The sequence below is a fragment of the Neisseria animalis genome (assembly GCF_900636515.1).
Lineage (GTDB): Bacteria > Pseudomonadota > Gammaproteobacteria > Burkholderiales > Neisseriaceae > Neisseria > Neisseria animalis.
On the sequence record NZ_LR134287.1, the window covers coordinates 2,130,906 to 2,187,733 of the forward strand.

57 protein-coding genes (1 of these 57 only partly in view) are annotated in these 56,828 nt (G+C 53.3%); 31 read left to right on the plus strand and 26 right to left on the minus strand.

Going from position 1 to position 56,828, the window contains the following annotated elements; genetic code table 11:
- Positions 1–638, plus strand: partial view of a valine--tRNA ligase gene (locus tag EL111_RS09905; RefSeq protein WP_123795129.1) — the final stretch only. Its footprint begins 2,194 nt before the window's first position; 638 of the gene's 2,832 nt are visible here — the last part of the coding sequence; the start codon falls outside the window, past its left edge; it ends in the stop codon at positions 636–638.
- 278 nt (positions 639–916) lie between these two features.
- On the opposite strand, the gene EL111_RS09910 is transcribed toward EL111_RS09905, so the two are convergent.
- On the minus strand, positions 917–1,891 hold the full coding sequence (locus EL111_RS09910) for a KpsF/GutQ family sugar-phosphate isomerase (protein WP_123795158.1): 975 nt from the start codon (positions 1,889–1,891) through the stop codon (positions 917–919).
- A 102-nt stretch (positions 1,892–1,993) separates the two neighbouring features.
- Here EL111_RS09910 and tal point away from each other — a divergent pair, with 102 nt between their 5' ends.
- Together tal and EL111_RS09920 are read left to right on the plus strand one after the other, a co-directional pair.
- A complete protein-coding gene (gene tal / locus EL111_RS09915; protein WP_123795130.1) occupies positions 1,994–3,052 on the plus strand; it encodes a transaldolase in 1,059 nt (352 codons plus the stop codon).
- A gap of 1 nt (position 3,053) precedes the next feature.
- Entirely contained in the window at positions 3,054–3,254 is a 201-nt protein-coding gene (locus tag EL111_RS09920; protein WP_123795131.1) for a hypothetical protein, read from the plus strand.
- Positions 3,255–3,632: 378 nt separating this feature from the next.
- On the opposite strand, the gene fur is transcribed toward EL111_RS09920, so the two are convergent.
- Positions 3,633–4,070, minus strand: coding sequence for a ferric iron uptake transcriptional regulator (gene fur, locus EL111_RS09925; protein ID WP_123795132.1), 438 nt, complete (start codon positions 4,068–4,070; stop codon positions 3,633–3,635).
- A gap of 215 nt (positions 4,071–4,285) precedes the next feature.
- Here fur and EL111_RS09930 point away from each other — a divergent pair, with 215 nt between their 5' ends.
- From EL111_RS09930 to carB, 4 genes are all read left to right on the plus strand, one after another.
- Positions 4,286–4,735 (plus strand): outer membrane protein assembly factor BamE, encoded by a 450-nt coding sequence (locus tag EL111_RS09930; RefSeq protein WP_123795133.1) that lies wholly within the window; start codon positions 4,286–4,288, stop codon positions 4,733–4,735.
- A gap of 69 nt (positions 4,736–4,804) precedes the next feature.
- Complete coding sequence (dapB, locus tag EL111_RS09935) at positions 4,805–5,611, plus strand: 4-hydroxy-tetrahydrodipicolinate reductase (RefSeq protein WP_123795134.1); 807 nt, start codon at positions 4,805–4,807, stop codon at positions 5,609–5,611.
- A 293-nt stretch (positions 5,612–5,904) separates the two neighbouring features.
- On the plus strand, positions 5,905–7,038 hold the full coding sequence (gene carA / locus EL111_RS09940) for a glutamine-hydrolyzing carbamoyl-phosphate synthase small subunit (protein WP_123795135.1): 1,134 nt from the start codon (positions 5,905–5,907) through the stop codon (positions 7,036–7,038).
- A gap of 327 nt (positions 7,039–7,365) precedes the next feature.
- Positions 7,366–10,578, plus strand: a complete 3,213-nt coding sequence (gene carB / locus EL111_RS09945; RefSeq protein ID WP_123795136.1) for a carbamoyl-phosphate synthase large subunit — start codon at positions 7,366–7,368, stop codon at positions 10,576–10,578.
- 382 nt (positions 10,579–10,960) lie between these two features.
- Here the strand turns inward: carB and EL111_RS09950 are convergent, their stop codons facing one another.
- Positions 10,961–12,646 (minus strand): DUF3616 domain-containing protein, encoded by a 1,686-nt coding sequence (locus EL111_RS09950; RefSeq protein ID WP_123795137.1) that lies wholly within the window; start codon positions 12,644–12,646, stop codon positions 10,961–10,963.
- A gap of 273 nt (positions 12,647–12,919) precedes the next feature.
- On the opposite strand from EL111_RS09950, the gene gluQRS reads away from it, so the two are divergent.
- On the plus strand, positions 12,920–13,834 hold the full coding sequence (gluQRS, locus tag EL111_RS09955) for a tRNA glutamyl-Q(34) synthetase GluQRS (protein WP_123795138.1): 915 nt from the start codon (positions 12,920–12,922) through the stop codon (positions 13,832–13,834).
- Positions 13,835–14,225: 391 nt separating this feature from the next.
- Here gluQRS and EL111_RS09960 read toward each other — a convergent pair whose 3' ends face one another.
- A complete protein-coding gene (locus EL111_RS09960) occupies positions 14,226–14,720 on the minus strand; it encodes a nuclear transport factor 2 family protein (protein WP_123795139.1) in 495 nt (164 codons plus the stop codon).
- 96 nt (positions 14,721–14,816) lie between these two features.
- Positions 14,817–15,467: an NAD(P)-dependent oxidoreductase gene (locus EL111_RS09965; protein WP_123795140.1), complete on the minus strand. Its 651-nt coding sequence runs from the start codon at positions 15,465–15,467 to the stop codon at positions 14,817–14,819.
- Between the two features lie 284 nt (positions 15,468–15,751).
- On the opposite strand from EL111_RS09965, the gene EL111_RS09970 reads away from it, so the two are divergent.
- The gene (locus EL111_RS09970) at positions 15,752–16,639 is read left to right on the plus strand and encodes a LysR family transcriptional regulator (RefSeq protein WP_123795141.1); all 888 of its coding nucleotides are present in this window, start codon (positions 15,752–15,754) and stop codon (positions 16,637–16,639) included.
- Positions 16,640–16,933, plus strand: coding sequence for a GIY-YIG nuclease family protein (locus EL111_RS09975; protein WP_231998384.1), 294 nt, complete (start codon positions 16,640–16,642; stop codon positions 16,931–16,933).
- Between the two features lie 27 nt (positions 16,934–16,960).
- On the opposite strand, the gene EL111_RS09980 is transcribed toward EL111_RS09975, so the two are convergent.
- A complete protein-coding gene (locus EL111_RS09980) occupies positions 16,961–18,706 on the minus strand; it encodes a Na/Pi cotransporter family protein (RefSeq protein WP_123795142.1) in 1,746 nt (581 codons plus the stop codon).
- A gap of 280 nt (positions 18,707–18,986) precedes the next feature.
- On the opposite strand from EL111_RS09980, the gene EL111_RS09985 reads away from it, so the two are divergent.
- From EL111_RS09985 to EL111_RS09995, 3 genes are all read left to right on the plus strand, one after another.
- On the plus strand, positions 18,987–19,985 hold the full coding sequence (locus EL111_RS09985; RefSeq protein WP_123795143.1) for a Bug family tripartite tricarboxylate transporter substrate binding protein: 999 nt from the start codon (positions 18,987–18,989) through the stop codon (positions 19,983–19,985).
- 252 nt (positions 19,986–20,237) lie between these two features.
- Positions 20,238–20,675 carry a tripartite tricarboxylate transporter TctB family protein gene (locus EL111_RS09990; RefSeq protein WP_123795144.1) on the plus strand — a complete coding sequence of 146 codons (438 nt, stop codon included), beginning with the start codon at positions 20,238–20,240 and terminating at the stop codon, positions 20,673–20,675.
- Between the two features lie 9 nt (positions 20,676–20,684).
- Positions 20,685–22,181 carry a tripartite tricarboxylate transporter permease gene (locus EL111_RS09995; RefSeq protein WP_123795145.1) on the plus strand — a complete coding sequence of 499 codons (1,497 nt, stop codon included), beginning with the start codon at positions 20,685–20,687 and terminating at the stop codon, positions 22,179–22,181.
- A gap of 137 nt (positions 22,182–22,318) precedes the next feature.
- On the opposite strand, the gene EL111_RS10600 is transcribed toward EL111_RS09995, so the two are convergent.
- Positions 22,319–22,543 (minus strand): hypothetical protein, encoded by a 225-nt coding sequence (locus tag EL111_RS10600; RefSeq protein ID WP_148071161.1) that lies wholly within the window; start codon positions 22,541–22,543, stop codon positions 22,319–22,321.
- Here EL111_RS10600 and EL111_RS10000 point away from each other — a divergent pair.
- The 6 genes from EL111_RS10000 to EL111_RS10605 all read left to right on the plus strand — a co-directional run bounded on the left by EL111_RS10000 (position 22,532) and on the right by EL111_RS10605 (position 27,537).
- Positions 22,532–23,572 (plus strand): AbrB family transcriptional regulator, encoded by a 1,041-nt coding sequence (locus tag EL111_RS10000; RefSeq protein WP_231998385.1) that lies wholly within the window; start codon positions 22,532–22,534, stop codon positions 23,570–23,572. The two genes, EL111_RS10600 and EL111_RS10000, sit on opposite strands and share 12 nt — an antisense overlap.
- A 104-nt stretch (positions 23,573–23,676) precedes the next feature.
- Complete coding sequence (gene rsmG / locus EL111_RS10005; protein WP_123795146.1) at positions 23,677–24,306, plus strand: 16S rRNA (guanine(527)-N(7))-methyltransferase RsmG; 630 nt, start codon at positions 23,677–23,679, stop codon at positions 24,304–24,306.
- A gap of 324 nt (positions 24,307–24,630) precedes the next feature.
- Positions 24,631–25,782: a lipid-A-disaccharide synthase gene (gene lpxB / locus EL111_RS10010; RefSeq protein WP_123795161.1), complete on the plus strand. Its 1,152-nt coding sequence runs from the start codon at positions 24,631–24,633 to the stop codon at positions 25,780–25,782.
- Between the two features lie 178 nt (positions 25,783–25,960).
- Positions 25,961–26,140, plus strand: coding sequence for a hypothetical protein (locus EL111_RS10015; protein WP_126325858.1), 180 nt, complete (start codon positions 25,961–25,963; stop codon positions 26,138–26,140).
- 45 nt (positions 26,141–26,185) lie between these two features.
- Complete coding sequence (gene rnhB / locus EL111_RS10020; protein ID WP_123796210.1) at positions 26,186–26,776, plus strand: ribonuclease HII; 591 nt, start codon at positions 26,186–26,188, stop codon at positions 26,774–26,776.
- Between the two features lie 611 nt (positions 26,777–27,387).
- Positions 27,388–27,537, plus strand: a complete 150-nt coding sequence (locus EL111_RS10605; RefSeq protein WP_162843004.1) for a hypothetical protein — start codon at positions 27,388–27,390, stop codon at positions 27,535–27,537.
- 72 nt (positions 27,538–27,609) lie between these two features.
- Here the strand turns inward: EL111_RS10605 and EL111_RS10030 are convergent, their stop codons facing one another.
- From EL111_RS10030 to EL111_RS10105, 16 genes are all read right to left on the minus strand, one after another.
- Positions 27,610–28,383, minus strand: a complete 774-nt coding sequence (locus EL111_RS10030) for a ParA family protein (RefSeq protein ID WP_123796211.1) — start codon at positions 28,381–28,383, stop codon at positions 27,610–27,612.
- Positions 28,384–28,487: 104 nt separating this feature from the next.
- Positions 28,488–29,264, minus strand: coding sequence for an acyl-ACP--UDP-N-acetylglucosamine O-acyltransferase (gene lpxA / locus EL111_RS10035; RefSeq protein WP_123796212.1), 777 nt, complete (start codon positions 29,262–29,264; stop codon positions 28,488–28,490).
- A 27-nt stretch (positions 29,265–29,291) separates the two neighbouring features.
- Entirely contained in the window at positions 29,292–29,999 is a 708-nt protein-coding gene (locus EL111_RS10040) for an Abi family protein (RefSeq protein ID WP_197717757.1), read from the minus strand.
- Positions 30,000–30,136: 137 nt separating this feature from the next.
- On the minus strand, positions 30,137–30,595 hold the full coding sequence (gene fabZ / locus EL111_RS10045) for a 3-hydroxyacyl-ACP dehydratase FabZ (protein WP_123796213.1): 459 nt from the start codon (positions 30,593–30,595) through the stop codon (positions 30,137–30,139).
- A 99-nt stretch (positions 30,596–30,694) separates the two neighbouring features.
- The gene (lpxD, locus tag EL111_RS10050; RefSeq protein ID WP_123796214.1) at positions 30,695–31,732 is read right to left on the minus strand and encodes a UDP-3-O-(3-hydroxymyristoyl)glucosamine N-acyltransferase; all 1,038 of its coding nucleotides are present in this window, start codon (positions 31,730–31,732) and stop codon (positions 30,695–30,697) included.
- A gap of 129 nt (positions 31,733–31,861) precedes the next feature.
- The gene (locus EL111_RS10055; protein WP_162843005.1) at positions 31,862–32,374 is read right to left on the minus strand and encodes an OmpH/Skp family outer membrane protein; all 513 of its coding nucleotides are present in this window, start codon (positions 32,372–32,374) and stop codon (positions 31,862–31,864) included.
- Positions 32,375–32,447: 73 nt separating this feature from the next.
- Positions 32,448–34,844 carry an outer membrane protein assembly factor BamA gene (bamA, locus tag EL111_RS10060; RefSeq protein ID WP_123796216.1) on the minus strand — a complete coding sequence of 799 codons (2,397 nt, stop codon included), beginning with the start codon at positions 34,842–34,844 and terminating at the stop codon, positions 32,448–32,450.
- A 4-nt stretch (positions 34,845–34,848) separates the two neighbouring features.
- A complete protein-coding gene (gene rseP, locus EL111_RS10065) occupies positions 34,849–36,189 on the minus strand; it encodes an RIP metalloprotease RseP (RefSeq protein WP_126325859.1) in 1,341 nt (446 codons plus the stop codon).
- A 221-nt stretch (positions 36,190–36,410) separates the two neighbouring features.
- Positions 36,411–37,601, minus strand: coding sequence for a 1-deoxy-D-xylulose-5-phosphate reductoisomerase (ispC, locus tag EL111_RS10070; RefSeq protein WP_123796218.1), 1,191 nt, complete (start codon positions 37,599–37,601; stop codon positions 36,411–36,413).
- A 185-nt stretch (positions 37,602–37,786) separates the two neighbouring features.
- Complete coding sequence (locus tag EL111_RS10075) at positions 37,787–38,581, minus strand: phosphatidate cytidylyltransferase (RefSeq protein WP_123796219.1); 795 nt, start codon at positions 38,579–38,581, stop codon at positions 37,787–37,789.
- A gap of 2 nt (positions 38,582–38,583) precedes the next feature.
- A complete protein-coding gene (uppS, locus tag EL111_RS10080; RefSeq protein WP_123796240.1) occupies positions 38,584–39,330 on the minus strand; it encodes a polyprenyl diphosphate synthase in 747 nt (248 codons plus the stop codon).
- A gap of 168 nt (positions 39,331–39,498) precedes the next feature.
- Positions 39,499–40,056 (minus strand): ribosome recycling factor, encoded by a 558-nt coding sequence (frr, locus tag EL111_RS10085; RefSeq protein WP_123796220.1) that lies wholly within the window; start codon positions 40,054–40,056, stop codon positions 39,499–39,501.
- Positions 40,057–40,279: 223 nt separating this feature from the next.
- Positions 40,280–40,999, minus strand: coding sequence for a UMP kinase (gene pyrH / locus EL111_RS10090; protein ID WP_123796221.1), 720 nt, complete (start codon positions 40,997–40,999; stop codon positions 40,280–40,282).
- Between the two features lie 368 nt (positions 41,000–41,367).
- Complete coding sequence (gene tsf / locus EL111_RS10095) at positions 41,368–42,222, minus strand: translation elongation factor Ts (protein WP_123796222.1); 855 nt, start codon at positions 42,220–42,222, stop codon at positions 41,368–41,370.
- Positions 42,223–42,384: 162 nt separating this feature from the next.
- Entirely contained in the window at positions 42,385–43,110 is a 726-nt protein-coding gene (gene rpsB / locus EL111_RS10100; RefSeq protein WP_123796223.1) for a 30S ribosomal protein S2, read from the minus strand.
- Positions 43,111–43,297: 187 nt separating this feature from the next.
- A complete protein-coding gene (locus EL111_RS10105) occupies positions 43,298–43,510 on the minus strand; it encodes a hypothetical protein (protein WP_123796224.1) in 213 nt (70 codons plus the stop codon).
- A gap of 65 nt (positions 43,511–43,575) precedes the next feature.
- On the opposite strand from EL111_RS10105, the gene EL111_RS10110 reads away from it, so the two are divergent.
- The 6 genes from EL111_RS10110 to EL111_RS10135 all read left to right on the plus strand — a co-directional run bounded on the left by EL111_RS10110 (position 43,576) and on the right by EL111_RS10135 (position 49,103).
- On the plus strand, positions 43,576–44,202 hold the full coding sequence (locus EL111_RS10110; protein WP_123796241.1) for a 5-formyltetrahydrofolate cyclo-ligase: 627 nt from the start codon (positions 43,576–43,578) through the stop codon (positions 44,200–44,202).
- Between the two features lie 115 nt (positions 44,203–44,317).
- Positions 44,318–45,193 (plus strand): CgeB family protein, encoded by an 876-nt coding sequence (locus tag EL111_RS10115; protein ID WP_123796225.1) that lies wholly within the window; start codon positions 44,318–44,320, stop codon positions 45,191–45,193.
- A 288-nt stretch (positions 45,194–45,481) separates the two neighbouring features.
- Positions 45,482–46,093 (plus strand): GNAT family N-acetyltransferase, encoded by a 612-nt coding sequence (locus tag EL111_RS10120; RefSeq protein WP_123796226.1) that lies wholly within the window; start codon positions 45,482–45,484, stop codon positions 46,091–46,093.
- Positions 46,094–46,265: 172 nt separating this feature from the next.
- On the plus strand, positions 46,266–46,502 hold the full coding sequence (locus EL111_RS10125) for an NINE protein (protein ID WP_123796227.1): 237 nt from the start codon (positions 46,266–46,268) through the stop codon (positions 46,500–46,502).
- Between the two features lie 269 nt (positions 46,503–46,771).
- Positions 46,772–48,271, plus strand: coding sequence for a malate:quinone oxidoreductase (locus EL111_RS10130; protein WP_269471076.1), 1,500 nt, complete (start codon positions 46,772–46,774; stop codon positions 48,269–48,271).
- A 292-nt stretch (positions 48,272–48,563) separates the two neighbouring features.
- Positions 48,564–49,103 carry a Spy/CpxP family protein refolding chaperone gene (locus EL111_RS10135; protein ID WP_123796229.1) on the plus strand — a complete coding sequence of 180 codons (540 nt, stop codon included), beginning with the start codon at positions 48,564–48,566 and terminating at the stop codon, positions 49,101–49,103.
- A 342-nt stretch (positions 49,104–49,445) separates the two neighbouring features.
- On the opposite strand, the gene EL111_RS10140 is transcribed toward EL111_RS10135, so the two are convergent.
- Complete coding sequence (locus tag EL111_RS10140) at positions 49,446–50,291, minus strand: Rossmann-like and DUF2520 domain-containing protein (protein ID WP_123796230.1); 846 nt, start codon at positions 50,289–50,291, stop codon at positions 49,446–49,448.
- Between the two features lie 81 nt (positions 50,292–50,372).
- Between EL111_RS10140 and minC the strand changes: the two genes are divergently transcribed.
- From minC to asd, 5 genes are all read left to right on the plus strand, one after another.
- Positions 50,373–51,083 carry a septum site-determining protein MinC gene (minC, locus tag EL111_RS10145; RefSeq protein WP_123796231.1) on the plus strand — a complete coding sequence of 237 codons (711 nt, stop codon included), beginning with the start codon at positions 50,373–50,375 and terminating at the stop codon, positions 51,081–51,083.
- A gap of 94 nt (positions 51,084–51,177) precedes the next feature.
- Positions 51,178–51,993: a septum site-determining protein MinD gene (gene minD / locus EL111_RS10150; protein ID WP_123796232.1), complete on the plus strand. Its 816-nt coding sequence runs from the start codon at positions 51,178–51,180 to the stop codon at positions 51,991–51,993.
- A gap of 3 nt (positions 51,994–51,996) precedes the next feature.
- Positions 51,997–52,278, plus strand: a complete 282-nt coding sequence (gene minE, locus EL111_RS10155) for a cell division topological specificity factor MinE (RefSeq protein ID WP_123796233.1) — start codon at positions 51,997–51,999, stop codon at positions 52,276–52,278.
- Between the two features lie 3 nt (positions 52,279–52,281).
- Positions 52,282–53,205 (plus strand): LysR substrate-binding domain-containing protein, encoded by a 924-nt coding sequence (locus EL111_RS10160; RefSeq protein ID WP_123796234.1) that lies wholly within the window; start codon positions 52,282–52,284, stop codon positions 53,203–53,205.
- A gap of 217 nt (positions 53,206–53,422) precedes the next feature.
- Complete coding sequence (gene asd / locus EL111_RS10165; RefSeq protein ID WP_123796235.1) at positions 53,423–54,538, plus strand: aspartate-semialdehyde dehydrogenase; 1,116 nt, start codon at positions 53,423–53,425, stop codon at positions 54,536–54,538.
- Between the two features lie 80 nt (positions 54,539–54,618).
- On the opposite strand, the gene EL111_RS10170 is transcribed toward asd, so the two are convergent.
- The gene (locus EL111_RS10170; RefSeq protein WP_123796236.1) at positions 54,619–55,605 is read right to left on the minus strand and encodes a TerC family protein; all 987 of its coding nucleotides are present in this window, start codon (positions 55,603–55,605) and stop codon (positions 54,619–54,621) included.
- Between the two features lie 118 nt (positions 55,606–55,723).
- Positions 55,724–56,173, minus strand: a complete 450-nt coding sequence (locus EL111_RS10175) for a CopD family copper resistance protein (protein WP_123796242.1) — start codon at positions 56,171–56,173, stop codon at positions 55,724–55,726.
- 178 nt (positions 56,174–56,351) lie between these two features.
- Here EL111_RS10175 and EL111_RS10180 point away from each other — a divergent pair, with 178 nt between their 5' ends.
- Positions 56,352–56,555, plus strand: a complete 204-nt coding sequence (locus tag EL111_RS10180; RefSeq protein ID WP_123796237.1) for a YMGG-like glycine zipper-containing protein — start codon at positions 56,352–56,354, stop codon at positions 56,553–56,555.
- The last annotated feature ends 273 nt before the right edge of the window (positions 56,556–56,828 follow it).

A 56,828-nucleotide genomic window follows, 5' to 3' on the forward strand; every position in this document is an offset into this window, starting at 1 on the left:
GCACCACCCGCCGCACCCTCGTGCGCGTGCTCGAAGTCATCCTGCGCCTGCTGCACCCGATTATGCCCTTCATCACCGAAGAGCTGTGGCAGACCGTGGCACCTTTGGCCAACGCCAAACGCACCGGCAGCATCATGCTCGCCGCATGGCCGGTTGCCGATACCGAAAAAATCGTTCAGACGGCCTTCGACCAAATGGCCGCGCTGCAAGACTTAATCGGAGCCGTACGCAACCTGCGCGGCGAAATGGGCATCGCGCCGAACGTGAAAGCCCCGCTGTTTGTCGAAGGCAGCGAAGATCTGGTCGGACTGCTGAAATACCTGCCGTCCATGACCCGCCTCACCGAAGCCAACATCGTCGGCAAACTGCCCGAAAACGAAGACGCACCCGTTGCCGTGTGCAACGGCGCAAGGCTGATGCTGAAAGTGGAAATCGACAAAGCCGCCGAAACCGCCCGCCTCACCAAAGAAGCGGAAAAACTGCAAAAAGCTTTGGACAAACTCAACGCCAAACTCTCCAAACCCGGCTATACCGAAAAAGCCCCCGCGCATCTGGTGGAAAAAGACCGCGCAGAACTGGCGGAATTGGAAGACAAAATGGCGAAAGTGCAAACCCAACTGGCGAAGTTGAAAGACTAAACCGGGAAGTTTGAAAACGCTGAAAAAGGCCGTCTGCAAATTAGACAGTTCCATTTGCAGACGGCCTTTTTTATATATAGTCGAATAAAATAAGAATGAGACAAGGCAGCGAAGCCGCAGACAGTACACATAGTACGGCAAGGCAAAGCAACGCTGTATCATTCTTATTTTAAATGACTATATAACTTTTAAAAACAAAATGATACAGCCTTGCTTGGGCGTACTGCCTGCCGCCCTGCCGTATTTTGCCGCTACATGATGCGGAATGGTGCAGACGGCTACACAATCCGCGCCATCAGCAAATCGTGCATATTGAGTGCGCCGATAAGCATACCGTTGCCGTCTGCAACCAGCAACCCGTTGATGTGGCTTGCCTGCATCAGCTTCAGGGCTTCGGTGGCGAGTTTGTCGGCGGTAATGGTTTTCGGGTTGGTGTGCATGATGTCATTGACGGTCAGTCCGGCGAACGTGTCGCGCTGTTGGAACAGGCGGCGCAGGTCGCCGTCGGTAAACACACCTTGCAGACGGCCTTCGCCATCGGTTACGGCCAACATACCCAGTCCTTTTTCGCTCATGAGTACAATGGCTTCTTTCAGCGGTGTACCGCTTGGGACGGCAGGCAGGGCTTCGCCGCTGTGCATGATGTCGGCAACGCGCAGCAGCAGGCGTTTGCCGAGGCTGCCTGCGGGGTGGCTCAATGCAAAGTCGTCCGGTGTAAACTGGCGGGCTCTCAATAAAGCTACGGCAAGTGCGTCGCCCAATGCCATCACTGCCGTGGTGCTGGAAGTCGGGGCGAGGCCGAACGGGCAGGCTTCTTTGGAAACGGCGGCAGTAATGTGTATATCGGCGTGCCGCGCCATGGTTGATTCGGGGCGCGCGGTAATGCAGATCAGGGTGATGTTTTTCCGTTTGAGCGCGGGCATAATCGCCAACACTTCGTCACTTTCGCCTGAGTTTGAAATCGCCAAAACAACATCGTTGTCCACTATCATGCCCAAATCGCCGTGTGCGGCTTCTGCGGGGTGGACGAAAAATGCAGGTGTTCCTGTTGAAGCCATGGTTGCGGCGATTTTATGCCCGACGTGCCCTGATTTGCCGATACCGGTAATGACGACACGGCCGGTGCAACCCAATAAGGCTTGTGTGGCGCGGACAAAGCTGTCGTCAAGATTGCGGGCGATTTCCTGCAGGGCTTCTGCTTCGGTATGCAGAACATCGCGCGCCCACGGCAGATAGCATTCGGTGTTATTCATCATTGTTTCCCTAAATGTAATTGGTGCGCCGGATTGTTTGCGCTGTTCAAGGTTGCCAAATCGGGGTAGTATATTCTTACTCAACACAAAAAGGATTCAGAGATGACTATTTTATCGGACGTTAAAGCATTAGGACAACAAATCTGGTTGGACAATCTGTCGCGTTCGCTGGTTCAAAGCGGCGAGCTGGCACAAATGCTGGAGCAGGGCGTGTGCGGCGTTACTTCCAATCCGGCTATTTTCCAAAAGGCTTTTGCCGGAGACGCGCTGTATGCCGATGAAATCGCGGCTCTGAAACAACAAGACTTAACGCCGAAACAGCGTTACGAAATCATGGCGGTTGCCGATGTGCAGGCAGCCTGCGATGTTTGCTCGGGCGAATACCAAGCAAACGGCGGAAAAACCGGTTTCGTCAGCCTCGAAGTATCGCCCGAACTGTCGAAAGACGCGGCCGGCACGGTTGCCGAAGCCAAACGGCTGCACGCGGCCATCAACCGCCAAAATGTGATGATTAAAGTCCCCGCCACCGACGAAGGAGTGGAAGCATTGGAGCAGTTGGTTGCAGACGGCATTTCCGTCAACCTGACCCTGCTGTTCTCGCGCAAGCAAACGCTGAAAGCCTACGCCGCCTACCAACGCGGTATTGCCAAGCGCATCGCCGCAGGTTTGCCGGCGGACAATCTCCAAGTCGTTGCCAGCTTCTTTATTTCGCGCGTGGACGGCGCACTCGACACCACCCTGCCCGAGCACCTGCAAGGCAAAACCGCCATTGCCTTGGCAAAAGCCGCTTATCAAGATTGGGCAGCATTCTTCGACAGCGCGGAATTTGCCGCCCTTGCTGAAAAAGGCGCAAACCGCGTGCAGCTCTTATGGGCTTCCACCGGCGTGAAAAATCCCACTTATCCCGATACGCTGTATGTGGACAGCTTAATCGGCAAACACACCGTCAACACCGTACCCGATGCCACGCTGAAAGCCTTTATCGACCACGGCACGGCCAAAGCCACGCTGACGGAAAACATGGAGCAGGAATATGCCCGACTGGCGGAAGTGGAACAGCTCGGCATCGATGTCGAAGCCTTGGCCGTCCGCCTGCAGGAAGACGGTTTGAAACAGTTTGAAGAAGCGTTTGAGAAGCTGCTTGCTCCGTTGGCTGAATGATTTGATTGAGAAACCGTCAAGGCCGTCTGCAAATTTTGCAGACGGCCTTTTTACGTTTGAAACCGAATCAACCGGCAGCAACAGATTGTCGTTTGCTTGGAAAACCCAACACCCGTCTGCCGCATATTCCGCTGTTCAAGTTGAAACAACCGCCAACCCGCCGCAATACCCCTGCTCCTGCAAAACCGTTCCGACTGCCTGACCGTCAATGTTATAGTCGAATAAAATAAGAATGAGACAAGGCAGCGAAGCCGCAGACAGTACACATAGTACGGCAAGGCAAAGCAACGCTGTATCATTCTTATTTTAAATGACTATATTTCACTTGAATCAGTTTATCTTTAATGAATGTGTAATGCGAACGCATTCTCTGCCGGGTTTCCTGATTGAAATCAGCGGCAAAAAGCATTGTATGAAGCCATGCCAAGCGATAAACGGCAATTTCATGTTTACTCCTTGAGTGTACGTTTTATTTGGTATTCAAAATGTCAGCACGATTCCAAACAAACCGCCAACACCATAAAATACAGACGGCATGAAATCCCTTTCATGCCGTCTGCAAAATGAAATAACCGTTTGATTAACGCTTGTTTTTCGCCTGACAATCCGCGCATACGCCGTACATATACAGCGCGTGATCGACAATGCGGTAGCCGTTTTCTTCGGCAATTTTATCTTGCAACGCTTCAATTTCAGGATTGTGAAACTCTGTAACCATGCCGCATTTTACGCAGACGATGTGGTCGTGGTGGTCGCCCTTATCCAGCTCATATACCGCCTTGCCGGTTTCAAAGTGGTGGCGTTGCAGAATACCCGCCTGTTCAAACTGGGTCAGCACCCGGTAAATCGTTGCCACACCGATTTCAACACCTTCTTCCAACAAAATGCGGTACACATCTTCCGCACTCAAATGTTCCTCGGAATGGGTTTCAAACAAATCCAGAATTTTCAGGCGCGGGCCGGTTACCTTCAAACCGCTGTCTTTCAACTGTGCAATGTTGTTGAAATTATTTTCCATAATATTCAATACCCCTGTGGTCTAATAACCGTTATAATACGCACTTTTAGTCCGCTTGCACACTATAAAGCGATAGCGCGGCTCAATAAAATACCGCCATTTCATTGTGTGAAGTCGGGTAAAAAATTCCTATGCAGATGATTATCGTTTGCTTTTTAAATATATTCAAGCGATGATATGCTTTTTCTGCCGATACCCTCAAGAAAGGTATGCCCGTGAACAAAACCTTATGCCTCGCCCTTGCCGTGCTGTTGGGCGTTTCCGCCTGCACCGCCGAACGCGTATCGCTGTTCCCCTCTTACAAGCTGAAAGTCATTCAAGGCAACGAATTAGACCCGCGCGCCGTTGTATCTCTGCAACCGGGCGTGAGCCGCGACCAAGTCCAACTGCTGCTGGGTACGCCGCTGCTGCGCGATGCCTTCCATGCCGACCGCTGGGACTACACCTTCAACACCGGCCGCAACGGCATTCTGAACGGCCAAAGCAACCTGACGGTTTACTTTAAAGACGATGCCTTAATCAAAGCAGAGGGCGATGCCGTTCAAAAATCCATCGACGCACTGCAAAACGGACAATACTACTCCATCAGTTCCGACACCAAGCCGTCTGCAAAAACCTCCCTGTGGCAGCGGATATTCCCGCGCGACAGCAAAACTTCAGACTAAACGGACGGGTTTCCCGCCTGCCGGCAACAAAGCGGCCGGAACTTTACCATTCAAATCCAAGGATACGACATGACAGCATTAAAAGTCGCCATTGCCGGCGCAAACGGCCGCATGGGGCGCGTACTGGTTGAAGCCGTCAGCCAACACCCCGACACCGTCCTAAGCGGTGCAATCGAACATTCCGGCTCGGAAGCGTTAGGCTTGGACGCAGGCTTTTCCCTCGGCTTGAAAACCGGCATCACCATCAGCGACGATGTAGATGCGGTATTGGCGCAAAGCGACGTACTGATTGACTTTACCCGCCCCGAGCCGACCTTGAAGCACCTGCAAAAATGTGTCGAACGCGGCGTAAACATCGTTATCGGCACCACCGGTTTCGACGATGCAGGCAAAGCCGCCATTCAAGCCGCCGCAGAAAAAACCGGCGTAGTATTCGCCGCCAACTTCAGCGTCGGCGTCAACCTGACCTTCCACATTCTCGACACCGTTGCCCGCGTACTGAACGAAGGTTACGACATCGAAATCATCGAAGGCCACCACCGTCACAAAGTCGATGCTCCCAGCGGCACCGCCTTACGCATGGGCGAAGTCATCGCCGGCGCACTCGGCCGCGACCTCAAACAATGCGCGGTTTACGGCCGCGAAGGACATACCGGCCCCCGCGACCCGTCAACCATCGGCTTTGCCACCGTCCGCGCAGGCGACATTGTCGGCGACCACACCGCCCTGTTTGCCACCGACGGCGAGCGTGTAGAAATCACCCACAAAGCCAGCAGCCGCATGACCTTCGCCTCCGGCGCAGTCCGCGCGGCAGTTTGGGCAAACGGCAAACACGGCCTGTTTGATATGCAGGACGTACTCGGCCTGAAAGCCTGACGGCCGCCGTTCCACCCCGAATCTCCACCTCAAGCCGTCTGCAAATCCCCATTTTGCAGACGGCTTTTCCCATCTGCCGCCCACCTCGCTCTTGAACAAACTGCCGATTTCGCTTAAAATACGTTGCTTCTGCGGTATAGCGGTTACGCCATACCGGAAAAGCACGCAATACCGCCATAACGGCAGTACGGCGTGTTTTTTTTGGCCCACATTCCCCAAAGGCCGTCTGAATTTGCCGACACATCTTTCAGACGGCCTCACTCACAAATATCAGGTAAGACAGGAATCCCATCATGACCACACCGGCACTTCTCGTCCTCGCTGACGGCAGCGTATTTCACGGCACATCCATCGGTTACAACGGCTCAACCTCCGGCGAAGTCGTGTTCAACACCTCCATGACCGGCTATCAGGAAATCCTGACCGACCCGTCTTACTGCAAACAAATCGTTACCCTGACCTACCCGCACATCGGCAACACCGGCACCAACGGCGAAGACGTGGAAAGCCGCGCCGTTTACGCCGCCGGCCTGATTATCCGCGACCTGCCGCTCCTGCACAGCAACTTCCGAGCGTCCGAAAGCCTGCAAGAATATCTGGTACGCAACCAAACCGTGGCCATCGCCGACATCGATACCCGCCGCCTTACCCGCATCCTGCGCGACAAAGGCGCGCAAGCCGGCGCGATTCTGACCGGCGCGGATGCCACCGAAGAAAAAGCACAGGAATTAATCGCCGCATTCGGCAGCATGGTCGGCAAAGATTTGGCCAAAGAAGTGAGCTGCACCGAAAGCTACGAATGGAACGAGGGCGAATGGAAATTGGGTAAAGGCTTTACCACGCCTGCCGAACAGCCCTTCCATGTCGTCGCCTACGATTTCGGCGTAAAAACCAACATCCTGCGTATGCTGGCCGAGCGCGGCTGCCGCCTGACCATCGTACCGGCGCAAACGCCTGCCAAAGACGTATTGGCCATGAACCCGGACGGCGTGTTCCTCTCCAACGGCCCAGGCGACCCCGAGCCTTGCGACTACGCCATTGCCGCCATCCGCGAACTGCTGGAAAGCAAAAAACCGCTGTTCGGCATCTGCTTGGGACACCAACTCCTCGGCCTCGCCGTGGGCGCGAAAACCAGCAAAATGCCGTTCGGCCACCACGGTGCCAACCATCCGGTGCAGGATTTGGACAGCAAACAAGTGATGATTACCAGCCAAAACCACGGCTTCCAAGTCGATGCGGATACCCTGCCCGCCAATGTGAAAGTCACCCACAAATCGCTGTTTGACGGCTCGCTGCAAGGCATCGAGCTCACCGACCGCGTAGCTTTCTCGTTCCAAGGACACCCCGAAGCCAGCCCCGGCCCGCACGATGTCGCCTATCTGTTTGATAAGTTTATCGACAGCATGAAAGCGGCCAAACAGGCGTAAGGCTGCAATTTGCAGACGGCCTTAAATAGGGAAAAGGCCGTCTGCAAACTGAAAGGTAACCATAACAATCTGCACAACCTGTCTGCAGATTGGCTTTCTCAAGCCACAACACCTTTTCTCCGCCCAACCTGTTGGTTTTAACAGATAACAATATTATTTTTTAATTAAAAAGGCAGACATTTCTTATAAAAAATTTAAGAAAAAACTGCTGCAGTAAAGTGTTTTGCCCCAACCGGCCAGTACAAACGCAATCTCGAAGAAAATTTTTCTTTTGTTATCTTTAATCACTCAGAATTTTTTAAATCAGTTTCTTAAAGAGACCCCACCATGCCTAAACGTACCGACCTAAAATCCATCTTAATCATCGGCGCCGGCCCCATCGTTATCGGCCAAGCCTGCGAATTCGACTATTCCGGCGCGCAGGCGTGCAAAGCCTTGCGTGAGGAAGGTTATAAAGTGATTCTGGTGAACTCCAACCCTGCCACGATTATGACCGACCCGGATATGGCCGACGTGACCTACATCGAGCCGATTATGTGGCAGACCGTTGAGAAGATTATCGCCAAAGAACGCCCCGATGCGGTGCTGCCGACCATGGGCGGCCAAACCGCGCTCAACTGTGCGCTGGATTTGGCGCGCAACGGCGTGCTGGCGAAGTATAACGTCGAGCTGATCGGCGCGACGGAAGACGCGATCGACAAAGCCGAAGACCGCGGCCGCTTTAAAGAGGCGATGGAAAAAATCGGCCTTTCCTGCCCGAAATCTTTCGTGTGCCACACCATGAACGAAGCCTTGGCGGCGCAGGAGCAGGTGGGCTTCCCGACGCTAATCCGTCCGTCTTTCACCATGGGCGGTTCGGGCGGCGGCATTGCCTACAACAAAGACGAATTTTTGGCGATTTGCGAACGCGGTTTCGATGCGTCGCCCACCCACGAGCTTTTAATCGAGCAATCGGTACTCGGCTGGAAAGAGTATGAGATGGAAGTGGTGCGCGATAAAAACGACAACTGCATCATCATCTGCTCCATCGAAAACTTCGACCCGATGGGCGTGCACACCGGCGACTCGATTACCGTCGCCCCCGCGCAAACGCTCACCGACAAAGAATACCAAATCATGCGCAACGCCTCTTTGGCGGTATTGCGCGAAATCGGCGTGGACACCGGCGGCTCGAACGTGCAGTTTGCCGTCAATCCTGCCAACGGCGAGATGATTGTCATCGAGATGAACCCGCGCGTATCGCGTTCTTCCGCGCTGGCTTCCAAAGCCACAGGCTTCCCGATTGCCAAAGTAGCGGCGAAACTGGCGGTGGGCTTTACGCTCGACGAGTTGAAAAACGACATCACCGGCGGCCGCACGCCCGCATCGTTCGAGCCTTCCATCGACTATGTGATTACCAAAATCCCGCGTTTCGCCTTTGAAAAATTCCCTGCCGCCGACGACCGCCTGACCACGCAGATGAAATCCGTGGGCGAAGTGATGGCGGTGGGGCGCACCATTCAGGAATCATTCCAAAAAGCCCTGCGCGGTTTGGAAACCGGATTGTGCGGCTTCAATCCCCGCTCGTCCGACAAAGCCGAAATCCGCCGCGAACTCGCCAACCCCGGCCCCGAGCGCATGCTGTATGTCGCCGACGCTTTCCGCGCCGGTTTCAGCGCGGAGGAAATCCATGAAATCTGCGCCATCGATCCGTGGTTTTTGGCGCAAATCGAAGACTTGGTGCGGGAAGAGCAAAAAGTTTCAGACGGCACTTTGCAGGATTTGGACTACGCCGCCTTACGCCGTCTGAAACGCAAAGGCTTTTCAGACAAGCGTTTGGCGCAACTGCTGAATTTGAGCGAAAAAGAAGTGCGCGCCCACCGCTACGCGCTGAAGCTGCACCCCGTGTACAAACGCGTCGACACCTGCGCCGCCGAATTCGACACCGACACCGCCTATCTGTATTCGACTTACGAAGAAGAATGCGAAGCAAGGCCGTCTGCAAATAAAAAAGTGATGATTCTCGGCGGCGGCCCCAACCGCATCGGCCAAGGCATCGAGTTTGACTACTGCTGCGTACACGCCGCCCTCGCCCTGCGCGAAAGCGGTTTTGAAACCATCATGGTCAACTGCAACCCCGAAACCGTATCCACCGACTTCGACACTTCCGACCGCCTCTACTTCGAGCCGCTGACGCTGGAAGACGTGCTCGAAATCGTGCGCACCGAAAACCCGTGGGGCGTGATTGTGCATTACGGCGGACAAACCCCGCTCAAACTCGCCAACGCGCTGGTGGAAAACGGCGTGAACATCATCGGCACCTCCGCCGACTCCATCGATGCTGCCGAAGACCGCGAACGCTTCCAAAAAGTATTGAACGACCTCGGCCTGCGCCAGCCGCCCAACCGCACTGCCCGCAACGAAGAAGAAGCCCTTGTTCTGGCAGAAGAAATCGGCTATCCGCTGGTAGTGCGTCCGTCGTACGTACTCGGCGGCCGCGCCATGCAGGTAGTACACTCGCAAGAGCAGCTCAAAACCTATATGCGCGAAGCCGTGCAGGTTTCCGAAGACAGCCCCGTGCTGCTCGACTTCTTCCTCAACAATGCGATTGAAGTCGATGTGGACTGCGTTTCAGACGGCAAAGAAGTCGTTATCGGCGGCATCATGCAGCACGTCGAACAGGCCGGCATCCACTCCGGCGACTCCGGCTGCTCGCTGCCGCCCTACTCGCTGAGCGGAGAAATCCAAGACGAAATCCGCCGCCAAACCAAAGCCATGGCATACGCGCTGAACGTCGTCGGCCTGATGAACGTACAATTTGCCGTACAAGACGGCGTAGTGTTCGTACTCGAAGTCAACCCGCGCGCCTCGCGTACCGTACCGTTCGTCTCCAAAGCCACCGGCATACCGCTGGCCAAAGTCGGCGCACGCGCCATGGCTGGCATTCCGCTGAAAGAACAAGGCATTGAAAAAGAAGTCGTTCCCGATTTCTACGCCGTCAAAGAAGCCGTGTTCCCGTTTATCAAATTCCCCGGCGTGGATACCATCCTCGGCCCGGAAATGCGCTCCACCGGCGAAGTGATGGGCGTGGGCGCGACCTTCGGCGAAGCCTATCTGAAAGCCCAGCTCGGCGCGGGCGAACGCCTGCCCGCATCCGGCAAAGTCTTCCTCGCCGTGCGCGACGAAGACAAACCGCTGCTGCTGAAAACCGCCAAAAACTTCCAAGCCCTGGGCTACGAAGTGGTGGCCACCCGAGGCACCGCAGCCTACCTGAAAGAGCAGGGTCTGGAAAACACCGCCGTAATCAATAAAGTACTGGAAGGCCGTCCGCACATCGTCGACGCCATCAAAAACGGTGAAATCGCACTGGTGGTCAACACCGTAACCTCCGACGCGCAATCCATCGCCGACAGCCACAGCATCCGCCGCAGCGCACTCACCCAGCGCGTGCCGCAATACACCACCATCGCCGGCGGCGAAGCCATGAGCGAAGGTGCGAAAAGCCTGAACGCACTGGGCGTGTACAGCGTGCAGGAACTGCACGGCCGTCTGAAAAAATAATCGGTCGGGCAGGTAACAAAGGCCGTCTGCAAAATCCAATTTGCAGACGGCCTTTCATTATTTACTCGGGATAATACATTAATTCTCTTAAATTCTACCCCCATATGCCTGACGGCAGATTTCAGAAATATCCTCCGCACTATGCAGCCGGAAAACAAAAACGGGATTGCCCGTCAAGCACAAACAGCCCGAGACCTTTATAAAAAACAGGAAACGAGCCAAAACTGATTGTAGGGGCGGGTTTTGCACCCGCCTGAAAATCGAATACCTTGAAAGTTACCACTTCAAAAAAACCAAGCAAACGGGCGGGTGTAAAACCCGCCCTGCAATCCCTTGTCATGAATTTTGCAAAGGCCTCAGCCCGACGGCTTCCTGCACGCGGCTATAAGTCTTGATAATCGACCAACATATATTTGGCGGTAACGCCCTTATCGGCATCCCCTTCGTCGCTCATCAGCAGCAGATACGGTTTGCCGTTGATTGTAACCGAATCCATGGCCTCGACATTGACCATATGCCTCAAATTGGGCAGGGAAACATGATCCGGCTCATCTTCCGGATTACCGCTCCACCGCCAAAGCGTCGAATACTTGTCGCCGTTTTCGTCTTTCACTTCATTGGTAATCAAAAATGCTTTCAATACCGGATCATAGTTGAGCGAGCGGATACCGCCGCCGGAAATAGGGATAACCGCGGCATCGGCAAAAACCGGATCGGCACCTTCGGCAAACATCTGCCCGGGGTTGCTGATGTAAAGCACCAGTGCCTTTTCGTTCAACTCCGGATCGCGGAAGCCCAGCAGCAGCCGGTTTTTGACCGGATCAAAAGCCATTCCTTCGATATTGACATCTCTGAACGAGATTTCCGCATCGGTACGCGCTGCAATCAGTTTGTGCAGATTTTCATCCGACTCCAATCTTTCGGTCAGCTTATCGTAACTGCCCAGCCCGATGACATTTGAGCCTTGGATTTTAAAGCGCAGCAGACGCTCCCGGTCAGACTTGCGTTCGCCCTGCTTGTTGCGCGAATGGGAGGTCAGCGCATATATAAAACCGTCGTTGTCGCGCGCCAGCGACTCCAAATCACTGATTTTCTGCTTGAATCCCCGGACAATACGCGTATCCAGCGCCTTATCCTCCACAAATCTGCCTTCTTTGTCCACGCTGATAATACTGAAAGCATGTGCCGCTTCGTCCTCGGCAACCAGAATCCTGCCGTCCGGAAGCTGCTGTACGGCAGAAGGCTCATACACGTCCTGCATCATATTCAGGCCCACCGCCTGCATTTCGGCAGCATTGTTTTTTTGAGGAGCAACCAGACCGGGGATACTTTTCACGCTGACAAATGCCACCAGCGAAAGCAGCAGCCCCCAACGGAATACCGTATAAGAAAGATTCAGGTATTTGAATTGTTTGTTGGCCATCAGTCCGAGCCAATAAAGGTGGTCGCTCATTTTTTGGTACATCTCCTTCCGGTCGGACATGGTTTCCAACATCATTTCCCAAAACTGCTGCTTGGTAATTTTGACCCGGTCTTCGTAGATCAGCACATTCGGCGTTTTATCGAAAAAACGGCTGTCGCGGTGGAAAATGCGTTCCCGCCAATCACCGAGCTTGGCTTTGCGCTGCATGACATCCTTCATCCACGCCCGCGCAGCTTGGATTTTACCGATACGCTCCGGCGAAGCGGAAAGCAGTGCGAAAATAATCGAGGCGGTTGCCGTCAGGATAAACACCGTTGCCGGCAGCAAAAACTCCGGCGAAGACGAAAAGATAAACGCCCCCGAAATCATCAGCGCCGACACGATAAAACCATTGAGCGAAATCATAATATTGGCCTTGGTGGCCGCAAGTGCCAACAGCTCCATTTCCGAGCGCACCGCATTGCGGAACATGGTTTCCACGCCCTTGTTCGTGCCGATTTCCGGTGTTTTTCTACTTCTCTTGACCCGTTTTTTATTTTTCGGCTTATTTGCTTTGGACACAGCTTCCGCAACAGGCAAATCTGCCCCTTCCCTGTCGGTTTGGTCAAACTTTTCCGATTGCGGGTCTAAATCATTTTGGTTCATATCAAACTTACTTTCAGCTCCGGCCAGTATTTGTCCACACCTGCCAGATTATTAATAAATACATGAATTTAAATAATATTCAACTGTTTAAAATCAAAAGTTGAGCATTTTACCGTTCACCCAATCGACAGACGATACCAAATTTATGACATTACAGTTTTTTACAAAATTTCCGTCTGCAAAATAAAAATTTGCAGACGGCCTTACCATTCAAATCTTGAACCAATTCCATTAAACTAAACCTTTTCCAACCTTTTCACTGCTCACGCTTATATGTCCCCTACATCTCCCCCCTACACAGGACGTTTCGCGCCCAGTCCTACCGGTTTGTTGCACATCGGTTCGCTGCTGACCGCGCTGGCTTCATATGCCGATGCACGGGCCAACGGCGGTCGGTGGCTGGTCCGCATGGAAGACCTTGATCCACCGCGTGAGATGGCGGGTGCGGCCGATGAGATTTTACGGACTTTGGAAGCGTTTGGTTTTGAGTGGGACGGGGAAACGGTTTATCAGAGCCGGCGCGATGAAGTATATCGGGCGGCCTTAGGCCGTCTGCAAAATGCAGGGCTTGCTTATCCCTGCTATTGCAGTCGTAAGGACTGGCAGGCCGCTGCCGTGAGCGGGGCTGACGGGTTTGTGTACAACGGCCGCTGCCGTCTGCCGTCGCAAAGACCGTCCGACAATGGGAAAGCTCCGGCTTGGCGCTTGCGCGTAGCCGATGAAATTGTTGGTTTTACAGACGGCATTGTCGGCGGATATGCTCAAAATCTGGAGCGTGATATTGGTGATTTTGTATTGTTGCGTGCCGATGGTTTTTGGGCGTACCAACTGGCGGTGGTGGCAGACGATGCGGATCAGGGGGTCACGCATATTGTGCGCGGACAGGATTTGCTGGTTTCTACGCCGCGCCAGATTTATCTGCAACGCTGTTTGGGCGTACCCACACCGCAATACGCGCATCTGCCGCTGCTGACCAACCGTTTGGGGCAGAAATGGTCCAAGCAGACTTTGGCTCCTGCTTTGGATTTGAGCCGCCGCGAAGCCTTGCTGCGCGAAGTGTCGGCATACCTCAACCTGCCTGCCGCACCAGAGGTTTCTCATCCGCGGGCGTTGCTGGATTGGGCGGTGGCACACTGGCGGCTGGCGGCGGTGCCGAAACAGGCGATATGTACGGAAAGTTCTATTTGATACGGTGTTCCTGCTCCGGTTCCAAATGAGGTTGAAGCCATTTCATGCCGTCTGCGTTTTGCCGTTTTGTTCCAAACGGAATGGATTTGCTGAAACAACCGTTTCCATTTATAGTCGAATAAAATAAGAATGAGACAAGGCAGCGAAGCCGCAGACAGTACACATAGTACGGCAAGGCAAAGCAACGCTGTATCATTCTTATTTTAAATGACTATAAGTGGAGATACGGTGCAGCAATGCTGTATCAAACGAATGGGCAACAATATCTATTCTGATGATGAAAACGAAAAGCAAAGGCCGTCTGCAAATTGTGGTTTTGCAGACGGCCTTTGTTGTTTTTATACTCAAATCAATCCGCTCGGATTGGTTTGAAAAGTCGATAAATCAATGATTAAAACATACTGCGGCCGCTGACGGTTTTTTCCGGCACGGCTTGGATAACGTCCCAATGCTCGACGATTTTACCGTTTTCGTCCAAACGGAAAATATCCACTACGGCTTCCCCGCGGTCGTTTTTATCCATTTTGCTGTGGACGTGCAGCCACACCAAATCGCCGTCTGCCGCCACACGCTTGATTTCGGCGTGCGAGGCGGGATGTTCTTTCAAAAACGGGGCGAACGCATCGATAAATGCCCGACCGCCGTCGGCTACGTCCGGATTGTGCTGCAGATATTCCGCACCGACGTATTGTTCCGTTGCCTCTTTTACTTTGTGTTGGTTGAACGCCATTTCGTAAAATGCCAATACATTGGCTTTGTTGCGCTCGGTTTGGCTTTGTACCGCCGCACCGGTTTCGGCAGCGGACGGAACCGTAGCTGTTTGAGCCGGGGAACACGCAGCCAAAACCAAGGCTGCAACGAGGGTTAAAGCGGTTTTTTTAATCATATCGTATTCTTTCTGTCATTCAAGTAAACGAAGGATTGGGCCGTCTGAAACCTATCCTTGTCTGCCGGACGGCGTATTTTTATTTCAAATTTAAAATCAAACGGCTTCTGCCACGGTAAAACGCTCGAACAGATGACCTTTGCGTTCGGCATCGTCCACAATCGCACAAGCCAGATCGGGCGCGGAGATGTTGGCAAGTTCGCTGCCGGTAAACAGCACCTCGTTACTGCCTGTGCGGTAGCTGCCGCTGCGGGTGTCGATGTCGCCCTCAAAAGCAGGCGGCGGGCAGATAAACGACCAGTTCACATCGCGGCGTTGCTGCAAATCCTTCAGCCAGTTGCGCGCGGCATTCGCACCGTCGTAAATCTCTTTCGGAAACTCGGGCGTATCAATCAGTTGCACACCCGGCTCGATATACAGGCTGCCCGCTCCGCCGACTGCCAACAGATAAGGTACTTCCGCCGCTTTCGCCGCTTCGGTAATCGCCGCCGCACCTTTGGCAAAGTCCGCACCGCCGTTCGGATTGTCCCAACCGCCGTTAAACGCGCTGACCACCGCATCGAATCCTTTGAGCTGCTCCGCAAAGTCCGGCGCATTGACATCAAATGCGACTGCCCTGATATTGCCGCCCTGCTGCACTTTGTCCGCATTACGAGCGAACCCCGTTACCTCATGTCCGCGTGCCGCAGCCTCTTTCACGACCGCCTTACCTACCGTACCTGTTGCACCGATTACTGCGATTTTCATGTTTGTCTCCTTTTCCGGCATGATGCCGTATTGATTTGCAGTCGAATAAAATACGAATGAGACAAGGCGGCAAAATCGCAGACAGTACGGATAGTACGGGTCGGCGGACTGGCTGCTTCGGCAGCTTAGTCAAGCCCCTTCTTTGAGCAAGGTGCCGCAACGCTGTATCATTCATATTTCAGATGACTTATAGATGCGCTCATTGTAAGGCCGTCCGAAATACTTGATAAGCCCTGTTTTACTGTTTATATTATTAAGTAAAACTACATAATAGGCCGTCTGAAATGCAAGACATCAAACCCCTGCTGGTTTTTGCCGCCGTATTGGAACACGGCAGCATGAACGCCGCCGCCGCTGCGTTGGGCATGACTCCCTCTGCCGTCAGCCAACACATCAACCGGCTCGAATCGGTACACGGCATCAAACTGCTCAACCGCAGCACGCGCCGCCTTACGCCCACCGATGCCGGACAAACCTTGGGCGGATACTGCCGCCGGCTCAGCCGCACACTTTCCGACACCCATGCTGCCATAGGCGCATTGAAAACCGAGCCGGCCGGCGACCTGCATATTTCCCTGACCTCTTCCGTTATCGACTGTCCTGCTTTTCAGACGGCCTTAATGCGGCTGCAAAACGAATTTCCGCGCATCCGCCCCGTTTTGCATTTCAACGATGCATTAGATGATTTGCACAGCAGCCGTTTCGACCTCGCCATACGCGGCGGCGACCGTGCGCTCGACGACCCCGGCTTGGTGGCACGCCATCTGACAACATGGCATTTCCAAATCTGCGCCAGCCCAAGCTATCTGGCACGACACCCGCCGATTACCCGTCCCGAACAGCTCCGCACCCACCACTGGCTGTATTTCGGTACGCCCCACATCACCCTGCACAAAAACAGCGAAAGCCGCCTGATCGACCTTTCCACAGGCATACACTGCAACCAAATCGCCGCCGTCCGCAGCCTGACCGTTGCCGGCATCGGGCTTTCCTGCCAAGTCAGCGGCGAAATCGGTGCGCTGCTGGCGCAAGGCCGTCTGCAAACCGTGCTGCCCGATTGGATGCTGCCCGCGGTCAACCTCTATCTGGTCACACCCTACCGCGTGCAGTCCGCCAAAACCGAAGCCGCCGTCCGCATCATCCAAGAAAGTTTCGCGCAGGAGGCCGTCTGAATGGAGACACCCGAACCGATGCAGCCAAACTGGTGCGTTTATCTGATACTGTGCCGGAACGGCTCGCTCTACTGCGGCATCAGCAACCGCCCCGCCGAACGCCTGTCCGCCCACCGGCAGGGCAAAGGCGCGAAATACACCCGCACCCACCCTCCGCTTGCCATGCGAATCGTTTCAGACGGCATGGACAAAAGCACCGCCTTAAAACGCGAGGCAGAAGTGAAAAAGCTGGCAACAGACAAAAAACGGGATTTGTGGGCAGCCGCCGAAGCAAACGAAATAAAGGCCGTCTGAAACCTGAATTTGCAGACGGCCTTTGCCTTATGCTTCTTCTAAAATTTCCAATACGCCGCGACCAATCCTGCGGGCATAGTTGATGTCGTTCAGCAGCGAGGAAGTCTGCCAGCCGTTCAGCTCGTTATTCCTCAATTTCACCATCACGCGTCCGCGGAAGGTTTCCAATGTTTCGGTGTGTACCGAAAGCTGGTTGGTTTTTTCCCTTCTGGCTTCCCCGTGCTCCATATCATAAATCCGGTGAAACAGGTTCAGGGTTTTGAAAACATGGCGGCGCAAACGCAGGTAATCGCGGGCGGCAGCACTGTCGGGCTGTGCCAGATACTGCTGCATATTTTTCTGCAAATGTTTGCTTTCTTTGACAATTTCCACCACCCGCCAAGCAGCGGCATAACTCTTGGCCAGTTGCTGCTGCTGTTCTTCATCTTCCAAATCGAGTTTGCCGCTAAAATCAAGAATCGCGCTGTACAGCGGCTTGACATGCCATTCGTACAGTTCCGGCGCGTCCAGCGGCAGCGGCGTTTGCGGCTGCGGTAAATTTTTGCCTTCGGGGTCGCTGCCTTCATATAAAGTTTGTGGCGGAATATACAAGGCGCGGCAAACGGCTTCGACGCTGATTTCGGCAAGATGGCGCGTTTCCTGCGCCAGCGCGAGCAGCGCGGTATCGGTGGCGCGCAAGACGTTGTCGTTGAGATAGCGCGGTTTGACCGGCTCCGGTTTTTCCCTGCCTGCTGAGGTCAGTTCCGCTTCGGCCGGCTTATCGGGAATCCAACGCAGCAAGAGTGCAGCAAGGCGTTCCTGCTGCTTCCAGAATACGGTTACCCCCAACAGGTTGAATAAGGTATGAAACAGGGCAAGCTGCATCAACGGGCTCAAGCCCCACCACTCTCCGGGTTTCAAAACAATCTGCGTCAGCGGCCACCACAATATCAGCGACAATACTGCGGTTACGATGTTGAACACCACGTGCGCCAAGGCCAACCGTTTACCGTTGCGGTCACCGCCCAGCATGCCCACCAACGCGGTTGTGGCACTGCTGCCGACGTTCGATCCGACAGCAATGGCAAACGACTGCATCAGGCTCACCTGCCCCCCGGCCAATGCCGCCAGCGTCAGAATCAGCGTAGCGTGTGAAGATTGCAGCACCACGGTCAGCAACAGCCCGACGGTAAAGAAAATCAACGGCTCTGCCCAACCCCCGACTTGGCTTTTGCTGAAATCCATGTCCGCGCCAAACGCCTGAAAACCTTCTTTAATCGCATCCACACCGAGAAAAATCAAAGCAATCCCGACCAATACGCGCCCGACAGCCTTAATCTTGCTGTTGAAAAAGCTCATCAGAATGCCGAACACCAGCATGGGCACGGCCACAGGGCTGAGACTCACGCTTTTGCCTACCGCCGCCAGCAGCCAAATACCGCTGGTTGCCCCCAAGTTCGTGCCCAAAATAATCGCGATACCGCCTGCCAGCGCAATCATGCCGGTACTCAAAAAAGCGATGGTCAGCAGCGACACCAGCGTACTGGATTGCAGCACAAATGTCGCCCCCATGCCGAACAACGCCCCTTTCAGCGGCGTGGTGGTGGACTTCTCCATCCAGCGCGACAGTTTGCCGCCTGCGACGCTGTGCAGGCCGTCTTCGATACACTGCATACCGAATAAAAATAACGCCAAACCATAACACAACTGCAACCAAGACGGACTGTACGCAAAACTTACCGCCAAGGCCACCAGCGGCAGCAGGAGCAGATAGCGGAGGTATCGGGTATTCATGTTTCTGCCTTTTTGAGAATTGTTATTTTTTGAATGTTGAATACCGCCAAAGATAACATAAGTTACCATTTGATGACACAAACATCACAAAGGCCGTCTGCAAAATACGGCTTGCCAAAATTACAGACGGCCTTTTAATAAAAAAAGCTGATTGTAATTTTATTACCTACTGAAATACAAGCACTTTGTTAGTTAAATTGTTAACAATACAATCTTGACAAACTTTAAGCATTCCTTTAATTTTTGCAAACATTGTCAACAATAAAAGTTGGAGAAGCTTATGTTACACAAATCCTCTACCTTGCTTGGTGCCGCTCTGATGGGTGTTTTGGCCTTAAGCGGCTGCAACAAAGGCACAACCGAAGTCGGCGAGCCCAAGAAACCCGAATGTATCGCCCCTGCCAAACCGGGCGGCGGTTTCGACCTGACCTGCAAACTGGCGCAAAGCGGCCTGAAAGACACCGGCCTCTTGTCCAAACCGATGCGCGTAACCTATATGCCGGGCGGTGTGGGCGCGGTGGCGTATAACAAAATCGTTGCCAACGATCCGGCAAACAATGATGCGATTATTGCCTTTTCCACCGGCTCGCTGCTGAATTTGGCGCAAGGAAAGTTCGGCAAATACACGGAAAAAGACGTAAGCTGGCTGGCAGCCGTGGGTACGGATTACGGTATGGTAGCGGTTAACGCCGATTCGCCGCTGAAAAACCTGCAAGACTTGGTCGACGCGATGAAGAAAGATCCTAAATCCATCAGCTTCGGTGCTGGCGGCAGCGTAGGCGGTCAAGACTGGATGCAAACCGCGATGGTGGCGAAAGCTGCCGGTGTCAATCCGAGAGATATGGCCTATGTCGCACTTGAGGGCGGCGGGGAAGTAACTACTGCCGTCTTGGGCAACCATGTCAGCGTAATCAGTAGCGGCATAGCTGAAGCTTCCTCTCATATCGAATCGGGCAAAATCCGCGTATTGGCGGTGTTCGCTCCCGACCGTTTGGAAGGCAAATTCAACGATATTCCTACCGCCAAAGAGCAAGGTTTTGACGTAGAGTGGCCGATTATCCGCGGTTACTATATGGGCCCGAAAGTCAGCGAAGAATCTTACCAATGGTGGAAAACCCAATTTGACACCATGCTGAAGGATCAAAAATTTGCTGAAATTCGCGCCAACCGCGATTTGTTGCCGTTCTCTATGACCGGCGAAGAATTGCAGCAGTATGTGATTAAAACCACCGATGAAATGCGTAAGCTTTCTCAAGAGTTTGAGTTGAACAATCAATAATATGGACGAGGGGTAAAACAGCAGCCCTGTCGAGCAACCGGAATCCGTAGCCCTTTATTTCCGCATTAAGCAGTCATAATGGAGTCTTTCGGCTTTCAGTCGGGTTGATGTTCTAAATCAAATAGGTAAATACTTATCCCAAACTCATATCAACAATAAAGCGTTTGCAGACGGCCTGTTGCACGGCAATCAGGCCGTCTGCAAATTTAAAACAAAAGTTGCTCAACCCTCTTCTATTCGGAGATTCATGTCATGAACTTGGAACGATATTTTTCCGGCCTGCTGTTTACGGCAGCCATCTTCCTGCTCTATCTGGCATGGGGCTATACTGCACCGATTGCCTACGATCCTTTAGGACCTCGTCCTTATCCGGTATTACTTCTGTCGCTGTTGGCGGTATGCTGCCTGTATCTGGCGGTGCGCCCTATCCGCGAAACCGTTGATTTGGGCTATACGCCGCCGCTGTTGAAAAAACTCGGCATCTGCCTGCTGGCGCTGCTGATGTACGGTGTGGTATTCGAACTGCTCGGTTTTCCGCTGGCAACGGCGGCGATGGCGTTTGTGGTCGGCAAACTGTTTGGCGGCAGCCCGTTTGCCAGCGCGATTTCGGGTATTGTTTTGGGTGTGGGGCTGTACCTGCTGTTCGACATCCTGCTTGATGTACCGCTGCCCGTCGGTACTTTCGGATAAGGAATACGCATGGACACTTTAAACTTTTTGATGAGCGGTTTTGCGGTGGCTTTGGAGCCGCAAAACCTGATGTTGGCGCTCTTCGGCGCATTCTTGGGCACCATCGTCGGCATGCTGCCGGGCTTGGGGCCGATTAACGGCGTAGCGATTCTGCTGCCCTTTGCCTATGCCTTGGGGCTGCCGCCCGAATCGGCGCTGATTCTTTTGGCTGCGGTTTATCTGGGCTGCGAATACGGCGGTCGGATTTCGGCGATTTTGATTAACGTACCCGGCGATGCGGCGGCGATTATGTCCACGCTCGACGGTTATCCGCTGGCCAAGCAGGGTAAAGCGGGCATCGCGCTTTCATTGTCTGCCGTCAGCTCCTTTACCGGCAGTACCATCGCCACGGTAGGCGTGGTACTGTTTGCGCCGTTGTTGGCAAACTGGGCGGTAGCTTTCGGCCCTGCCGAATACTTCGCACTGATGGTGTTTGCCATTACCTGCTTGAGCGGTTTGGTTGGCGACCAGCCCGTCAAAACCGCGGTTGCCGCGCTCATCGGTTTGGGACTCGCCACGGTAGGCGTGGACGCGGTTACCGGCGTGTACCGTTTTACCTTTGACTCGGTCAATCTTTCAGACGGCATCCAGTTTACCACCATCGTTATCGGCTTTTTCAGTATCAGCGAAATTCTGATTATGCTGGAGCATACCGAAAAAGGACAAAAAGCACTGGAACAGGGCAAACGTGCTTTGTTTAACCTGAAAGAGTTCCTGTTCAGCTTCGGCACGATGGTTCGCAGCGGCGTGGTCGGCTTTGTGGTCGGTATCCTGCCCGGCGCGGGTGCCACCATCGCCAGTGCGATGACCTACACCAACGAGAAAAAACTTGCCGGCAAAGACGGCAAATTCGGTGAAGGCGACTTGCGCGGTATTGCCGCACCCGAAGCAGCCAACAATGCTTCCGCCTGCGGCTCGTTTATTCCGATGCTGACGCTGGGCGTACCCGGTTCGGGCACCACCGCCGTGATGATGGGTGCGCTGACGCTCTACAACATCACGCCCGGCCCGCAGCTTTTCAACGAGCAGCCCGACATCGTTTGGGGTCTGATTGCCTCACTGTTTATCGGCAACATTATCCTGCTGCTGCTGAATATCCCGCTGGTCGGACTGTTTGCCCGTATGCTCAATACGCCGAACTACATTCTGATTCCCGCCATTGCCGCCGTGAGCTTTGTCGGCGTGTATGCGATTCACAGCACCACGTTCGACCTGATTCTGATGGTTGGTTTGGGCGTACTGGGTTATTTCCTGCGTAAGCTCAACTTCCCGCTCTCCGCGCTGATTTTGGGTTATGTTTTGGGCGAGCTGATGGAATCCAGCCTGCGCCGTGCATTGTCGATTTCACAAGGCGATTTGGGCATTCTGTTTGAAGGACCGATTACCAAAGTATTGTGGGTATTGGCTGTGGTTATGGTGCTGCTGCCGGTGTTCCGCTGGCTGCGCCGCCGCAAACAAACCGCCTGATACCGTACCTGACAGCCGCTTTTGCGGCTGTTTTTTATAGTCATTTAAAATAAGAATGATACAGCGTTGCTTTGCCTTGCCGTACTATGTGTACTGTCTGCGGCTTCGCTGCCTTGTCTCATTCTTATTTTATTCGACTATATCGCCGGATAAGACACAAGGCGTGGCGTTTGCCCGTCATACCGCTTCTCCGCCATTTGTTCATTTTGCAGACGGCCTTTTGCAACAAAATTGTTTAAAATGAAAAACGGTACAACATAAACCGCACCTTGCTGCCTTGTATCTTTCTTATCTGCCTCGCTATACTTTCCCATGCCGTCTGTAAAATACCCTACCCCGCTTGAATGCCGATGATGAAACATATTTTCCTTACCCTCGCCGGCTTTACCGCCGTTTTTTGCGGCGCATTGCTGGCAAACAGGCTCGGCTTGCCGATTCCGTGGCTGCTCGGTCCGCTGTTGACCAGTGCCGCACTCAGCATCAACGGCATTACCATCCGCACCTTGCCCGGCGGCAGGCAGGCGGGCTTGGCGGTTATCGGAATGTCGCTCGGCCTCTACTTTACCCCGCAGATGATTGCCCTGATTGCCGAACATTGGCTGTGGCTCATAATCGGCATGGCGTTTGCGCTGGTACTGACTCTTTTAGGAACGCTGCTGATTCACCGTTTCACCGATGAAGACTTCACCACCGCATGGTTTTCCTCCGCTGTCGGTGGGGCAAGCGAAATGGCGGTGCTGGCGGCGCAAAACGGCGCGCGTGTCGATAAAGTAGTTGCCGCACATTCATTGCGGGTATTGCTGGTTGTGACCATTGTGCCGTTTTTCTACCAATTCCAAGGCTATCACGGCTTGGACAATGGCGCGGCAACCATCAATCCTGCCGTCCACCCCGTCGGCCTGTTGCTGTTGGCGGCGTGGTGCGGCGGATTCGGCTGGCTGTTTTTACGGCGCGGCTGGTCGAACCCGTGGACATTCGGCCCGCTGCTGGCCGCCATCATGCTGACGGCAGCGGGTATCCACCTCTCCGCTGTACCGAAAGAATTGTCCGCCGCCGGGCAACTGCTCATCGGCTGGACTTTGGGCACAAAATTCGCACCCGATTTTTTCCGCACCGCCCCGCGCCTGCTTGCCGTAACCGCCGTCAGCGTCTGCATCGGGCTGCTGCTGACTTGGGGGCTTGCTCTGCTGCTTGCTCCCGTATCCGGCATTGCCCTGCCGACTTTGGGTTTGGGGTTTGCACCCGGCGGCGTGGCAGAGATGACGATTACCGCCAAAGTGCTGCAACTGGGTGTGCCGCTGGTTACCGCGTTCCACGTTGCCCGCATGATTACCATCGTCGGCGCGGCAAGCTGGCTGTACCGGCTGTTTGCCAAACGCTTCAGCAAATAACCCTGTCTGATGCCGTCTGCATTTTTGCCCCGGCATAAAATAAAGTTTCAGACAGCATGATTTTCCGCTACCATAATGCTGAAGAGCTTACGGAACTTTTTCCCATGAACCATACCCAAAAACTCCAAGCCGGCATTGCCGAAATGGGCTTGGACATCACCACTGAGCAGCAATCCAAACTGCTGGATTATGTCGAACTGCTGAAAAAGTGGAACAAAACCTACAATCTTACCGCCCTGCGCGACGAACGGCTGATAATCAGCCACCACCTGCTCGACAGCCTGACCCTTCTGCCTTATATCGGCGAAGCGCGAACCATGCTCGATGTCGGCTCGGGCGGCGGGCAGCCCGGCATTCCTGCCGCCATCTGCCGTCCCGACGTGCACATCACCCTGCTCGATGCCAACACCAAAAAAACCTCGTTTCTGCAGCAAGCCGTTATCGAACTGGGCTTGAAAAACGTACGCGTCATCAGCGGCAGGGTGGAAGCCTTACAGAACTATCAGGCAGAGCTGATTACCAGCCGCGCCTTTGCCGAGCTTGCCGATTTTGTCGGTTGGACGGCGCACCTGCTGGCCGAGGGCGGACGCTGGGCGGCGATGAAAGGGGTATATCCTGAAGAGGAAATCCTCCGCCTGCCCGACTTTGTCGAAGTGGAAAAAACGGAAGCATTATCCGTACCGCAACTCGATGCCGAACGGCACATGGTGTTGTTGCGGAAAAAACAACCTTAACCGTACCGCCGTTTTCCGATTTTGCAGACGGCATACCGCATGAAACCGTTGTCCGATTGCCGCTGTTGGCACACTCCTACAGGCATTCCGAACAACCGCCGCATACGCCCTGCCGTCTGTAAAAACAGTATCGTCGGATAACGCAGAATGAAAACAAAACCGCAACGCTGCAAACCATACAAACCGTACGGATTGTCGGCTGCTCCGGCAGCTTGGCAAGCCCCGCTTTGAGTAAGGCGCAGCAACGCCGTATCCGTATTGAATAACCGTACCACAGCGTTTGCGCCGCCGTTCAAATCCACCGATTACCCCATTTTCCTGACCATGACCCGACCCCTGACCATTGCCATCTGTGTAGGCGAAGCCTCCGGCGACCTCTTGGGCGCACACTTAATCCGTGCCATCAAAACACGCCGCCCCGATGCCGAGTTTGTCGGTATCGGCGGCGAGCGCATGAAAGCTGAAGGTTTTCACAGCCTGTACGACCAAGAAAAACTTGCCGTGCGCGGCTTTGTAGAAGTTGTGCGCCGCCTGCCCGAAATCCTCAAAATCCGCAAAGGCATTATCCGCGACCTGACCGCCCTACGCCCCGATGTCTTTGTCGGCATCGATGCGCCCGATTTCAATCTCGGCGTGGCGGAAAAGCTGAAAAAAGCCGGCATTCCGACCATTCATTACGTCAGCCCTTCCGTATGGGCGTGGCGGCCGGAGCGCGTAAACACCATCGTCCATCAGGTTAACCGCGTATTATGTCTCTTTCCTATGGAGCCGCAGTTGTACATCAACGCAGGCGGCAAGGCAGAATTTGTCGGACACCCTATGGCGCAAACCATGCCGCTGGAAGACGATAAAACCGCCGCCCGCGCCAAACTCGGTATCAACCCGCCGTCCGCACTGTTTGCCATTCTGCCCGGCAGCCAAATCCGCGAAGTCGACAGCATGGCACCCGTCTTTTTGCAGACGGCCTTACTGCTGCTGAAACGCTACCCCGACGCGCAATTTATCCTGCCCACCGCCACCGAAGCCACGCGCCAACGCATCGGCGAAATCTTGGCACGCCCCGAATTTGCCAAACTGCCGCTGACCTTGGTCCACAAACAAGCCGATACCGTCTGCACCGCCGCCGATGTCGTCATGGTAACCAGTGGCACCGCCACGCTCGAAGTTGCACTGTGCAAACGTCCTATGGTCATCAGCTATAAGATTTCCGCGCTGACCTACGCCTATGTCAAACGCAAAGTCAATGTTCAGCACGTCGGCCTGCCCAATATCCTGCTGGAAAAATCCGCCGTACCCGAACTGCTGCAACACGATGCCGTACCTGAAAAACTCGCAGCCGCCGTTGCCGACTGGTACGACCACCCCGAAAAAATCGCGGCCGTCCAACAAGATTTCCGCCAACTACACCTGCTGTTGAAAAAAGACACCGCCGCTTTGGCGGCACAAGCGGTATTGGAAGAAGCAAAAGCCGTCTGAATACAGCGGCCGACCGCCCGAGCAAACCGAGTTTTCAAGCAAAAAACCCCCAACTGCTTTAAATATTCGCTCCGAACTTTGTTTGACAGCACATTGCCGCTTGAGCCGCCACGCCGATACCGCAACACCAGCATCACGATGTCGGCATTGCGCCCGAACAATATGCTCGGCACACAGCATGAAACCAAGCGGCAAAACCGCACGGATAATACGGAGCAACGGGCAGTCTTCTCCGACAGCTTGGTTCAGCCCTCTTTGGGCAAAGCACCGCAACGCCGTATCATTCCGTGTTCAAAAACCATCATTCGGCACCACCCAACCGACACATCATTTTGCAGACGGCCTGTACCAATCTTAAACAAGGCCGTCTGCAGTTTTACCAACTTTCCGTCCTTATTCCGCTATGACTCCGTTCCTTACTGCCGGCGTTGATGAAGCCGGACGCGGGCCACTGGTCGGCAGCGTCTTTGCCGCCGCCGTTATCCTGCCCGAACACTACGACTTGCCCGGCCTGACCGACTCTAAAAAACTCAGCGAAAAAAAACGCGACCGTCTGGCCGCCATGATTAAAGAACAAGCCCTTGCATGGCATATCGCCCATGCCGACCCGCAGGAAATCGCCGAACTCAATATCCTGCACGCCACCATGCTGGCCATGACCCGCGCTGTGCAAGGATTGGCGGTTGCGCCGCACAAGGTGTGGATAGACGGCAACCGCGTGCCGAAAGATTTGGGTGTGGCAGCCGAAGCAGTAGTGAAGGGCGACAGCAAAATCATCGAAATTTCCGCCGCTTCCGTTCTCGCCAAAACCGCCCGCGATGCGGAAATGTACGCACTGGCCGAGCGTTATCCGCAATACGGATTTGAAAAACACAAAGGCTACGGCACCGCCCAACACCTCGCCGCGCTGCAACAATACGGCGTACTGCCCGAACACCGTCGGAATTTCGCACCGGTCAAAAACCTGTTGGCACAAGGCAGGCTGTTTGAATAAATCCGCACCTCGCAGGCCGTCTGCAAAATGCTTTGACAAGCGGTTATTCGGTTGAGCATATGCTGAAACCCGCCGCAAGCCCAAGATTTGCCTGCACGGTATTTTGCAGACGGCCTTTGGCGTTTTGACTCGGCAAATCAGGCGACCGCACACGGAGTTCAAGCAAACATCAATCCACCTTTATTTGAATTTTTCCGCTTCACACCGCGTATGCGAAACGCCTCCAATAAGAAGTAACGGCGGCCTGACACAGCATGAAACAAAGCAACAAAACCACAAACGCGGCAAGGTGCCGCCACTCCGTATCATTCCACATGAAACAACCATATTCGGTTTAGGCGGTATCAAGCGCGGAAACGCCGCCGCATTTTTTGTGCAATGACGATAACCGCTGCAGGAGCGTGGGTTACACCCGCCCGTGAATATCCGCGCCGGTGCAAGATTTATAGTCGAATAAAATAAGAATGATACAGCGTTGCTTTGCCTTGTCGTACTATGTGTACTGTCTGCGGCTTCGCTGCCTTGTCTCATTCTTATTTTATTCGACTATATTTAGCGATTCCAATCATGGCGCCGCCGAAACACACTATCGCGAGCTGACCGATTTTGTCTTGCTCGACACCGCTGTCGGCGCAGCAGAAATCAAAGCGGTTTTAGGGCGGCAGCTCTCGTTTATCGCCACATTAATCCGCCTGCCGGACGGCGACAAACTTCTCAAAGCCCTGAAAGCAAAAGCGGAACGCCATACTGACGCAGTTTGAACAAAAGGCCGTCTGCAAAACGGCTGTAATACCTGTTTTGCAGACGGCCTGCGTCCAATCATCAATCTATTTTCAGGCTTTACCGACCCGCTGCAACAATTCGTCGGCCAAGCTCAAATAGGCTTTTGTGCCTTTTGCCGCCGGATCGTAGGCCAGCGCGGGCATACCGTGACTGGGGGCTTCGGCAAGGCGGATATTGCGCGGAATGGTGGTTTCAAACAGCAAATCGCCGAAATGGTTGCGGAGCTGTTCGCTGACTTCTACCACCAAGCGGCTGCGGCTGTCGTACAGAGTACGCACAATGCCGGTGATGTCGAGTTTGGGGTTGATGGCTTGGCGGATTTTGCGCACGGTGGCAATCAAATCGGAAATGCCTTCGAGGGCGTAATATTCGCACAACATCGGCACAATCACGCCGTTGGCGGCAACCAAGCCGTTGAGCGTCAGCAGGGTCAGCGAAGGCGGGCAGTCAATCAGTACGAAATCGTAATCGTTTTCTACTGCCTGCAAGGCATTTTTCAAACGGATTTCGCGGGCGATTTCCTGCACCAATTCGATTTCCGCGCCCGACAATGCGCGGTTTGCGCCCAACACGTCGTAACCGCCGCATTCGCTGCGGACGGCAGCGGTTTTGATGTCGGCATCGCCCAATACGACTTGGTACACACCCTCTTCCAAACTCGCTTTGTCTATGCCGCTGCCGGTGGTGGCGTTGCCCTGCGGGTCCAGATCGATAACGAGCACGCGCTGTCCGCGCCGGGCAAGGGAAGCGGCAAGATTGACGGTAGTAGTGGTTTTGCCGACGCCGCCTTTTTGGTTGGCCACGGCGATGATTTGTGCGCTCATATCTGCTTAGGAAAATAATTGGGAACCGGACGGAATTGTACCGTTATTTGTCTGAAATGGGTAGAAAAGCCGTCTGCAAAACGGTGTTCGGACGGCTTGGAACATCAGCGGATAATGCCTCGGGTCGAGCGTTTGAAGAAATCGGCAAACAAAGCCGTTTCCGGAGCTTCCGCCTCCAATTTGGCGATTTCCTGCTTGGCTTCTTCAAACGACAATCCTTTGCGGTACAGCAGTTTGTAAGCGTTTAAAACCGCTTGGATAGACGGCTTGTCGAAACCCCGCCGCTTCATGCCTTCGATATTGATGCCCACCGGCCCGGCGTGGTTGCCCTGCGCCATCACATACGGTGGTACGTCTTGTGCAACGGCCGAACAGCCGCCAATCATGGCATGCGCGCCGACAATGCTGAATTGGTGAATGGCCGACATACCGCCGACAATGACAAAATCGTCCAGCTCGACGTGCCCGGCCAGCGTAGCATTGTTTGCCAAAATACAGCGGTTTCCGACACGGCAGTCGTGGGCAACGTGTGCATTAATCATCAACAGGTTGTCATCACCCACCCGGGTAATGCCACCGCCCTGCACCGTTCCCCGATGAATGGTAACGTGTTCGCGGATTTGGTTGCGGCTGCCGATAACGGTTCGGGTCGGTTCGCCACGGTATTTGAGGTCTTGGTTGACCTCGCCAATGCTGGCAAACTGGTAAATGCGGTTGCCTTCGCCGATTTCGGTGATGCCGTTGATGATGACGTGCGGGCCAATTTCGGTATCCGCACCGATTTTGACATCGGGGCCGATGATGCTGTACGCACCGACCTTCACGCTTTCATGCAGCTCGGCTTTGGAATCGATGATGGCGGTTGGGTGAATCAGGGTCATGGTATTTCCTTTTAAGATTCCTAACAATCAAAAGGGATCAATATGGTCACAAATGGCAACAACATTGTCACCAAACTGTTCGAATAGCGCAGCGGTATCAATATTCATATAGTCCAACAAGCCGACCAATGAACGGTAAATTTCCCGGGCATACTCTGTACTTTTCGCATTTCCTTTAAAACAAATAGGTTCATGATGGGCCAATCGGTTACGAAACCTGTTGATTTTAGACAGCTCATCAAATATCCATTTTTGGTTGTATGCCCGACTTGGAGTGGATTTAGGCTTATTCGGAAACACTTTCAGCAATACTTTTCCTGTTGCTTCAAATTGGCCGCCCTTACCTCCGGCAAACAAATAACGCCAAAACCCGAATCCCAACTCTGCTACCAATTTATCATGCGGGATATTGCCTTTGCTTGCCAAAACATCTCTAATCAATTTTGCCGAGTCACCCGCTTTCCCTTGTAGAAAACAACCTTGGTAAGGCAAAGACGGATCAGTCTTTGGTTGGATACTGTTATACAGCCAGTTGCTATCCGACATCCCGACTACCAGGCATCTGTCGATTTTATTTCGCAATGCAATCTCAAAAACAGAAACAAGGCTGAACAACTCCCGAGAGAGCAATAAATTTAGCCGATATAAATCGGGAGCTGATTCTTCTCCTACTGCATGCTTGTATCTTTGCATTCTCTGTTCTGAAAAAACAGTGCAACAACTCTGATAATCCATACTGTTCGATATTTGACGTACCGGAGTTTTTATCGGATAATAGAATCCACTAATCCCCACTATGTCCCTGAGGCAACTCAAACTGGTGGGTTTTCCTTTATAAGGCCGTCTGTATTTTGCAGACGGCCTTGCGCTTTTTATTCAGGCGCAACAATGCGTTTGGCACACATAATCACGGCTTCGACGGCAACTTGTCCGTCCACTTTGGCAACTGCTTGGAACTTGCCGATACCGCGTTTGAAAGTCAGCAGTTCGACTTCGTAAGTGAGCCGGTCGCCGGGAATCACTTGGCGTTTGAAGCGGGCATCATCAATGCCGGCAAAGAAGAAAAATTCGTTCTCTTCACGGCCGCCGTTGCTCAAAATGGCCAATGCGCCGCAAGCCTGCGCCATGCCTTCGATAATCAGCACGCCGGGCATAATCGGCAAATCGGGAAAGTGGCCTTGAAACTGCGGCTCGTTCATGCTGACGTTTTTAATTGCCGTCAGGCTTTTCATGGATTCAAACGCGGTAATGCGGTCAATCAGCATGAACGGGAAGCGGTGGGGAATCAGGTGATGAATGTCTTTGGCTTCAATCGGTAATTTGAATTCCATGGTGGTGTTCCTTTATTTTTGGTTTTTCAGACGGCTTTTGCCGTCTGAAAATGCTGTGAAGCGACAACGGGAATACGGCGGTATCGTTGTGCCGTTTCCCTACTCTGCGCCGTTTGAACCGGTAAGCAGTTTTTCCAACTGTTTGATGCGTTTGTTCATCTCGCTCAAATGGCGGATATGTACGGCATTTTTCGCCCATTCTTTATGGGTCTGCATGGGGTAGAGGCTGGCGATGTGCTGCCCGCTCTCTTTGATGCTGTGGGTAATGCACGTTCCGCCGCCGATATTGGTTTTGTCGGCGATTTCGATATGGCCTACCGTGCCGACACCGCCGCCGATGATACAGTAGCTGCCGATGGTCGTGCTGCCGGAAATACCGGCTTGGGCGGCAATAACGGTATGTGCGCCGATGGTGCAGTTGTGCCCGATTTGCACTTGGTTGTCGATTTTCGTACCGGTGCCGATAACGGTATCGCTCATTGCGCCGCGGTCGATATTGCTGTTTGAACCGATTTCTACATCGTCTCCAAGCGTTACGCCGCCGGTCTGCGGGATTTTAAACCATGACGCTCCGGCAAATGCCAAGCCGAAGCCGTCTGCACCGATGACTGCGCCGCTGTGGATTTCTACGCGGTTGCCGAGTGTGCAGCCGTAATAGACAACGGCGTTGGGGTGCAGCACAACTTCGTTACCGAGTTTGCAGTCATGCTCAACCACCGCGCCTGCCAAAATGCGGCAGCCTTCGCCCAGTATGGTATTTGCGCCGATGTAGGCGTGTGCGCCGATTTCGCAGCTTGCGGGGACGGTTGCAGACGGCTCGACAACGGCAGTTTGATGAATCCCTGCCGCTGCTTTGACCACCGGAGAAAACAAACGGGCAACTTTGGCGAAATAGAGATAGGGATCGGCTGCCACAATCAGATTGCGTCCGGCAAACTCGCCGGCTGCTTTTTCAGAAACGATAACCGCGCCGGCGCTGCTGCCGTGTACGTCGGCTTTGTATTTCGGATTGGCCAAAAAACTGATGTGCTGCGCCTGAGCATGGCTCAAAGGTTGGACGGCGGTTACGGTGATGTCTTCGCCGCGCCATTCGCCGCCCAGCTCGGCGGTAATTTGGGATAAAGTGTATGAGGTCATGTTTTTGCTTTCGGGGCGCATTGCCGGCGGGATTTTCCAACATGAAATGCCGTCTGCAAATCAGGCATACCGAGAAATGCTGTCTCTACCTGATCGGCAGAGGGATTGCTGCCTGCCGGTAAGGCAAAGTCAGCGTGCGTTCAATGCTTTAATCACGCTGTCGGTAATATCGTATTTGCTGTTGACGTAAATCACGTCTTGCAAAATCACATCGTAACCTTCGCGTTTTGCCAAATCGACAATCACACGGTTGGCATTTTGCTGGAGGGCGGCAAATTCTTCGTTGCGGCGCAGATTGTAATCTTCGGCAAATGCGGATTGCTCGCGGCGGAAGCGTTGCGCCAACTCGCTCCATTGTTTGGCGGCCTGCTCACGCGCGCTGCCTTGCAGTTTGCCGCCGCTCAATTTCTGTTCCAAATCCATGCCTTGCTGTTGGAGCTTGTGCAGCGCCTTTTGACGGTCGACAAATTCTTTATCCAAAGTCGCTTGGATACCGCGCGCCTGATCGGATTCGAGATAGATACGCTCGGTATTGATGAAGCCGATTTTCTGTACGGCGCCGTCTGCCGCTGCCTGAGCAGTCAGGCCGAAGCCCAATACGGCGGCGGCAGCAGTGTGGATAAAGGGGGAAACGTATTTCATAATGATTCCTTGCATGCTGATCTGCCGTCTGCAAATCAAGCCTTTCAGCCCGATTTGCAGACGGCATAGCACATTAGAATGTCGTACCCAACTGGAATTGGAAGCGTTGGATTTCGTCGGTCGGTTTTTTCTTCAGCGGGTAAGCGTAGCTGAATTTCATCGGACCTACCGGCGAGAGCCATGTTACCGCTGCACCGGCCGAATAGCGCAACTCTTCCTTGAAGGTTGATTTGTGGGTTTTTCCTAAGCCGTAAACATTTTGTATGGTTTGACCATCGTTACGGTAGGTATCGCTCGAGTTATTATCATATGTTTTGCCGTCCCACACGCTGCCGGCATCGGCAAACAAGCTCAAACGGACGGAACGCGAATCTTTGATACCCGGCATCGGGAACATCAGCTCTGCCGATACGTTGGCTTTCTTGTTGCCGCCGTAGCTGATGCGCGAGCCTTCTTCGTCATACACTTTAGGACCGAGCGTACCGCTTTCGTAACCGCGCACCGAGCCTAAGCCGCCGCCGTAGAAGTTTTCAAAGAACGGCATTTCTTTGGTACTGCCGTAGCCGTTACCGTAGCCAACTTCGCCACCCAACATCAGCGTGAAGTTTTTGGAAAGCGGGAAGAACCATCTTTGGTTGTGGGTCAGGGTATAATATTTCAATTCACTGCCCGGCAAGGCGATTTCGCCGTTTACTCCGGCAATATAACCGCGTGTCGGCCACAATGCGCTGTCGGTTTTATTGCGTCCCCAGCCGATGGTACCTTTGTACAGCATGCCCGACCATTTGCCGTATTGGCTGCCGGTGTGGTCTTCCATAAATTCGCGGTAGCGTTTCGGCGCACTCGCGTAAGTGTTTACGGTCATGTGTTCTGCCGCCAAACCGAAATTAACGCGGTCATATTCGGTAATCGGCACACCCATACGCAAGCCCGCGCCGATGGTTTGGGTTTTGTATTGGCGCGAACTGGACGATGCTTTGCGCGGGTCGTATTTTCTGCCGTAGATGTCGTAACCCAAGCTCACGCCGTCCGGAGTGAAATACGGGTCGGTAAACGACAGCGAGCCGTTCAGCGTGGTTTTACTGCGGGATACGCGGGCAGATACGGATTTGCCCGTACCGAACAGGTTGTCCTGCGCCACACCTGCGGCCACGACAATACCGGTATCTTGAACCCAACCTGCGCTCAAATCAATCGAACCGGTCGAGCGTTCGCTCAAGCTCATGTCTAAATTAACTTGGTCCGGCGTACCCGGAATCGGTTTGGCATCAAATTGGACGTTGTCGAAATAGCCCAACAGCTCCACGCGCTCTTTCGAGCGTTGCAGCTTGGAAATATCATAAGGCGCGGCTTCCATTTGGCGCAATTCGCGGCGCACCACTTCGTCACGGGTTTTGTTGTTGCCGGTAATGTTGATTTCGTTTACATACACTTTACGGCCCGGCTCGACGTGCAGGGCGAAATCCACTGTTTTGGTTTCGGGATTCGGCATGGGCTGCACGTTGATTTCGCTGAAGGCATAGCCTGCCGAACCCATGCGGTTCTGTACTGCCTCGAGTGCGGTCAGCATTTGCGAACGCTCGTACCACTTGCCTTCTTTCATTTTCAGCAGTTTGTACAAATCTTCTTTCGGTACTTCGCGCGTGTCGCCTTCGATGGTTACTTTGCCCCAGCGGAAACGGTCGCCTTCGTCCACCGCCACTTTAATGGTTTGCTTGGTTTTATCTTCGTTGGTTTGTACGTCGGTATCTAAAATCCGGAAATTGAAATAACCGTTGTTTTGATAAAACTCATTGATGCGCTGCATATCCTGCGCGAACTTCTGTTCGTTAAACTGGTTGCTGCGCGTCAGCCAAGTAAACATACCGCCATCGCTCAAGGTCATTTGTTTTTTCAGACGGCGGTCGGAATAATGTTGGTTGCCGTCAAACTCAATGTCGGTGATTTTGGTGGAAGGGCCTTCTTCGATGGCTACGTCGATTGCCACACGGTTGCGCGCCAATTTGGTTACGGTCGGCGTAATCTCAACCGATTGCTTGCCGCGGCTGATGTACTCTTCACGCAAACCGGCCACAGCCTGATTCAGCGTTGCCTGATTGAAATACTGTGATTGCGCCAAGCCGAATGCTTCAAGGTTTTTCTTAATGGCATCGTTTTGCAGGATTTTGCCGCCGGTAATGTTCAGGGAGCTGACGGTCGGACGTTCGACCACCGTCAGCAACACTTGATTACCCAGCGTTTCAACGCGTACATCGTCAAAAAAACCGGTCGCATACAGATTTTTGATGATTTCCTGACTGCGGCTGTCGTTGAAGTTGTCGCCGACTTTGACCGGCAGATAGCTGAACACGGTACTCGGTTCGGTACGTTGCAAACCTTCTACACGGATGTCCTGAATGGTAAAGTCTGCCAATGCCGGCAGAGACAGTCCCATTACCATCAAGGCAGAAGCAAGCTGTTTCAATTTCATAAAATTATCCAAACAAACGGTTAATATCATTAAAGAAAGCCACCATCATCAGCAGCATCATGGCAGCAAGGCCGAAGCGCAAGCCGATTGCCTGCACCCGTTCGCTAAGCGGCTTTCCGCGTATCCATTCGGCGGTATAGTACACCAAGTGTCCGCCGTCCAACACCGGAATCGGCAGCAGGTTCAGCACGCCCAAGCTGATGCTGACCAATGCCAGAAATTCCAAATAACTCTGCAAACCCATTGCGGCGGTTTGTCCGGCGGCATCGGCTATCGTCAACGGGCCGGAAACGTGGCTGAGCGAGGCATTGCCTGTAATCAGTTTGCCGAAAAAGCGCACGGTCATCATGGCGTAGCCGGTCATTCTGTCCCAGCCCATCGCAAATGCTTCGCCGACTGTCGGGCGGTATTCGTGGCGGACTTGTTTTGCCCACTCTTCGTCCATAGCGGGTGCAACACCCGCCCTGCCGATGAGTGTGCCGTCTGCAAGTTCCTGCGTATCCGGCCGCAAGCCGGTTGACAGCATGGTGCCGTCGCGCTCATAAGCGATTTCGATTTTTTTGCCCGGGCTGCTGCGGAACAGTTGCGTCCATTGCGTCCAATCGTCCAGCGGCTCGCCGTCCGCGCCCACCAGCCTGTCTCCCGCCTGCAATCCTGCTTTGGCGGCCGGACTGCCTTCCAAAACAGAGCCTAATCGGGTGGTTATTTTAAAAGGCAGCAGGCCGATGTTGGCTTGGTTTTTCGCAACTTTACCTGCTTCCGGCGTGCCGGCCGCATCAATCACGCGCACCGCCTCGCTGCCTGATTCGGTCTGAACCGCTACATTTACCTTGCCTGCTTCGAGATTCAGCACGATTTCGGTTTGGGCATCGCCCCAGTCCCGCACGGCTGTGCCGTTGACGCTTTGAATGCGGTCGCCTGCTTCAAAACCTGCTTTGGCCGCAATGCTCGATGGTGTTACCGTACCGACATACGGGCGGATTTCGGTCACGCCGAACGAAAAACTCAAGCCGTACAGCAATACCGCCAAAGCCAGATTGGTCAGCGGGCCGGCCGCGACAATGGCTATGCGTTTGGCCGGATGTTGTTTGTCGAAGGCATACGGCAGATCTTCTTCGGCCACATTGCCTTCGCGCGTATCCACCATTTTCACATAGCCGCCCAGCGGAACCGGCGCCAGACACCACTCGGTATCGCCGCGTTTTTTGGTGTAAAAGGGTTTGCCGAACCCGACGGAAAAGCGTACGACTTTTACGCCGCACCAACGTGCGACGATGTAATGGCCGAATTCGTGCAGGCTGACTAAAATCAGAATGGCAACGATAAAGGCGAAAAACGTGGTCAAAGCACACTCCAAAGATGATATGCAGCCGTTTGCAGACGGCCTTTATGGTTTGAGGCCGTCTGCAAATCCTGCTGAACGGCGGCATTTTAAAGTAGAAAGACTAATCTTCACAATACGGCGGTACGGAGCTGCTGCCGTCTATGCGGAAAATACAGCGGCATACCGTTACCGCATCAAAAATTTTTCACAGCAGGCATTTAGCAATACACAGCAACAGCCCATCAGCCCTGCGACAAACGCGCCGCAAACGCCTGCGCCCTTGTCCGTGTTTCCGCATCTTGCGCCAGCAATGATTCAATACTGCCCGAGCCGTCTGCAAAATCTTGTTCCAAACAGTACGCCACGACTTTGGCAATGTCGGTAAACTTAATCTGCCCGTTTAAAAATGCGGCAACCGCGATTTCATTGGCGGCATTCAATACACACGGCGCACTGCCGCCCGAACGCATGGCTTCGTAGGCAAGCTGCAAACATGGAAAACGTTTGAAATCGGGCGTTTGGAACGTCAGCGCGGAGAGTTTGCCGAAATCGAGCGCGCCCACGCCTGAAGCAATCCGCTCCGGCAGCCCCAAGCAGTACGCAATCGGTGTCCGCATATCGGGATTGCCCATCTGCGACAGTACTGAACCATCAAGATAACGCACCATGCTGTGCACCACCGATTGCGGGTGAATCACCACTTCCAGCTTTTCGGGCGGACAGTTGAACAGCCAATGCGCTTCAATCAGCTCCAGACCTTTATTCATCATGCTGGCGGAGTCCACCGAAATTTTCTGCCCCATGCTCCAATTCGGATGTTTGACTGCTTGGGCGGGCGTGATGCTGTCGAAGGCCGCCAAATCGGTATTCAAAAACGGGCCGCCCGATGCGGTCAGGATAATCGACTGAATACCGTGTGCGTCCAAATTGCCCGCATAATCACGCGGCAACACTTGGAAAACGGCGTTATGCTCGCTGTCTACCGGCAAAACGGTTGCTCCGTTGGCGGCAGCGGTTTCCATAAACAGCGCGCCGGATACCACCAAAGTTTCTTTGTTGGCCAGATAAATGGTTTTGCCGTTCTGCGCCGCTGCCATCGCCGAAGGCAGCCCCGCCGCCCCGACAATCGCACACATCACACCGTCCACTTCCGCGGCCGAGGCAACATCAATCAAAGCCTGTGCGCCGTACAGCACTTCCGTACGGCAATTCGCATTTTGCAGACGGCCTGCCAACTCCGCCGCACACCCTGCATCGGCTACCACGGCAAATTTAGGCGCAAACTGTATACATTGTTCGGCCAGCCTGCCGACTTGGCGGTGTCCTGCCAACGCGAAGATTTCAAATTTATCAGGGTGGCGCGACACTACATCAAGCGTACTTACACCGATGCTGCCGGTACTGCCGAGTATGGTAAGAACTTGTCGGGTCATGATTTTTGTCTTAATGCCGTCTGCAAATTTACGGTGTTCCACGCAGCGGGATACAAACTGCTTGATTTGCCGTTTTGCACCGCATTTCCGTTTGCAGCCCGTTTTGCAGACGGCCTTTTTTCAAAAAACGGGAAAATATTCCGGATATTTAAATTGTATTAATCTGTATCTGCCGGGCAGCCCGCTCAAAACAAGGCCTGCACCGCCGCATAAACGCTCAACACGGCAATCAGCGAATCCACACGGTCAAACACTCCGCCATGCCCGGACAAAAGGTTGCCGCTGTCTTTCAGACCTGCCGCACGCTTCAGCCAACTTTCCAGCAAATCGCCGCACACGCTGACCGCAGTCAATATCAAACCGATGAAAACGGTGGCTATCCAGCCGGTATCGAAACCCAACCAGCCTGCACTGCGAACCAAAGTCAGATACACAACCACGCACACCGCTCCGCCGATAACACCTTCCCAGCTTTTACCCGGGCTGATGGCCGGGGCGAGTTTTTTCTTGCCGAACGCCTTACCGCTGAAGTAAGCAAAAATATCGGCCACCCATACCAAGCCCATTACCGCCAGCAACGGCAGTGCAGCTTCGGTATCGGGGCGCAAGCCCACCAGCGCAAACCAAAACGGCATCATCAGCAACCAACCGACCGCATAAGTCTGCCAGCCGCCTTTAAGCGTCCATTTATTTTTCAACCACAACGGCATGACCAGCAGCCAGAACACCAACACCACCCACCATATCCAAGCAGGCAGCGTCCAACCGCCGGTATAAGCAGCCAACATAAACAATGCGCCGGCCGCCAAATAATGATTGGTTTGCCGTTTGTCCAAACCGCCCATACGGGCATATTCCCATAACGCCGTCAAAGCAATCAGCGCGGAAAATACCGCCCACAACCAAGACGGGGCGTAAAACAGCATACCCAACATCAAGGGCAGCAGCCACAAAGCCGTAACAATCCTTTGTTTCAACATGATTATCCCCTTTGCTGCTCAATCGGAAGCTGTTCCGAAGTACGCCCGAAACGACGCTCGCGGCTGCGGAACGAAGCAAATGCCGCATCCAATGCCGCATCATCGAAATCCGGCCACAACGTATCGGTAAAATACAGCTCCGCATACGCCATCTGCCACAACAGAAAATTACTGATACGGGTTTCGCCGCCGGTACGGATAAACAAATCAGGCTCCGGCGCATCGCCCAACATCAGATAGTGGTTTAATGCCTCTTCACTGATTGCTTCCGCACCTTCCGCAAGCAGCCTGTTGGCCGCCTGCAAAATATCCCAGCGGCCGCCATAATCGGCAGCAATACTCAACGTCAAGCCGGTATTTTCCGCCGTCAGCTTTTCCGCCGCCTCGATACCGGCAACGATTTCCGGACTGAATCTTTCCCTGCTGCCGATAATCCGCAAACGCATATTGTGCTCGTGCAAACGCTGCACCTGCTTTTCCAATGCCTGCAAAAACAAGCCCATCAGAAAAGACACCTCGCCTGCCGGCCGCCGCCAGTTTTCCGTTGAAAAAGCGAATACAGTCAGGTATTGCACCCCTTTTTCCACGCAATAGCGAACCATATTTTCCAGCGTGTCCAAACCACGCTTGTGCCCCATCACGCGGGGCAGAAAACGCTTTTTCGCCCAGCGGCCGTTACCGTCCATAATCACGGCAATATGGCGCGGCACCTGAGTATGCGCCAAAATCGTCTGCGTACTGCTTTTCATATCCGCCTCACGAAAACCACCGCCATTGTCCATACCGGCACAAACAGCGGAAATCCGGAAACTTTCAGTAAAATCCGACACGGCAAGCAGGGAAAAAGCCAAAACAGCCCGCCCTGCCCGCATCAGCAGCAAGGCGGAAGATACCCGCCCTGCTTTGTTCAGACGGCATTAAATCGCCATCAAATCTTCTTCTTTTGCCGCCAGAATTTTATCTGCTTCAGCAATGTATTTGTCGGTCAGCTTCTGAACCGCCTCTTCGCCGCGGCGCGCCTCATCTTCAGACACTTCTTTGTCTTTCAACAATTTTTTAATATGATCGTTGGCATCACGGCGTACATTGCGGATAGAAACCCGACCCTCCTCAGCTTCGCTACGCACCACTTTAATCAAATCTTTACGGCGCTCTTCAGTCAGCATCGGCATAGGCACGCGAATCAAATCACCTACCGCAGCAGGATTCAGACCCAGATTGGAATCACGAATCGCTTTCTCGATTTTGGCCGCCATATTGCTTTCAAACGGTTTCACACCGATGGTACGCGCATCCAGCAGCGTAACATTCGCCACTTGGCTGACCGGCACTTCGCTGCCCCAGTACTCGACATTTACCTGATCCAGCAAGCCGGTATGGGCGCGGCCGGTACGGACTTTAGACAGGTTTTCTTTCAATACTTCCAGCGAGCGTTGCATTTTGCTTTCGGCGGTTTTTTGGATATCGCTAATCATTGTTTTGTTCTCAACTATTAAAATCAATAAGATAGGCTGAAAAGCCGTCTGAATATGCCGTTTGCAGACGGCATAAGGGATAGGTTAACTCTGAATAGTACCGTTATTACGCCGTTCCGACAAGCCAAACGGCTTGAACGACTTTGTTTTTCAAGCCTTATTTGCCGGAAAAAAGCCGTCTGCAAATACAGACGGCTTTTTTTAATCTACGAAATACCGAATATTAACAATGCACCAGCGTACCTTCGTCCGCCCCGGTGATTACGCGTTTGAGCGAACCTTCTTTGGCAATGCCGAACACCACGATGTTCAGCTTGCGCTCGCGGCACAGGGCAAATGCGGTGGCATCCATGACTTTCAGGTTTTTGTTCAGGGCTTCGTCGAAAGTGATGGTTTCGTAGCGGGTGGCCGACGGGTCTTTTTTCGGATCGGCAGTGTACACGCCGTCAACATTGGTGGCTTTCAGCATGACATCGCAATTCATTTCCGCTCCGCGCAAGGCGGCGGCGGTATCGGTGGTGAAGAACGGATTACCCGTACCGGCGGCGAAAATCACGACTTTGCCTTCTTCCAGATATTGAATGGCTTTCGGACGGGCATAGGTTTCGGCGATTTGCTGCATGGACAATGCGGATTGGACGCGGGCTTTGATGCCCAATGATTCGAATGCGTCTTTCAAAGCCAGTGCATTCATCACGGTGGCCATCATGCCCATGTAGTCGGCGGTGGCGCGGTCCATGCTGCCTGCCTGTGCGGATACGCCGCGGAAGATGTTGCCACCGCCCACCACAACTGCAACCTGCACGCCCATTTCAACGATTTCTTTGATTTCGCCAACCGTCTGCACGATGGTGTCGTGATTGATGCCGAACGGGTCGGAACCCATCAGGGATTCGCCGGAAAGTTTCAATAATACGCGTTTGTATTTGATTTGCTGTGTCATGAGATACCTTGCTTTCTTTGCGGTTGGGTTGTGGTTCGGGTGCCTTCTGCGGTTGGTGCGTGTCGGAAATGCCCCGCACGTTTTTACAGACGGCATAATCATGCGGTTATATTGTGTATCGGCCGTCGGAACTGAAAAAACAAAACAGTCTGTCAAATGGTACGGCCGAATACGGAGAAACAAGCCAATGCTGCGGCAGTTGCCGTTTCTTCAGATGATGACGGCCAAACTTATCTTCATCAAACAGTATAAGTTTAGCAACCATACGGCTTTTTGTGTACGCAACTTGCGCGGCAGGCGAAGTGTTTTTTCCAAAAAAAGCACCCTGATTCAGACGGCGAATCGGGTGCTTTCTCTCATGGCGTCAATTACACTTTGGCAGCAGCAGCTACTTCGGCAGCGTAATCCACTTCTTTTTTCTCGATACCGTCGCCCACTTTGTAGCGTACGAACGATACCACTTCCGCGCCGTTTTCTTTCAGGAATTGGGCAACGGTTTGATCAGGATTCATGACGAATGCTTGGCCGTTCAGGGTAACTTCTGCCAAGAATTTCTTAATGCGGCCTTCTACCATTTTGGCAGCGATTTCGGCAGGTTTGCCGGATTCGATGGCTTGTTGGGTGTAGATGTGGCGTTCTTTTTCAACCAATTCGGCATCCACTTGGTCTTCGGATACGCATTGCGGCTTGGCGGCAACGATGTGCATACCGACTTTGCGTGCCACATCTTCCGCGCCTTTATATTCGACCAATACGCCTTCGGTAGCCAGTGCGCCGTGGATGTAGGCAACCAGACTGTTAGCAGTTTCAATTACTTGGAAACGGCGTACAGACATATTTTCGCCCAATTTTGCGATGATGGCTTTGCGTTCTGCTTCAACCAATTCGCTCAATGCTTCGATGCTTGCCGGTTTTTTCTCGGCAGCGGTTTTGGCAACGAAGTTGGCAAATTCTACGAAGCCTGCGTCTTTAGCAACGAAGTCGGTTTCGCAGTTTACTTCTACCAAAGCGCCGGTATTGCCTTCAATAGCAAATGCCAATACGCCTTCGGCAGCTTGGCGGCCAGCCAGTTTGCTGGCTTTGTTGCCTGATTTGATGCGCAGGATTTCTTCGGCTTTGTCGAAGTTGCCTTCTGCTTCAACCAGTGCTTTTTTACATTCCATCATGCCCAGACCGGTCGCGGCGCGCAGGTCGGCAACCATTTTTGCAGTAATTTCTGCCATGTCAAACTCCTTAAATATTCGGAACGGTACGGCTCTTGCCATACCCTGAAACGGGATATTGCCGTCTGAAAACGGGATTCCGCCAAACGGCGGCTTCCTTCCGGAACAGTTGTTTTTGCAGACGGCATCTGCCTTAAAAAAGGGGCGTGCAGCCCCTTGGAATTACTCGGCTGCGGCTTGGGCAGCGGCAACAGTTTCCTGCAAGGCTTGGTTTTTGCCTTCCAGTACGGCATCGGCGATACCGCGGCAGTACAGGCGGATGGCTTTGGCAGAGTCATCGTTGCCCGGAATCACGTATTTCACACCATCAGGGCTGTTGTTGGTATCGACAACGGCAATCACGGGGATACCCAATTTGGCAGCCTCAACCAGCGTACCGTGCTGGTAACCGGTATCGATGACGAAAATCGCATCAGGCAGACCTTTCATGTTTTTGATACCGCCCAAAGAACGCTCCAGTTTTTCTACTTCGCGTTGCATTTCCAGAATTTCTTTTTTGCCGAAACCGCTTTCAGCAGCGTTTTCCAGCGCTACTGTTTTTTCTTCCAAGCGTTTGATGGATTGTTTTACGGTTTTGTAGTTGGTCAGCATGCCGCCCAACCAGCGGTGATCGACGAAAGGCATACCGGCGCGGGTAGCTTCTTCGCGGATGATTTCACGCGCTTGGCGTTTGGTACCGACAAACAATACGGTACCTTTGTTGGCAACCAGACGACGAACGGCTTCTTGCGCGTCTTGGAACATCGGCAGGGTTTTTTCCAAGTTTACGATATGGATTTTGTTGCGCGCGCCGAAAATGTATTGTTCCATTTTCGGGTTCCAGAAACGGGTTTGGTGACCGAAGTGAACACCGGCTTCAATCATCTGACGCATGGTAATTTGAGACATTTTATTTCCTTAAATTGAAAGGGTTAGGAGCACACATTCATTCGCATAGAACTTGATTCGTCAAGCACCCTTCGGCGAAAGTGGGCATAGTTTTACAAATAAACAAATGCTTTGAAAAGCAAAGCCGGAGAATTATATAGGATTGGCGGACATTTGGCAATTTATGCCGTCTGCAAAATACATTTTTTCAGTCTGTTTTGTCCTGCGAGCGCTGCTGTTCTGCGGCTTCTTCCGCTTTCATGCGCTTGTTGCGGTGGCGGACAAGCACCACCCACGAAACAAACACGGTCGGCAAAACCGCCCAAAACACCAGATACACCAGCATTCTTACCCAATCGGGCTGGGCGGCGGCAAACATCACTGCCACAAACAGATAACCGATTGCTACGATATGCCACATACTCCGCTCCCGACAAATGCTTTATAATCTTGTTATTCTACACGAAATTCCAAGGCCGTCCGAACATGAGCCAGCAGCAGAAAAACGAACTGCGCCACCGGTTGCGCCGCGCCCGCAGCGATATGTCCGCCGCAGAACGGGAAAATGCAACCCGCACCATCAACCGCCTGCTCAAACGCTGCATTAAAAAAGGCGGCAGAATCGGTATCTATTGGCCGATAGGCAAGGAGCTTTGTCTTGACGGGTTTGTCCGCTCCGCTGTCCGACGCGGTGCCAAGCTCTACCTGCCCTATATCGAACCGCACAGCAAAAGATTGTGGTTTACGCCTTATTTTGCAGACAGCACACAGCAGCCCGAACGCAAACGGGGCGCGTCCAAATTGTATATTCCGCAATTTTCCGGCAAGAAAATCAGGGTGCATGATTTGGATTTGCTGCTGGTACCGATAGTCGGTATCGACAAACAGGGCTACCGGCTGGGGCAGGCCGGCGGCTTTTATGATGTCTCGCTTGCGGCTGCCAGATACCGTCTGCCGGTCTTCACGCTGGGCGTGGGCTTTGCCTGCCAGCTCGTTGAAAGCCTGCCGCGCGAAGCACACGATATTCCGCTGAACGGCTTCGTTTCCGAACGCGGCGCATTACGGTTCCGCAGCAAAAGCAGGGAAACGATATGGCGACACCCAAGCAATTGATACCAAACCGCAACCTGTCGAACCGATATGCGGAAAATCCGTTTCCATGATTAATCAGGCCGTCTGCAAAATGCCACTTTCCCAAAATGCAGACGGCATTCAGCCATAAAACACCATGTCTCCAGCTTTTAACATCACCGTTATCACACCACCCGACTATCCGCACGTCCGCGTATTCGACGAATTGGTCGGCCAGCTTCACTATTCGCTGAAAACACTCGGCTACCCTTCCGAAATCACCGCAAGCACCATTTATTCCGACCGCATCAACATTGTTTTCGGTATTCATTTGCTGCCGCCCGAACAAATTGCCAAACTTCCTCCCTCCACCATCATCATGAATACCGAACAATTGGAAGCAATGCAAAACGGAGATAACGCCCGGCGGCAGTGGTTCGATACCATCATGGCGGCCGCGCGCCGGTTTCCGACATGGGATTACGACAGCCGCAACATCGAATTTCTCCACAACCACGGTATCCGAGCCATATTATGGGAGCTGGGACACCAGCCCGAACTCGCCCGAATCCGCCACATCGACAACCCCGATGTCGATGTTCTGTTTTACGGCGGCATCAACACACGCCGCCGCCACATTCTGAACGCGCTGATCGAACAAGGTTTGCAAGTCAAATGGCTGTTTGGCGTTTACGGTTCGGAGCGCGACGCATGGATTGCCCGCAGCAAAATCGTTTTGAACCTGCACGCTTACGATACGCACATCTTTGAAATCGTCCGCTGCTCCTATCTGATGAGCAACGGCGTATGCGTGGTCAGCGAAGTCAACGACACCACCAGCATCGCGCCGCAATACCGCAACGGCATCGTTGCCGCACCCTATGAAAAACTGGTAGAAACCTGCACTGCGCTGGCACACTGCGAGCCGTTATACCGCCACTGCCGCCGCGTTGCCTTCGATACGTTCAGCCGTCTGCCGCAATCCGCATTCACCCGCGCCGCATTACAAAAAACCTTCAAGCATATCGGCTGATTGCGCCATCGCTGCCCGAAGGCCGTCTGCAAATATCGGATAAGCGCACACAATCCTATCCGCTGCCCTCTGCCCCTTGTATTCTGCCGAACGGCGCAGGTCTGTCTGATATTCGAACAACAGCGAACAAGACAAGGCAGCCAAGCCGCAGGCAGCACAGGGCAGCAGATTTGCTGTTTTGGCAGCTTGGTCAAGCCCTTCTTTGAGCAAACGAAGCCGCCGTATCATTCCATGTCAAATGACGATATTATCAAACTCAAACCGCCAACCCGAACCCGTCAGTCCGTTATGAACCGATTTCCACCCGCACCGCCCGTTTTATCGTTTAACCAAGTCCGCCTCGAACCGCTCGCACCCGAACACGAAGCCGGACTGATTGCCGCCGTGCGCGACGGAGAACTCTGGAAACTGGCGGTAACCACCGCACCCGCGCCCGAGCAAGTTGCCGCCTATATTCAGACGGCCTTAAGCACGCGCACGGCATTTGCCGTTATCGACGAGTGCAGCGGAAAAATTGTCGGCACCACCGCGTTTTACGATACCGACCCCGACGTACCGCGCCTGTACATCGGCTACACATGGTACGCGCAATCCGCACAGCGCACCCGCATCAACACCTCCTGTAAAATCCTGCTGCTGGATTACGCTTTCGATACTTTAAACTGCCAAGCAGTCGGCTGGCATACCGATATTCTCAACACCGCCTCACAGCGCGCCATCGAACGCTTGGGCGCGCAACGCGACGGTATTCTGCGCCGCGACCGCAAACGCAAAGACGGCAGTCTGCGCGATACCGTAGTATACAGCCTGCTGCGGGAAGAATGGCCGTCTGCAAAATCCGCCCTGCTCTCACGTTTGCACGCTTACTCCGAAACGGGCGATATTGCCGTGCAATCTTGAAGCTGCCGCCGTCCGTACCCATATCTGATAAAATATAGTCGAATAAAATAAGAATGAGACAAGGCAGCGAAGCCGCAGACAGTACACATAGTACGGCAAGGCAAAGCAACGCTGTATCATTCTTATTTTAAATGACTATACTGTTTTCGCTTTCTACTCCGAAGGATATCCCATGCAACACTTTTCATACGCCACCACCCACCGACACACCTGCAACAAAGCCTTATATGTTGCCATGGCCTTGCTGTTCGGCTCGTTCGGCGTACACAAATTCTGCGCCGGCCGCGTATGGATGGGTTTGTTTTATGCCGTATTCAGTTGGACGTTTATTCCCGGCATCATCGGCATTATCGAAGGCATTTGGGCCGCATTCAAACCGACCGATTCGCTGGGCGCGATTGTGGTTTAACCCGACAAAACACCGCTTTTTTTCCTGTCAAAATACGTTTGTTTATAATTTAATAATTATTTTTACAACAGCGTAAAATGCTTGCCAAATAAGGTCGTCTGAATATTTCAGACGGCTTTTTCCGTATTAATTCATGTTAAATCGAATACAAAATCTTTGCATTTCTCGCCAAAATCTACTAAATTCACATACATTAACTTTTAAAAAATCCGCACCGCATTCCGACGGTGCAGCCGCGCTTCAACCGAATAATCATAAAAGGCAGCCACTTGCCTAAATCTTTAAGGAGTAAAACCATGGCAAACGCAACTGATGTCATATTGGTTGGCGGAGGAATGATGAGCGCCACACTGGGCGTGCTACTGCGGGAACTCGAACCCTCTTGGGAAATCACCATCATCGAACGCTTGAGCGATGTCGCCCTCGAATCCACCAGCCCGTGGAACAACGCGGGTACCGGCCATTCCGCCCTGTGCGAATTGAACTACGCTCCTCTGGGTGCAGACGGCACAGTCAACCCCGAACGCTCGCTGGGCATTGCCGAGCAGTTCCACATCAGCCGCCAATTCTGGGCTTCCCTCGTCAACGAAGGCAAGCTGGCAAACAATTCCTTCATCAGCAGCGTGCCGCATATGTCGCTGGTGATGAATGCCGACCACTGCGACTACCTGAAAAAACGCTACGAAGCCTTCAAAACGCAAAAGCTGTTTGAAAAAATGGAATTCTCCACCGACCGCAACAAAATCGCGGAGTGGGCGCCCCTGACCATGGCAGGGCGCAACGAAAGCCAGCCGGTTGCCGCCAACTATTCCGCCGAAGGTACGGATGTCGATTTCGGCAACCTGACCCGCCAAATGGTCAAATATCTGGTCGACAGCGGCGTTCGCGTCGAATTCAACCGCCATGTTGAAAACATTACCCGCGAAGCAGACGGCGCATGGACGCTGAAAACCACCAACACCCAAGACAACACCCTGCCGCTGACTTTCCGCAGCCGCTTCGTCTTCTTGGGTGCGGGCGGCGGCGCGCTTACCCTGCTGCAAAAATCCAAAATTCCCGAAGGCCGAGGCTACGGCGGCTTCCCGGTATCCGGTTTGTTCTTCCGTACCCAAAACGAAGAAATCTCCGCGCAACACAACGCCAAAGTTTACGGCCAAGCCTCGGTCGGCGCACCGCCGATGTCCGTACCCCATTTGGACACCCGCCATGTGGACGGCAAACGCTACCTGATGTTCGGCCCGTATGCCGGTTTCAAACCGAACTTCCTCAAGCAAGGTTCGCTGATGGATTTGCCGATGTCTATCCACCGCGGCAACCTGATGCCGATGTTGCGCGCCAGCCTCGACAATATGCCGCTGACCAAATACCTGCTCGGCGAGCTGCGTAAAACCAAAGACGAACGCATGGCTTCGCTGCTTGAGTACTACCCGCAGGCAAATCCCGACGATTGGGAGCTGATTACCGCCGGACAACGCGTACAAGTCATCAAAAAAGACGACAAAAAAGGCGGTGTGCTGCAATTCGGTACCGAGCTGGTTACCCACGAAGACGGTTCGCTGGCCGCCCTTTTGGGTGCTTCGCCGGGCGCTTCCACAGCCGTTCCGCTGATGATCAAGCTGATGCACCAATGCTTCCCCGAGCGCGCCTCCTCATGGGAAAGCCGCCTGAAAGAACTGGTTCCGGGCTACGGCGTGAAACTTAACGACAATCCCGAACTGGCGGAAGAAATCATCAGCCATACCGCAAAAGTGCTGAATATCCACCACTAAAAGCCGTCTGCAAAACAGCGTATTCCTGCTTCAGGGAATACGCTGTTTTTTATATTCTTCGGATACACAAACCACCGCACAGGCAACCATACCGGAAATGCCGTCTGTTAGCCTATTTTAATAGATTCTAACGCCCCGCCCGATTTGCAGACGGCCTGTTCGCAAAAATCCGCCCGAGCGCAACACTCGGTAACAATCCGCCAAGCGCATTTACGTCCGACACACACGCATTAACGGCCGCCGCCGTTACCATTACCCCGTCCTATCCCATCAACTTTTGCAAGGAAAAACCATGATGAAAAAATACTTCGCCATTGCCGCAGCTTCGCTGATTGGTCTGGCCGGTATCGCCGCCGCCGCCGAAAACATGGCACACCACAACGCCCGCAGCGACAAAGCAGAACGCGCCATGCACAAAAAAGGCGAATTACCGCGCGACCTGCAAGCCTTAAACCTGAACAGCAAACAAAAAGCCGACATCCAAAAAATCATCGAAACCCACCGTGCGGACACAAAACGCGACCGCACATCAAACGAAGCATTCCGCGCCGAGTTTCGTAAAAAAATGCAGGAATACCGCGCCGCAGAGCAACAGCTCATCAGCGCCAAAACGTTCGATGAAACTGCCGCCCGCCGCATGATTGCCGAACACAACCAACACCACACCGATAAAGAAGTCCAACGCCTGAAAACCCGACACGCCGTTTTCCAAGTGCTGACTCCGAGCCAGCAGAAGCAATGGCTGGACAATCAAAACAAACGTATGGAAAAACGCGGCAAAAAACCGCACCAAAACGAAAACCACTCCCGCAAAACTGCCCCACAGCAGTAAATGCCAAGCGAAAGGCCGTCTGCAAAACCGACTGCAAACCCGTCAGGGATTGTGCAAGGATTTTGCAGACGGCCTTTGCGCTGTTTGCAGCATACCGGCCGCAAGCAGATCAACCGTTCACTGACTGCGCCGACACGCCGCTTCTTACGCTTGCGCGTCTTACCCGAATATCTGTCGGACAGCTTAGACAGATTACCGCCGTACAACACAAACCGTACAAACTTGCCGCTTCAGCCGTCTGTATTTTGAGCCGAACGCGGCAACTGCCCTACTTGCCTGATACGGCCCTATCAAACAACGCATTTCAAATACCGAAAGCCCGCATAGCGTTTGCCCGCGCCGCTAATCGCCGCTTAAGGCCGTCTGCATTTTTACCGCCGATTCACTATCCAGCCGTTCCCGTGCCAAATCCAGAGTTGCCTGCGCCCAAGCCCGATAACGCGCCTGCTCTTCCTGATTCATCGCCGCCAGATGTGCGGCCACCGTACAATCGTCGCCGCGCACAATCGGGCCGGTCAATGCCTGCAACGGCGTAAGGTGTTCCAAATTGGCAACCGTCTGCCTCATCAGCCCGCACACCAGCTCGCGGGACATCGATTCCGGAAAATCCAGCGGCGCAAGCAGATTCTGTGCATACGCCGCCAACGCAACACTGAAATTTGAAGCCGCCGACAATGCGGCGTGATAGCGCGCCTTATGTTCGGACGGCAACACCACCGCCCGCAGCTCCAGCGCGTCTGCCAACTGTTGCAAAACCGCCAACGCCTGCGCCGATTCTGCTTCCAAGGCGCAAATATTGCCGCGCAGATTGTCCACTGCATAAGCAACATCGGCAAAAGCAAATACGGGATGCAGACTGCCCGTCTGTGCACCATACAAAGCGGCTGCGGCAAGCGCGGCTGCCGTTTTCGCACCACTCATATGCAACACCAGCGTGCCTGCAGACAATGCCCCCGACCGCGCCAAACTTTCGGCAGCGGCCTCAATCGCATTGTCCGGCGTCGCAATAATCACGACATCGGCCCGCGGTAATGCGGTAAAATCACGAACCACCGCCGCACCGAAAGCCCCTGATGGTAAGGAGCGGCTGACAATATGGGAAAGCTGCCAATCGGAATGTGCGCCAAGCAGCGCGGCAAGAGTCTGCCCGACCCTGCCCGCTCCGACAATATGCAATATTTTTTTCATTTCAGACGGCCCAAACGGATTGAATAGCGTAGATTAACACGGTAAACTTATACCATTAAAAATTTTTATTATTTCCGCACCATGAAATCCGCTTTCGACGTAAAATCTTCCCGTCTTGAAACGCTCGCCATCTGCCTGCACACCGCCGATTTAACCGAATTGGAAGAAACCTTGCGGCAGCGTACCGAGCAGTATCGCGATTTGGAAATCATGCCGTTTGTGCTGGACGTGGAAGATTTTGCCCAACCCGATGATTTGGACATACCGGCCGTTGTCTCATTATGCGCCCGTTACGGCATTCAAATCCTCGGCTTGCGCCACAGCAGCGAAACATGGGCGGAAGCGGCCTCACGCTGTCATTTGGTGTTCAGCAGCGGCGACAAACCTGCCGAAGCCGCCGCCCTGCCGAAACCCGTACAAGAACCCCAGCCCGTATCGGCAACCGTAATCAGCAATCCTACCGTACTGATCAGTACGCCCGTGCGTACCGGGCAGCAGGTTTATGCCGAAAACGGTGATTTGATTGTTACCGGCATTGTCAGCCAAGGAGCTGAGCTGATTGCAGACGGCAATATCCATATTTACGCCCCCATGCGCGGACGTGCGCTGGCCGGTGCGAAAGGCGATACCAATGCGCGGATTTTTATCCATTCCATGCAGGCGGAATTGGTATCCGTTGCCGGCATCTACCGCAATTTTGAAGACGACCTGCCCGGCCACCTGCATAAAAAACCGGTACAGGTTTCATTACAGGACAACAGGCTGGTCATCAGCGCCATCGGCGACGAATAAAGCCTGTCCGCCGTCCGGCAGCACCGTTCCGCACGGCAACCCTTATTCCAACCATACCTTATCCTCCAATATCCGTATCTGAAAAGGAAACATTGTGGCAAAAATCATTGTAGTAACTTCAGGCAAAGGCGGCGTGGGCAAAACCACTACCAGCGCCAGTATCGCAACCGGCTTGGCTCTGCGCGGCCACAAAACCGCCGTTATCGACTTCGACGTAGGCCTGCGCAACCTCGACCTGATTATGGGCTGCGAACGCCGCGTCGTTTACGATTTAATCAACGTCATTCAGGGCGAAGCCACGCTCAACCAAGCCCTGATTAAAGACAAAAACTGCGAAAACCTCTTTATCCTGCCTGCTTCGCAAACCCGCGACAAAGACGCTCTGACCCGCGAAGGCGTAGAAAAAGTGATGAAGGAACTGTCCGGCAAAAAGCACAACTTCGAATACATCGTCTGCGACTCGCCGGCCGGTATCGAACAGGGCGCGCTGATGGCGCTGTACTTTGCCGACGAAGCCATCGTTACCACCAATCCAGAAGTTTCCAGCGTTCGCGACTCCGACCGCATTTTGGGCATTCTGCAAAGCAAATCGCGTAAAGCAGAACAAGGAGACAGCGTAAAAGAACACCTGCTGATTACCCGCTATTCACCCGAACGTGTTGCCAAAGGCGAAATGCTGTCGGTACAAGACATCTGCGACATTCTGCGTATCCCGCTGCTGGGTGTCATTCCCGAATCTCAAAACGTCCTGCAAGCCTCCAATGCCGGCGAACCGGTTATCCACCAGCAAGACGCTGCGGCAGCCGAAGCCTATAAAGACGTGATTGCCCGATTGCTGGGCGAAAACCGCGAAATGCGTTTCCTTGAGGCCGAGAAAAAAGGCTTCTTCAAGCGTTTGTTCGGAGGTTAAGCCATGTCATTGTTAGATATTCTGTTCGGACGCAAACCCAAAACCGCCGATGTCGCCCGCGACCGCCTGCAAATCATCATTACACAAGAGCGTGCCAACGAAAACGGCAACGGCGCACCCGATTACCTGCCGACCCTGCGTAAAGAACTGCTGGAAGTCCTCTCCAAATATGTCAAAGTATCGCTGGAAGACATTCGCATTTCCCAAGAAAAACAGGACGGCATGGACGTACTCGAACTGAACATTACCCTGCCGGAACAAAAACCGGAAGAGAAAAAGGCCTAAGCCATGACGCTGACCGAATTGCGCTATATTGTTGCCGTGGCGCAGGAACGTCATTTCGGACGCGCCGCGCGCCGCTGCTTCGTGAGCCAGCCCACCCTTTCCATCGCCATCAAAAAGTTGGAAGAGGAATTGCAGGTCTCGCTGTTTGACCGCAGCAGCAACGACATCATTACCACAGACGCGGGCGAGCGCATTGTTGCCCAAGCCCGCCGCGTACTGGAAGAAGCCGACTTAATCAAACATCTGGCCAACGAGGAGCAAAACGAGTTGGAAGGCCCGTTCAAACTCGGCCTGATTTTCACCGTTGCCCCTTATCTTCTTCCCAAGCTGATTGTATCGTTGCGCGAAACCGCACCAAAAATGCCGTTAATGCTCGAAGAGAATTACACCCACATTCTCACCGAATCGCTCAAACGCGGCGATTTGGACGCCATTGTCGTAGCCGAACCCTTCCAAGAACCGGGTATCGTAACCGAGCCTTTATACGACGAACCCTTCTTCGTGATTGTACCCAAAGGCCACCACTTTGAAGAACTGGACTCCGTTACTGCCCAAATGCTCTCGGAAGAGCAGGTATTGCTGCTGACCGAAGGCAACTGTATGCGCGACCAAGTGTTATCCAGTTGCTCCGAGCTGGCCGCCAAGCAGAAAATCCACGGTCTGACCAACACTCTGCAAGGCAGCTCCATCAACACCATACGCCACATGGTTGCCAGCGGCTTGGCCATCAGCGTGATGCCCGCCACCGCGCTGACCGAAAACGACCATATGCTGTTCAGCATCATACCGTTTGAAGCACCCGTTCCCCAACGGCGTGTTGTGTTGGCATACCGCCGCAACTTCGTCCGTCCGAAAGCCCTCACCGCCCTACGCTCCGCTATTCAGCACTCCCAGCTCAACGGCGTGAGCTTTGTGGACAACGACTAAACGGTTCAACGTATCAGCAAGGCCGTCTGCAAATAAGATTTTGCAGACGGCCTTTTCTCCATCTCCTCCCCCATTCCGCACGGCGACAGCAGCCGCAACATGAATATTTTGAATAAAAACCAAAAAAAATACGCAAAAGCCTTTACTTTTTTTACAGACGGCGTTAAAACACTTGCTACCCCATTTCAGAATACACAATCTTCACTAGGAGCACAGAATGAAAGTAGGTTTTGTTGGCTGGCGCGGCATGGTCGGCTCAGTATTGATGCAGCGTATGCAGGAAGAAAACGATTTCTCCCACATTCCCGAAGCGGTTTTCTTCACCACCTCTAATGTCGGCGGTACTGCGCCCGATTTCGGACAAGCCGCAAAAACCCTGCTGGATGCCAACGACATTGCCGAACTCGGCAAAATGGACATTATTGTTACCTGTCAAGGTGGCGACTATACCAAATCCGTGTTCCAACCGCTGCGCGATTCCGGCTGGAACGGCTATTGGATTGATGCGGCATCTTCCCTGCGTATGGCAGACGATGCCCTCATCGTTTTAGATCCGGTAAACCGCAACGTCATTGATGCCGGCCTGAAAAACGGCGTGAAAAACTACATCGGCGGCAACTGCACCGTATCCTTAATGCTGATGGCCTTAGGCGGTTTATTCCAAAACGACTTGGTCGAATGGGCAACCAGCATGACCTACCAAGCCGCATCCGGTGCGGGTGCGAAAAACATGCGCGAGCTGATTAACGGCATGGGCGCGATTCACGCACAAGTAGCCGACGAGCTTGCCGACCCTGCCAGTGCGATTCTCGACATCGACCGTAAAGTCTCCGACTTCCTACGCAGCGAAGACTACCCGAAAGCCAATTTCGGCGTACCGCTGGCAGGCAGCTTGATTCCGTGGATTGACGTGGACTTGGGCAACGGCCAATCCAAAGAAGAGTGGAAAGGCGGCGTAGAAACCAACAAAATCCTCGGCCGCAGTGATAATCCGACCGTTATCGACGGCTTATGCGTACGCGTCGGTGCCATGCGATGCCACAGCCAAGCCATCACGCTGAAGCTGAAAAAAGATTTGCCGGTAGAAGAAATCGAAGCCATTTTGGCAGGCGCAAACGACTGGGTAAAAGTTGTGCCGAACCAAAAAGAAGCCAGTATGGCCGACCTCACCCCCGCCGCCGTTACCGGCACGCTGACCGTACCCGTCGGCCGCATCCGCAAACTGGGCATGGGTGGCGAATACATCAGCGCATTTACCGTTGGCGACCAACTCTTGTGGGGTGCTGCCGAACCGTTGCGCCGTGTATTGCGTATCATCTTGGGCAGCTTGTAACAACAGCAAACACATAAAAAGGCCGTCTGCATTTTTGCAGACGGCCTTTTTGCTTATTTTGCCCTATTCGGACAGGTAAATTATTTACCCTTCTCTTTATCCAGCTTGCGACTGTAAATCACCGAGGTCAGCACCGACGCGCCCAATGCGCCGAATACGACGGACAATGAAATGGCAATCGGGATATGCACCCAATGCATAATCAGCATTTTCACGCCGATAAAGCTCAACACGAACGACAGGCCGTATTTCAGGAAAACAAAGCGGTCGGCAACGTCTGCCAGCAGGAAATACATGGCACGCAAGCCCAAAATGGCAAAAATGTTGGAAGTCATCACGATAAACGGGTCGGTGGTTACAGCGAAGACGGCGGGGATACTGTCCACAGCGAAAATCACATCGCTCAGTTCGACCATTACCAGCACCAGAAAGAGCGGTGTAGCCATACGCTTGCCGTTTTCGACGGTGAAGAATTTTTCGCCGTCCAACTCTTTGCTGACATGGATATGTTTTTTCAACCAGTTTAATAATTTATTGTCGTTCAGGTTTTCGTCTTCATCATCGCCGCCGGATTTAATCATATGGATACCGGTGTAGAGCAGGAAAGCGCCGAAAAGGTAGAGAATCCACTCAAACTGCTGCACCAATGCTGCACCGATAAAAATCATCACCGCACGCAGCACAATCGCGCCGAGTACACCATAGAGCAACACGCGGTGTTGGTATTGCGGCGGTACTTTGAAGTAGCTGAAAATCATCAGGAACACGAAAATATTGTCCACCGCCAATGATTTTTCCAACACATAGCCGGTGAAAAATTCCAACACTTTCTCTTTGGCGACAACGGCACCGTAAGCCGGATTCCCCGCCAGCTCGAAATACAGCCATGCGGCGAAACCGCAGGACACGGCAATCCACACGCACGTCCACGCCAACGCTTCTTTCACGCTGACCTTGTGCGCGCCGGTTTTCTTCAGCGACAGCATATCGATTGCTATCATGATTAAAACCGCGATAAAAAACACGCCGTAAAACAGCGGCGTGCCGACTGAAGGATGTTCGACCATCAAAAATTTCCTCTTTTAGATTGGCGATATTGATATTTGCAGACGGCATTCTAACACGGCGCAATAAGGCCGTCTGAAAATATCGGGTTTTCAATCAGATAAAAACGGTAAAACGCCGTTACCATACCAAATAAAACATCGCCTTGGCGAAAAACACAATCAGCACCATATGCACCAGCACCGCCGCATGAATGTATTTCGACCAGCCCGCCGTCATCGTACCGCGAGTCATCTTCGTTACCGCCACGGCAAAATGCGCCAACACGCTGAACGCCAGCAATATCTTCCACAGCAGCATTATGCCGAACGGCGATTCAAACGGCTGGTGCAGCACAGGTACATAACGCGCCCACACCATTACCAAACCCGAAGCAAACAAAGCAAGTACCACCGGCGGCATTACCCGCACGGCACGGTAAGACATGGCTTTTTCCACCTCGCGCCTCGCCTCCCGCGACACCCGTTTGGAGTGCAGCACCGACAATACCAATACCTCAAAAAACACACCGCCCACAAAAGCAATCGCACAAAAAAGATGTACGATATGCGCCACCGCATAAATATTCATCATTAATTTCCATATCCGTACCGGCCGCCGGCGCAACCACACGTTGCACCACCCCGCCGAAGAGCATTAAGTGTACCACAGCCCTATTTTAAACTCTCTTTACCCTTTGCATAGATTATTAAACATTGTTTAATGCGATACTGAAAACAATCCTAACCCACTCAACATGGAGAACAAGATGAAAACCATCACCAAAACTTTCGCCCTGATTGCCTTGGCAGCTTCCCTGAGTGCCTGTTCCAACATGAGCACCTCCCAACGCAATGCTGCAACCGGCGCAGTCATCGGCGGTGTTGCCGGCAACCTGATTGGCGGTGATACCGGTTCAACCTTGGGTGGCGCGGCACTCGGCGGCGTTATCGGCAGCCAAGTCAACAAATAAACCGTTGTCCGCACCATTGCGGATACAACTTTACCGGCAGCTCCAATCCCGACCATGAGGATAAGGGCTGCCGGTATTGCTTTCATCTGCCCTTCAGCAACAGCAAAGGCCGTCTGCAAAACAACCCGACCATTTCATTCCGGTCATTTGCAGACGGCCTTTTAACACCCCACCGACCGCTTGGCAAACATTCAAAATCAAACAGACTGCCGGTTCAAACAATAATTCATTTTAAAACATTTTTCCCCAACAACCGCCCTTATCGGCTGAAAA

What these genes read in the sequence shown, in the direction of transcription:
- tal (WP_123795130.1), top strand. Translation starts at nt 1,994, where the DNA reads ATGACTATTTTATCGGACGTTAAAGCATTAGGACAACAAATCTGGTTG.
- EL111_RS09910 (WP_123795158.1), bottom strand. Translation starts at nt 1,891, where the DNA reads ATGAATAACACCGAATGCTATCTGCCGTGGGCGCGCGATGTTCTGCAT.
- EL111_RS09985 (WP_123795143.1), top strand. Translation starts at nt 18,987, where the DNA reads ATGTTACACAAATCCTCTACCTTGCTTGGTGCCGCTCTGATGGGTGTT.
- lpxD (WP_123796214.1), bottom strand. Translation starts at nt 31,732, where the DNA reads ATGACCTCATACACTTTATCCCAAATTACCGCCGAGCTGGGCGGCGAA.
- pyrH (WP_123796221.1), bottom strand. Translation starts at nt 40,999, where the DNA reads ATGACACAGCAAATCAAATACAAACGCGTATTATTGAAACTTTCCGGC.
- EL111_RS10120 (WP_123796226.1), top strand. Translation starts at nt 45,482, where the DNA reads ATGAACCGATTTCCACCCGCACCGCCCGTTTTATCGTTTAACCAAGTC.
- EL111_RS09950 (WP_123795137.1), bottom strand. Translation starts at nt 12,646, where the DNA reads ATGAACCAAAATGATTTAGACCCGCAATCGGAAAAGTTTGACCAAACC.
- EL111_RS10135 (WP_123796229.1), top strand. Translation starts at nt 48,564, where the DNA reads ATGATGAAAAAATACTTCGCCATTGCCGCAGCTTCGCTGATTGGTCTG.
- EL111_RS09975 (WP_231998384.1), top strand. Translation starts at nt 16,640, where the DNA reads ATGGAGACACCCGAACCGATGCAGCCAAACTGGTGCGTTTATCTGATA.
- ispC (WP_123796218.1), bottom strand. Translation starts at nt 37,601, where the DNA reads ATGACCCGACAAGTTCTTACCATACTCGGCAGTACCGGCAGCATCGGT.
- lpxA (WP_123796212.1), bottom strand. Translation starts at nt 29,264, where the DNA reads ATGACCCTGATTCACCCAACCGCCATCATCGATTCCAAAGCCGAGCTG.
- rsmG (WP_123795146.1), top strand. Translation starts at nt 23,677, where the DNA reads ATGAACCATACCCAAAAACTCCAAGCCGGCATTGCCGAAATGGGCTTG.
- EL111_RS10055 (WP_162843005.1), bottom strand. Translation starts at nt 32,374, where the DNA reads ATGAAATACGTTTCCCCCTTTATCCACACTGCTGCCGCCGCCGTATTG.
- carA (WP_123795135.1), top strand. Translation starts at nt 5,905, where the DNA reads ATGACCACACCGGCACTTCTCGTCCTCGCTGACGGCAGCGTATTTCAC.
- EL111_RS10030 (WP_123796211.1), bottom strand. Translation starts at nt 28,383, where the DNA reads ATGAGCGCACAAATCATCGCCGTGGCCAACCAAAAAGGCGGCGTCGGC.
- bamA (WP_123796216.1), bottom strand. Translation starts at nt 34,844, where the DNA reads ATGAAATTGAAACAGCTTGCTTCTGCCTTGATGGTAATGGGACTGTCT.
- EL111_RS10075 (WP_123796219.1), bottom strand. Translation starts at nt 38,581, where the DNA reads ATGTTGAAACAAAGGATTGTTACGGCTTTGTGGCTGCTGCCCTTGATG.
- EL111_RS09990 (WP_123795144.1), top strand. Translation starts at nt 20,238, where the DNA reads ATGAACTTGGAACGATATTTTTCCGGCCTGCTGTTTACGGCAGCCATC.
- EL111_RS10040 (WP_197717757.1), bottom strand. Translation starts at nt 29,999, where the DNA reads ATGGATTATCAGAGTTGTTGCACTGTTTTTTCAGAACAGAGAATGCAA.
- EL111_RS10000 (WP_231998385.1), top strand. Translation starts at nt 22,532, where the DNA reads ATGATGAAACATATTTTCCTTACCCTCGCCGGCTTTACCGCCGTTTTT.
- EL111_RS09965 (WP_123795140.1), bottom strand. Translation starts at nt 15,467, where the DNA reads ATGAAAATCGCAGTAATCGGTGCAACAGGTACGGTAGGTAAGGCGGTC.
- asd (WP_123796235.1), top strand. Translation starts at nt 53,423, where the DNA reads ATGAAAGTAGGTTTTGTTGGCTGGCGCGGCATGGTCGGCTCAGTATTG.
- EL111_RS09970 (WP_123795141.1), top strand. Translation starts at nt 15,752, where the DNA reads ATGCAAGACATCAAACCCCTGCTGGTTTTTGCCGCCGTATTGGAACAC.
- EL111_RS09980 (WP_123795142.1), bottom strand. Translation starts at nt 18,706, where the DNA reads ATGAATACCCGATACCTCCGCTATCTGCTCCTGCTGCCGCTGGTGGCC.
- fur (WP_123795132.1), bottom strand. Translation starts at nt 4,070, where the DNA reads ATGGAAAATAATTTCAACAACATTGCACAGTTGAAAGACAGCGGTTTG.
- EL111_RS10015 (WP_126325858.1), top strand. Translation starts at nt 25,961, where the DNA reads ATGAAACCAAGCGGCAAAACCGCACGGATAATACGGAGCAACGGGCAG.
- gluQRS (WP_123795138.1), top strand. Translation starts at nt 12,920, where the DNA reads ATGTCCCCTACATCTCCCCCCTACACAGGACGTTTCGCGCCCAGTCCT.
- EL111_RS10115 (WP_123796225.1), top strand. Translation starts at nt 44,318, where the DNA reads ATGTCTCCAGCTTTTAACATCACCGTTATCACACCACCCGACTATCCG.
- minE (WP_123796233.1), top strand. Translation starts at nt 51,997, where the DNA reads ATGTCATTGTTAGATATTCTGTTCGGACGCAAACCCAAAACCGCCGAT.
- EL111_RS09960 (WP_123795139.1), bottom strand. Translation starts at nt 14,720, where the DNA reads ATGATTAAAAAAACCGCTTTAACCCTCGTTGCAGCCTTGGTTTTGGCT.
- EL111_RS10105 (WP_123796224.1), bottom strand. Translation starts at nt 43,510, where the DNA reads ATGTGGCATATCGTAGCAATCGGTTATCTGTTTGTGGCAGTGATGTTT.
- frr (WP_123796220.1), bottom strand. Translation starts at nt 40,056, where the DNA reads ATGATTAGCGATATCCAAAAAACCGCCGAAAGCAAAATGCAACGCTCG.
- EL111_RS10600 (WP_148071161.1), bottom strand. Translation starts at nt 22,543, where the DNA reads ATGTTTCATCATCGGCATTCAAGCGGGGTAGGGTATTTTACAGACGGC.
- EL111_RS09995 (WP_123795145.1), top strand. Translation starts at nt 20,685, where the DNA reads ATGGACACTTTAAACTTTTTGATGAGCGGTTTTGCGGTGGCTTTGGAG.
- EL111_RS10175 (WP_123796242.1), bottom strand. Translation starts at nt 56,173, where the DNA reads ATGAATATTTATGCGGTGGCGCATATCGTACATCTTTTTTGTGCGATT.
- fabZ (WP_123796213.1), bottom strand. Translation starts at nt 30,595, where the DNA reads ATGGAATTCAAATTACCGATTGAAGCCAAAGACATTCATCACCTGATT.
- rnhB (WP_123796210.1), top strand. Translation starts at nt 26,186, where the DNA reads ATGACTCCGTTCCTTACTGCCGGCGTTGATGAAGCCGGACGCGGGCCA.
- EL111_RS10125 (WP_123796227.1), top strand. Translation starts at nt 46,266, where the DNA reads ATGCAACACTTTTCATACGCCACCACCCACCGACACACCTGCAACAAA.
- carB (WP_123795136.1), top strand. Translation starts at nt 7,366, where the DNA reads ATGCCTAAACGTACCGACCTAAAATCCATCTTAATCATCGGCGCCGGC.
- minC (WP_123796231.1), top strand. Translation starts at nt 50,373, where the DNA reads ATGAAATCCGCTTTCGACGTAAAATCTTCCCGTCTTGAAACGCTCGCC.
- EL111_RS10110 (WP_123796241.1), top strand. Translation starts at nt 43,576, where the DNA reads ATGAGCCAGCAGCAGAAAAACGAACTGCGCCACCGGTTGCGCCGCGCC.
- dapB (WP_123795134.1), top strand. Translation starts at nt 4,805, where the DNA reads ATGACAGCATTAAAAGTCGCCATTGCCGGCGCAAACGGCCGCATGGGG.
- tsf (WP_123796222.1), bottom strand. Translation starts at nt 42,222, where the DNA reads ATGGCAGAAATTACTGCAAAAATGGTTGCCGACCTGCGCGCCGCGACC.
- EL111_RS10160 (WP_123796234.1), top strand. Translation starts at nt 52,282, where the DNA reads ATGACGCTGACCGAATTGCGCTATATTGTTGCCGTGGCGCAGGAACGT.
- EL111_RS10180 (WP_123796237.1), top strand. Translation starts at nt 56,352, where the DNA reads ATGAAAACCATCACCAAAACTTTCGCCCTGATTGCCTTGGCAGCTTCC.
- lpxB (WP_123795161.1), top strand. Translation starts at nt 24,631, where the DNA reads ATGACCCGACCCCTGACCATTGCCATCTGTGTAGGCGAAGCCTCCGGC.
- EL111_RS10140 (WP_123796230.1), bottom strand. Translation starts at nt 50,291, where the DNA reads ATGAAAAAAATATTGCATATTGTCGGAGCGGGCAGGGTCGGGCAGACT.
- rpsB (WP_123796223.1), bottom strand. Translation starts at nt 43,110, where the DNA reads ATGTCTCAAATTACCATGCGTCAGATGATTGAAGCCGGTGTTCACTTC.
- EL111_RS10170 (WP_123796236.1), bottom strand. Translation starts at nt 55,605, where the DNA reads ATGGTCGAACATCCTTCAGTCGGCACGCCGCTGTTTTACGGCGTGTTT.
- uppS (WP_123796240.1), bottom strand. Translation starts at nt 39,330, where the DNA reads ATGAAAAGCAGTACGCAGACGATTTTGGCGCATACTCAGGTGCCGCGC.